The organism is Thalassolituus sp. ST750PaO-4, from assembly GCF_020320405.1.
Taxonomy (GTDB): domain Bacteria; phylum Pseudomonadota; class Gammaproteobacteria; order Pseudomonadales; family Oceanobacteraceae; genus Venatoribacter; species Venatoribacter alkanivorans.
In genome coordinates this window covers 690,968-748,638 of the sequence record NZ_JABVCB010000007.1, presented here as the reverse complement: position 1 = coordinate 748,638, position 57,671 = coordinate 690,968, and the positions used below count along the sequence as shown (strand labels likewise).

The 57,671-nt window shown below is 52.5% G+C and carries 38 protein-coding genes (2 of these 38 running past the window's edge); 17 read left to right on the top strand and 21 right to left on the bottom strand.

The window, feature by feature from the left end:
* Nucleotides 1–856: the 3' portion of a dipeptidase gene (locus HUF18_RS09105; protein WP_225691962.1), read on the top strand. 311 nt of this gene lie to the left of the window's left edge; the window shows 856 of its 1,167 coding nt (coding positions 312–1,167); its start codon lies off the left edge, out of view; it ends in the stop codon at nt 854–856.
* Nucleotides 857–919: 63 nt separating this feature from the next.
* Here the strand turns inward: HUF18_RS09105 and HUF18_RS09100 are convergent, their stop codons facing one another.
* The 9 genes from HUF18_RS09100 to ald all read right to left on the bottom strand — a co-directional run bounded on the left by HUF18_RS09100 (nt 920) and on the right by ald (nt 17,690).
* Nucleotides 920–3,229, bottom strand: a complete 2,310-nt coding sequence (locus tag HUF18_RS09100; RefSeq protein ID WP_225691961.1) for a DUF748 domain-containing protein — start codon at nt 3,227–3,229, stop codon at nt 920–922.
* Between the two features lie 100 nt (nt 3,230–3,329).
* On the bottom strand, nt 3,330–5,024 hold the full coding sequence (locus HUF18_RS09095) for a flotillin family protein (RefSeq protein ID WP_145468924.1): 1,695 nt from the start codon (nt 5,022–5,024) through the stop codon (nt 3,330–3,332).
* Between the two features lie 64 nt (nt 5,025–5,088).
* Nucleotides 5,089–5,733 carry a YqiJ family protein gene (locus tag HUF18_RS09090; RefSeq protein ID WP_225691960.1) on the bottom strand — a complete coding sequence of 215 codons (645 nt, stop codon included), beginning with the start codon at nt 5,731–5,733 and terminating at the stop codon, nt 5,089–5,091.
* On the bottom strand, nt 5,733–6,386 hold the full coding sequence (locus HUF18_RS09085) for a PspA/IM30 family protein (protein WP_145468926.1): 654 nt from the start codon (nt 6,384–6,386) through the stop codon (nt 5,733–5,735). The genes HUF18_RS09090 and HUF18_RS09085 overlap by 1 nt, the downstream gene beginning before the upstream one ends.
* A gap of 4 nt (nt 6,387–6,390) precedes the next feature.
* On the bottom strand, nt 6,391–6,873 hold the full coding sequence (locus tag HUF18_RS09080) for a hypothetical protein (RefSeq protein WP_225691959.1): 483 nt from the start codon (nt 6,871–6,873) through the stop codon (nt 6,391–6,393).
* 115 nt (nt 6,874–6,988) lie between these two features.
* Entirely contained in the window at nt 6,989–8,965 is a 1,977-nt protein-coding gene (gene recD, locus HUF18_RS09075; RefSeq protein ID WP_225691958.1) for an exodeoxyribonuclease V subunit alpha, read from the bottom strand.
* Complete coding sequence (locus HUF18_RS09070) at nt 8,962–12,882, bottom strand: UvrD-helicase domain-containing protein (RefSeq protein ID WP_225691957.1); 3,921 nt, start codon at nt 12,880–12,882, stop codon at nt 8,962–8,964. Before HUF18_RS09070 ends, recD begins: the two co-directional genes overlap by 4 nt.
* Nucleotides 12,879–16,406: an exodeoxyribonuclease V subunit gamma gene (gene recC / locus HUF18_RS09065; protein WP_225691956.1), complete on the bottom strand. Its 3,528-nt coding sequence runs from the start codon at nt 16,404–16,406 to the stop codon at nt 12,879–12,881. Before recC ends, HUF18_RS09070 begins: the two co-directional genes overlap by 4 nt.
* Nucleotides 16,407–16,571: 165 nt before the next feature.
* Entirely contained in the window at nt 16,572–17,690 is a 1,119-nt protein-coding gene (gene ald / locus HUF18_RS09060) for an alanine dehydrogenase (RefSeq protein WP_225691955.1), read from the bottom strand.
* Between the two features lie 488 nt (nt 17,691–18,178).
* On the opposite strand from ald, the gene HUF18_RS09055 reads away from it, so the two are divergent.
* Nucleotides 18,179–19,057: a hypothetical protein gene (locus HUF18_RS09055; RefSeq protein ID WP_225691954.1), complete on the top strand. Its 879-nt coding sequence runs from the start codon at nt 18,179–18,181 to the stop codon at nt 19,055–19,057.
* An 86-nt stretch (nt 19,058–19,143) separates the two neighbouring features.
* Nucleotides 19,144–19,890: a DUF2971 domain-containing protein gene (locus HUF18_RS09050; protein ID WP_225691953.1), complete on the top strand. Its 747-nt coding sequence runs from the start codon at nt 19,144–19,146 to the stop codon at nt 19,888–19,890.
* A gap of 122 nt (nt 19,891–20,012) precedes the next feature.
* On the opposite strand, the gene HUF18_RS09045 is transcribed toward HUF18_RS09050, so the two are convergent.
* Genes HUF18_RS09045 through HUF18_RS09035 form a run of 3 tightly spaced genes read right to left on the bottom strand, consistent with a single transcriptional unit; the run spans nt 20,013 to nt 24,214 of the window.
* Nucleotides 20,013–21,443 carry a PepSY-associated TM helix domain-containing protein gene (locus HUF18_RS09045; protein ID WP_225691952.1) on the bottom strand — a complete coding sequence of 477 codons (1,431 nt, stop codon included), beginning with the start codon at nt 21,441–21,443 and terminating at the stop codon, nt 20,013–20,015.
* 7 nt (nt 21,444–21,450) lie between these two features.
* Nucleotides 21,451–21,996 carry a hypothetical protein gene (locus HUF18_RS09040; RefSeq protein WP_225691951.1) on the bottom strand — a complete coding sequence of 182 codons (546 nt, stop codon included), beginning with the start codon at nt 21,994–21,996 and terminating at the stop codon, nt 21,451–21,453.
* Between the two features lie 58 nt (nt 21,997–22,054).
* On the bottom strand, nt 22,055–24,214 hold the full coding sequence (locus HUF18_RS09035) for a TonB-dependent siderophore receptor (protein ID WP_225691950.1): 2,160 nt from the start codon (nt 24,212–24,214) through the stop codon (nt 22,055–22,057).
* A 367-nt stretch (nt 24,215–24,581) separates the two neighbouring features.
* On the opposite strand from HUF18_RS09035, the gene HUF18_RS09030 reads away from it, so the two are divergent.
* A complete protein-coding gene (locus tag HUF18_RS09030) occupies nt 24,582–25,220 on the top strand; it encodes an NAD(P)H-dependent oxidoreductase (RefSeq protein WP_225691949.1) in 639 nt (212 codons plus the stop codon).
* Between the two features lie 106 nt (nt 25,221–25,326).
* Here the strand turns inward: HUF18_RS09030 and HUF18_RS09025 are convergent, their stop codons facing one another.
* Nucleotides 25,327–26,364 (bottom strand): hypothetical protein, encoded by a 1,038-nt coding sequence (locus tag HUF18_RS09025; RefSeq protein ID WP_225691948.1) that lies wholly within the window; start codon nt 26,362–26,364, stop codon nt 25,327–25,329.
* Nucleotides 26,365–26,496: 132 nt separating this feature from the next.
* A complete protein-coding gene (locus HUF18_RS09020) occupies nt 26,497–28,650 on the bottom strand; it encodes a YgiQ family radical SAM protein (RefSeq protein ID WP_225691947.1) in 2,154 nt (717 codons plus the stop codon).
* Between the two features lie 266 nt (nt 28,651–28,916).
* On the opposite strand from HUF18_RS09020, the gene HUF18_RS09015 reads away from it, so the two are divergent.
* The 10 genes from HUF18_RS09015 (at nt 28,917) to HUF18_RS08970 (ending at nt 42,476) form a co-directional block, all read left to right on the top strand.
* A complete protein-coding gene (locus HUF18_RS09015) occupies nt 28,917–29,966 on the top strand; it encodes an AraC family transcriptional regulator (RefSeq protein WP_225691946.1) in 1,050 nt (349 codons plus the stop codon).
* Nucleotides 29,967–30,427: 461 nt separating this feature from the next.
* Nucleotides 30,428–32,164, top strand: a complete 1,737-nt coding sequence (locus HUF18_RS09010; RefSeq protein ID WP_225691945.1) for a parallel beta-helix domain-containing protein — start codon at nt 30,428–30,430, stop codon at nt 32,162–32,164.
* Nucleotides 32,165–32,221: 57 nt separating this feature from the next.
* A complete protein-coding gene (locus HUF18_RS09005) occupies nt 32,222–33,430 on the top strand; it encodes an SO2930 family diheme c-type cytochrome (protein WP_225691944.1) in 1,209 nt (402 codons plus the stop codon).
* The gene (locus HUF18_RS09000) at nt 33,421–34,557 is read left to right on the top strand and encodes a hypothetical protein (protein ID WP_225691943.1); all 1,137 of its coding nucleotides are present in this window, start codon (nt 33,421–33,423) and stop codon (nt 34,555–34,557) included. Before HUF18_RS09005 ends, HUF18_RS09000 begins: the two co-directional genes overlap by 10 nt.
* A gap of 258 nt (nt 34,558–34,815) precedes the next feature.
* Nucleotides 34,816–36,102, top strand: a complete 1,287-nt coding sequence (locus HUF18_RS08995; protein WP_145468945.1) for a nitrate regulatory protein — start codon at nt 34,816–34,818, stop codon at nt 36,100–36,102.
* 363 nt (nt 36,103–36,465) lie between these two features.
* Nucleotides 36,466–37,863, top strand: a complete 1,398-nt coding sequence (locus HUF18_RS08990; protein ID WP_225691942.1) for a CmpA/NrtA family ABC transporter substrate-binding protein — start codon at nt 36,466–36,468, stop codon at nt 37,861–37,863.
* 104 nt (nt 37,864–37,967) lie between these two features.
* Nucleotides 37,968–38,984: an ABC transporter permease gene (locus HUF18_RS08985; protein WP_145468947.1), complete on the top strand. Its 1,017-nt coding sequence runs from the start codon at nt 37,968–37,970 to the stop codon at nt 38,982–38,984.
* A 15-nt stretch (nt 38,985–38,999) separates the two neighbouring features.
* Complete coding sequence (locus HUF18_RS08980; protein WP_225691941.1) at nt 39,000–39,938, top strand: ABC transporter ATP-binding protein; 939 nt, start codon at nt 39,000–39,002, stop codon at nt 39,936–39,938.
* 24 nt (nt 39,939–39,962) lie between these two features.
* Nucleotides 39,963–41,138, top strand: coding sequence for an alginate export family protein (locus HUF18_RS08975; RefSeq protein WP_225691940.1), 1,176 nt, complete (start codon nt 39,963–39,965; stop codon nt 41,136–41,138).
* Nucleotides 41,139–41,207: 69 nt separating this feature from the next.
* On the top strand, nt 41,208–42,476 hold the full coding sequence (locus tag HUF18_RS08970) for an NAD(P)/FAD-dependent oxidoreductase (RefSeq protein WP_225691939.1): 1,269 nt from the start codon (nt 41,208–41,210) through the stop codon (nt 42,474–42,476).
* Nucleotides 42,477–42,494: 18 nt separating this feature from the next.
* On the opposite strand, the gene HUF18_RS08965 is transcribed toward HUF18_RS08970, so the two are convergent.
* Nucleotides 42,495–42,827: a DMT family transporter gene (locus tag HUF18_RS08965; RefSeq protein WP_225691938.1), complete on the bottom strand. Its 333-nt coding sequence runs from the start codon at nt 42,825–42,827 to the stop codon at nt 42,495–42,497.
* A gap of 1 nt (nt 42,828) precedes the next feature.
* Nucleotides 42,829–44,307: an aminotransferase-like domain-containing protein gene (locus HUF18_RS08960; protein ID WP_225691937.1), complete on the bottom strand. Its 1,479-nt coding sequence runs from the start codon at nt 44,305–44,307 to the stop codon at nt 42,829–42,831.
* Between the two features lie 260 nt (nt 44,308–44,567).
* Between HUF18_RS08960 and HUF18_RS08955 the strand changes: the two genes are divergently transcribed.
* Complete coding sequence (locus tag HUF18_RS08955) at nt 44,568–45,536, top strand: DMT family transporter (RefSeq protein ID WP_225691936.1); 969 nt, start codon at nt 44,568–44,570, stop codon at nt 45,534–45,536.
* Between the two features lie 36 nt (nt 45,537–45,572).
* On the opposite strand, the gene HUF18_RS08950 is transcribed toward HUF18_RS08955, so the two are convergent.
* From HUF18_RS08950 to HUF18_RS08930, 5 genes are all read right to left on the bottom strand, one after another.
* Nucleotides 45,573–47,402 carry a bifunctional protein-serine/threonine kinase/phosphatase gene (locus tag HUF18_RS08950; RefSeq protein ID WP_225691935.1) on the bottom strand — a complete coding sequence of 610 codons (1,830 nt, stop codon included), beginning with the start codon at nt 47,400–47,402 and terminating at the stop codon, nt 45,573–45,575.
* Between the two features lie 242 nt (nt 47,403–47,644).
* Nucleotides 47,645–49,129 carry a NarK family nitrate/nitrite MFS transporter gene (locus HUF18_RS08945; protein ID WP_145468954.1) on the bottom strand — a complete coding sequence of 495 codons (1,485 nt, stop codon included), beginning with the start codon at nt 49,127–49,129 and terminating at the stop codon, nt 47,645–47,647.
* Between the two features lie 68 nt (nt 49,130–49,197).
* On the bottom strand, nt 49,198–49,563 hold the full coding sequence (gene nirD, locus HUF18_RS08940) for a nitrite reductase small subunit NirD (RefSeq protein WP_225691934.1): 366 nt from the start codon (nt 49,561–49,563) through the stop codon (nt 49,198–49,200).
* A 10-nt stretch (nt 49,564–49,573) separates the two neighbouring features.
* The gene (gene nirB / locus HUF18_RS08935; RefSeq protein ID WP_145468956.1) at nt 49,574–52,138 is read right to left on the bottom strand and encodes a nitrite reductase large subunit NirB; all 2,565 of its coding nucleotides are present in this window, start codon (nt 52,136–52,138) and stop codon (nt 49,574–49,576) included.
* Nucleotides 52,139–52,692: 554 nt separating this feature from the next.
* Nucleotides 52,693–54,036 carry a diguanylate cyclase gene (locus tag HUF18_RS08930; protein WP_145468957.1) on the bottom strand — a complete coding sequence of 448 codons (1,344 nt, stop codon included), beginning with the start codon at nt 54,034–54,036 and terminating at the stop codon, nt 52,693–52,695.
* A 479-nt stretch (nt 54,037–54,515) separates the two neighbouring features.
* Between HUF18_RS08930 and HUF18_RS08925 the strand changes: the two genes are divergently transcribed.
* Both HUF18_RS08925 and cobA read left to right on the top strand, forming a co-directional pair.
* Complete coding sequence (locus HUF18_RS08925) at nt 54,516–57,272, top strand: nitrate reductase (protein ID WP_225691933.1); 2,757 nt, start codon at nt 54,516–54,518, stop codon at nt 57,270–57,272.
* A protein-coding gene (gene cobA, locus HUF18_RS08920; protein ID WP_225691932.1) for a uroporphyrinogen-III C-methyltransferase crosses the window boundary here: on the top strand, nt 57,272–57,671 show its beginning. Its footprint extends 449 nt past the window's final position; the window shows 400 of its 849 coding nt (coding positions 1–400); the start codon lies at nt 57,272–57,274; its stop codon lies off the right edge, out of view. The genes HUF18_RS08925 and cobA overlap by 1 nt, the downstream gene beginning before the upstream one ends.

Genomic DNA, 57,671 nt, shown 5'->3' with positions numbered 1-57,671 from the left:
GAACTACCATGCCAACAGCAAAGATGCTGCAGACAATATCACCCCGCTCGCCATTGCCCAGACCTGGCCGGTTGCCAGCTGGAGCAGTTTATATGAGCGTGCGCGGTATCAGGTAACACGCCTGAAAAATTATGCTGACAAAGCACCGGAGCAACTGATATTAATCCGCACGGCAGCCGATATAAAAGCCGTTGTCAGCGCGCGCGAACAGGGAAAAACCCTGATCGGAGCATTAATGGGAATGGAAGGCGGACATCCACTGGAAGGTCACATCGAAAATCTGGATAAACTCTACGATGCCGGTTATCGCCTGATCGGCCTGCAGCATTTTTTTGATAATGAGCTGGGCGGTTCATTGCATGGCACATCCAATGCGGGGCTGACTCCGTTTGGTCGTGAGGTGGTACTCAGGGCGGCTGAAAAAAACATGATTATCGACCTCGCACATTCCTCCCCACAGGTTGTGAAAGACGTACTGGCCATCACAGCACAACCATTGGTTGTCAGCCACAGCGGTATCTTTTCGCACTGTCGGGTAAAACGGAATTTTCCTGACACGCTGATGAAACAGATTGCGGCCACCGGTGGCGTGATCGGTATCGGTTACTGGAAAGATGTCACCTGCGATGACACCCCGGCCGGCATTGTCAGAACCATCCGCAGCGCCATCGACTTGCTTGGTGAAGATCACGTATCACTGGGCTCAGACTTTGACGGCGCCGTTGCCACACAATTCGATACCTCTGAGCTTGCAGCATTAACCCACGAAATGCTGCGTCAGGGCTTCAGTAAGCAGGAAATACACAAAGTCATGGGCGGTAATATGCTGCGGGTTCTGCTGCAGATTCTGCCCTGACAAAACCCAAAGAAACGCTTCGCTGAATGTAATTAAACGCGCAGGCTAAACATACGACCGCGCTTAATTAAATCCGAGCACCACCTCTGCTTTCTTGCCTTTTTGCGCTTTGCAGAGTGTTACCCTCGGCGCCAGGGAATGATCATTTTCATCGGTTTTCTGCGCCAGCCAGGCCTTAACCACAGCACCGCGCTGGCGTGCCAGTTGTGGCCACTGTTCTTCCTGAGCAGAGGCTTCAGCGGCGCTGACAAAAGGACACACCTGCAATTCCAGCCCGGTTTTACCGTGCATCAGTTGTGCGACTTTTTCGAGCTGCGGAATCTGCTCATCATTCAGTTCTGTCTGCCCCTCAGCAAACGCCAGAGCATCCAGACGGATCGCCATTAATTCTGATCCGGCATAGGAGGCGATGCTCAGTAATAAACCGTAAGGCTGCAGACTTTGTTTCAGATAATGCAGAGCGGCACTCTGCAAGGCCAGCTTACTTAATTGCGCGGTAATATCACCGGAACCGAAATCCGGGCTGCTCATATCGCCAGAGACCGGTACGGTCAGACGGACATTACCATTATCGTCACGCAATAAATCCAGCGCGGTATCGACCGGCATGGAAATCTGCTTGCTGACCCGCTTAATGGTTGCTTCGTCTTCCGGCACAAAACTGGAATTACGCAATAATATCCGCGCTTCGCCACCCAGCCGGGCTTGCTGCATATCCATATCAACATCCAGATTCAGCATGCCTTTTTCCAGGTGATAGCCCATCGCCTGCGCCAGATAACCATTAAATGCCACCATATCCAGCTGACTGATACGCAACGTGATATTGCCCTGCGGATAAATCTCAGGCGCATGACTGCTATCCAGAGTCAGACTGGTGTCCAGTGCAATACGGTTATAATCGTCGAGTGATAAAACAGCGTGTACCTGTACCGGTTTCTGCAATTCCGGCCGGGCAGATGCGGCCAGTGTAGTGGATATTTCACTGATATTCAGTTCACGGATCTGCACTCTTCCCTGATAAGCAGGTTTTACCGAAGCATCGCGAATATCAGCACCACTGTTGTCACCGTTTTGCTGAATTCCGGCAATAAACAGCCGGAAACGACTACCGTCATCCGCTCGCCCCTCTTCGGCAGAGGCAGAAACAACACCGGTACTTTCTTCTGTATCCATTACATCTGCTGCATCTGCATTTTCTGCATCTGCTGTGTGCTGCGACTCCACCGGCGAGGCCACGGTGGCGCCCAGATCAATTCTGCCATCCGCCAGACGCTGCAGCGCTACCTGTAAATCCGCATATTCATGCAGCCCCGTCGCCAGCTGCGTTGCTGATGCCGAAATATCGCTGACCTGATAATGTCCCAGACTCAACAACGGCGCATCGCCGGCTCCGAGCACCAGCTGCTCAAGACTCAGCTCTGCGATACTTTGTGCATCAGCAGCAGCCTGCACACCGCTGAGCTGAAAGCGTTTAAAAGCCAGAGGTGGAGCACCGGCAGCGGTTACCTGAAGATTTTCCAGCACAATATCTCCGTCCCACTGCGGGGCGGTTAACAGCTGCTGTAATTGCCCGGCAAGGGTCAGGGTAAAGGTCTGTTGCAGACTGACCGGCTGAGCGCCGCTTAATTCAAACTGCGTCAGTTCCAGAGTCAGGTTCAGAGGCAAAGCGTCTGCGGCGGTACTGTCAAAAGGTCCAGCCTGCAGCGATGCAATCCGCAGCTGACCACGGCTCGCCGGGCCTTGTGTTGTCAGTGCATCCTGCTGCCAGTCGATGATTTCATCGTTAAGCGTTAAACGGCCAAGACGCACGCGCCAGGGTTGTTCTTTCTGAGTGCTTTCTTCTGCCTGAACAGAAGCCGTCTGACTATCCGCACTCTCAACAGCAACAGCCTCGCTTTGCTGAGCCGCAGTCTCCGTTCTGGATTCTGTCACGGGTTCTGTCACAGCGGCTGCGCTGTTATCTGCCAGCAGGGGAATCACCATGCCACTGATTAACAGGCGCAACGCTTCATCATTTCGCAGTGCAGCACTTAAACGTAATCCGTCGAGGCTGATGTCCCGGATATAAATTTCCTGATGGGCCAGTGCCCAGGGATCAAAACTCAGCTGCAGCCGTTCAACACGGGTTGTTGCTTGCGGAGCATCCGTCTGCGGGTGACGCAGTTCAACACCGGTTAATTCAAGTTCGGTGCGAAACGGCACCCAATGCCAGTCTGACACCGTTAACTGATAACCAGCGCCCTGACTTCCGTACCATTTCTGGCCAGCTTTGACAGCAAAAAAAGGCGCACTGTAAAGCAAGACCAGCACCAGCAAAATCAGCACTACAAAGAAGGAAAATAAAAAACCGGCAATGCGTTTTTTAGTCAACAAAGCCGTCTGACGCGGAGGCATACGTACACTCCCAATAAAAAAAAACAGAGCGTAGATAATACGCTCTGTTTCTTTATTTAAAAACCGGCGACAGGAATCAGCTGTTCAGATCGCGGGCAAATTCATGCACGCCGGCTTCTTTCAGCAGTGAATCAACCAGTGGCGCCATAGCACGGTGTTTTAATGCACTGTTGACCAGTGCTTCCGGCAGGCTCTGGCCATTAGCAGCACTGTCCTGATCCAGCACACCACTGCCATTGGCACTGCGTTCACCACCCATCTGGTTCAGACCATCGATCGAGATAATTTTCATACCCTCAATGTTTTCCAGTGGTTTCACGCTTTCACGTACAATGCCCGGCAGCGCTGCATGCAGGCTCAGCACACGCTTCAGGGCAATCTGCGCATCACTCAGGCTGTTCAGGGCTTCGTTCATCAGGCGCTGACCTTCGGCATCCACCGCGTACTTTTCACGGTCGGCTTCCACTTTAATACGGATAGCATCGGCTTCAGCGTTGGCCTGCAGACGCAGCGCTTCGGCTTTATCTTCGGCGGCCATTTTTTCAGCTTCGGCGGCGATTTTTACCCCGGTCGCCTGACGTTCCGCTTCTTTCTGCGCTTCAATCAGCTCGATGGCTTTATCACGTTCAGCAATTTCCACCTGTTTGGCGGTGGTTACTTTTTCTTCTGCACGCACCGCTTCCGAACGTGCCTCGTTCGCCAGTTTATCGGCCAGCGACTGCTCTTTCGATTTTTCGGCAACCGCAATGGCACGTTCCTGCTCAGCAATTTCCAGTGATTTCTGTTTCTGGATCTGACGTTCTTCCAGCTGACGCTCACGCTCAATTTCCTGCTCGCGCAGGCGGCGGTCTTTTTCAATTTCCAGCAACAGTGTTGCCTGATCGGCAGCGATACGCGACTGATCAATTTCCCGCTGCGCTTCGATTTCGGCCTGTTTGGCACTACGTTCTTTATCCGCGCGCTCTTTGGCGATTTCAGCCTGCTGATCGGCTTCGCGCGTTGCAATTTCGCGTTCCTGCTCCATTTTGGCGTAGCGGGTTTCACGCTCAATCTGCAGACGCTGACGTTCGGCTTCAAGGTTTTTCTGTTCGATCAGTACACGGGTTTCCTGCTCAATTTCGTTCACTTCCTTACGGCGTGATTCAATCGAACGGGTCATACGCGCCAGACCTTCGGCATCGAACACGTTATCGGGTGAGAAGAATTCACGTGGCGTCTGATCCAGACCGGTCAGGGAAACAGACTCCAGTTCCAGACCGTTTTTCAGCAGGTCTTCGCTCACGACCTGCTGTACTTTCTGTACAAACTGGCTGCGCTGTTCGTGCAGTTCCGCCATTTCCATTTCTGCCGCCACCGAACGCAGGGCATCAACGAATTTACCTTCGATCATTTCTTTCAGTGCATCCGGGTCCAGCGTACGTGCACCCAGAGTTTGTGCCGCGTTGGCAATGGCATCCGCATCGGGTTTAACACGCAGATAAAATTCGGCCAGTACGTCGACACGCATACGGTCTTTGGTAATCAGCGCCTGCTGTTCTTTACGCGATACCGCCAGACGCAGGGTGTTCATATTGACCGGAATAATTTCATGCAATACCGGCAGCACCATCGCCCCGCCGTTCATAATGACTTTCTGTCCGCCCATACCGGTACGGACAAAAGAGCGTTCTTTCGATGCGCGGGTATATAAACGCGCAAATATCATCCCAATGACCAGCAGGCCGACAAAAATAAATCCAGCAAAAAAGACTGCTGAGAAAAGGTTATCCATAAAAGCTCCCTGAGAGTTTTAAAAAGTAGTCCGTAATGTAATTTTTAATTGTTGCAGGTTTTGGTTATTGCAGGTGTTGGTTATCCGGGCGGATGCACTGATACACAGCACCCTTCTGTTGCACCAGCAGAACGTTATCTCCGGCGCGATAGACTTCATCGGCATCCGGTTCAACCATCAGATAATGCGTTGTTCCAAACTGATCGCGGAATCGCGCTTCCGCCGGACTGCCCTGGCGGGCTTCACCCAGCGTAATGGTCGCTACCTGGCCAATAAAAGACGCGGAAGAGACCGCTTCTGTTTCGTCTTTCAGCAGTACTTTGCCCAGCAATCCGGTCAGCAGACGCGTAAGAGGCAACGCAACCGCCAGCGCCGGTACCACCGCGACGATCGCCGGCAGCATAAAGCCAAAGGCCGACATAAACAGCGATTGCAGTACCACACCGCTGAGCCCGAAGAACATCAGCAGCATCACCAGAATAATCAGCACCGGCACCTGACCAATACGCAGCCAGGCCAGAAAACGGCTGAGCCCCATATTCGGCACCTCGCCATCAACGCTCAGGTCGACATCGGGCAACAGGCCATCAATAAATTGCGATAAACCCAGACCAATAACCACCAGCACACCTTCCAGCACGGCGATAATCAGCATTAATACCAGAGCGACGGCAAAAGGATAATTGCCATCAGAAAACAGAAATTCCATTAATCGTTCGCCTGCGATTTAACCCGCGCCAGTCGTTCCTGAATGCGGTTCTGACGGGCCAGCTGATCGAGTTCGGCCAGCTTACGCTCATCGCCACTGCTCACACCCGGCGCACCGGCTTTATTCAGAATGCGGTTAAAGGCGTCGGTCGCCTGCTCCACCTGAGTGGCGGTCGAGGCAGTGCCGGCATGTTCAGCCTGAACCGCAGCGGCATTGGCAATTTCATAATGTTTCAGGGTTTCCTGCATTTCGCGTTTTTTCGCCTGCAGTGCCTGAATATAGGAATTCAGTTCGTTAATTTCAGCGTCGCTGTCGGCGATGCTTTTCTCAACCACGGGAATCATGGCTTCGATATCCATCTGGCGCGCAATCGCCGCTTCGGCCAGATCATCGCGCCCCTGAGCAACAGCCACTTCAATCTGCGCCTGCAGTTCAGCATGACGGCTGTTATCCGCGTTTAAACTTTTGGTGCTCAGATAACGCGCCGCTTCGACTTTGCCCAGCTGGGCACGGACATCGGCAATGGCGCTGTCGATTTCGCGGATCGCTTCTTCCATCACCATGGTCGGTGCGGCATTTTCCAGACTGTCGACCAGTGAGTTGGCGGATGCCGACACCAGCCGGCCGATACGTTTTAATAATCCTTCAGACATGGTGTTACTCCTTGCGGTTGGCGCAATTCAGGTGAGAAAAATCCGTCAGCAGCTGCTGTTGCAGTTGCTCAGCCAGATCATTATTCAGCAGTGTACCGCCGCTTTGCGCCAGTAATGGCGGTAGCAGACGACGCAGCATATCGCTGACAACAGGAAATAAGTGCCGTTCGAGATCAGCAGCACAGGCTTTGCTGTCCTGCGACTGAATAATGGCAGCGCTTTCGGTAAGCAGATCAAAGACCGCTTCATTCATGATGCTGCGATCAGATTCGGGGGATTTATAACGTGCGCGATACGGCGCCATGCTGTCACTGGCGGTAATAAACGAGCGGGCAAAACTTTCGGTGCCCACCGCTTCCCGCGCCATAGCAATCAGCTCGCGAACTTTATCGCTTTGGGTCAGCGCACCGTTTTGGCGGATGGCCATCAGATAGGCGTAATCGTCTTCCGATAAACGCACACTGATTGATTGTGACTTGCTGATCATGAGCTTCCCTGTTCATCTGCATACACAGTGAATACAAATGTATACAGCCTTGTTTACGTGGTCAATAAAAAATATTGAGCACGTAAACACACCTGCAAAAACACCAAACCAGACCTCAGCGCTGAGGCCAGAGTGCTTCCCGTAAACCACTGGCGCGCTGCACCCGGGTATTCAGCCCCTGTTGCCAGCAGGCTGTGCCGCTAAACAGGCTGAAAGTCTTTTTCGCGCGGGTGATGGCGGTGTAAATCAGCTCGCGGGTAATAACGCTCTGCCACTGCTCCGGTAACAACAGACACAGATGATCAAATTCCGAGCCCTGGCTTTTATGCACGGTCATGGCAAAAGCGGTTTCATGGGCCGGCAAACGGCTGGGCAATAAATAACGCACGCCGCCGTCGGCATCCGGGAAGGCGACTTTTAATGTCTGCCTGCCCTGCTCATCCGTTAGCGGCAAAGCAATACCAATATCACCGTTATACAGACCGAGATCGTAATCGTTACGGCTGATCATTACCGGACGGCCGGCGTACCAGCCGGAAGCCGAAGCGCGGGTATCGATTAATCCCGCCGCCTGCAGTAAACGCTCGGTACGCTGATTCACCTGTTCAACCCCATAAGGGCCCTGGCGCAGCGCCACCAGAATCTGAAAACGGTTAAAGGCGCTGAAAACATCGTTCGCATCGGCTTTATCCGCAGCAAAAGCGCGCAACGCTTCGGCATAATCACGGTAGCCATCCATTAAGGTTTGCTGCCATTGCGGCTGTTGCCAGAACGGCTGCTCGGCCAGCGGATTCACTGCCACAAAGCGTACATCGGAAAACTGGCGCAGCACCTGATCGGCACGCGCAATTTCACTGTTATTGACCGCCGCTGCCAGCTGGCCAATGCCACTGTCCGCGGTAAAACGATGGGATACCCGCAGTGACGCCACCGCATTCTGCATCGGGCTTACAGCGTCTTCTGTGACAGCCGTTAAATCAAAACCGGTCAGTTGCTGCAGACGTTGGGCAAAAGCGCTGTCCGGACCGTGCTGCACGCCGGCATCGCATAAATCCGCCAGCACACTGCCCGCTTCTACCGAGGCCAGCTGATCGCGGTCACCGAGCAGAATTAAGCGGGTATCGGCGGCTAATGCCTGAAACAGGTGATACATCATCGGCAGATCGACCATCGAGGCTTCGTCCACCACCACGCAATCGAAGGGTAAATGGCGATTGGCGTTATAACGGAAGCCGCGTGGTGACCAGCCCAGCAAACGATGCAGCGTGTAACTGTCGTCCGGAATCTGTTCGGCAAAGGGCAGCGACTTTTCGCCGCTTTGCTGTGCCCGTAATTTGGCACCACGAATGGATTCCGTCATGCGCGCAGCGGCTTTACCGGTGGGCGCGGCCAGCGCAATCGACATCTGTGGGTTCTGGCTGAGCAGCGCACTGAGCAGACGCGTGACTGTGGTGGTTTTACCCGTACCCGGGCCACCGGTAATCACCGCAAAATTACGGATACAGGCACTGGCCGCAGCCACTTTCTGCCAATCAACCACGGCCTCTGAGCCAGCAGCCCCCGAGCCAGCAGCACCCGGATTAACAGCACCCGGCTCGCCGAATAATTGCATCAGCGTGCTGATCAGTTCCGTATCGTTTAACGCCGGTTCCTGCGCCAGGCGCTGGTGAATCTGGGTTAATACACCGCGCTCGTAGAAAAAGTAGCGCGCCAGATAGAGATTATTGCCATGCAGCACCAGCGGCTGCTGGGCGTAATCACGAAATTCGCCAACGGCTGTTTTCGGGTCAGCCTCTGCCACATACACCGTACGGCAAGAAGCCAGCTGCGAACTGGCCAGTAACGAGTGTTCATGCCAGAACTCGCGCCATTCAGGCAAGGCACAGGATGTCAGCGGCAGACACACCTGCCCTTTGCCCAGGGCAACGCTGACCATCACCGACGCCACCGCCAAACACTGCAGTGTTTGCGGCTCAGTATCGGCCGCGGCCTGCAATTCCCACTGCAGCATCTGCATAGCCACCTGACGGTCAATATCACGCAGGTTTTTCACTTCAATTTCGGGCAAATATTGCAACAGCAGCGGATTCATACACCGGCCTCCGCTTTGTTATCAGTTCTGTTTCGCGCGCAGACAGCATCCGGCAACAGCGCCTGCCGCCAGCGTTGCAATGCTTCAGGGTCAACGGCGTGGTAATACACGCCCGGCACCTGAGTCAGTGCGGGTGCGGCAAATAAATCCTGCTGTGAGGCAGCCGCATCATCGACAACTAAACGCGGAGCGCTGTTGCCCAGATGCATCCCCCGCAGCCAGAAATAATACACGCCACCCAGATGCTGAGTCGGGTCATAACCGGGCAAGCGCTGACGCAGAAGCTGGTCGAGTGCGACGGTGTAGAGCCAGGCCTGTAAATCATACTGATGATCGGCCATTGCCACCTTTAATGCCGCCGGGGTGTAATCGTTAATGCTGAAACCCAGATGATTGGATTTATAGTCCGCCACGTAATAGCGGCCGTTATGGCAGAAAATAAGGTCAATAAAACCTTTTAAATAGCCGCTTAAGGTATCGAAATGAAAGCGTCCGCTTTTCGCCGGGTCGGCTAACAGACGATTAATATCCGCCGCCTTAAGCTGCTGCACCGGCAGATAAAATTCCATTTCATCGAGGCGATTGGCCGCAGAAATATCCGCTAAGGCGAATTGCTCGCCCTGATCATTCATCAGAGGACTGTTCACCACCGCCTGCATCCAGCCGGCAAGGTTATGGATCTGCTTTTGTTTTTCCCCGGCGCCGACTTCATCCTCACTGAGTGCTAAACCATAATGGCTCAATTCACGTTCGGTAATGCTGAGCAGCGCATCGGCATCCACAAAATCCCAGTGTTCAAAAATTGCGTGCAGACAGGTACCGGCGTTAGCACCTTTGGCAAAGGTCAGTGCCGGTGCTGTGGCATCAAATTCACGCTTGCTGATTTCGTGCAGCAGCACTGCGTCAATAAATTCGGAACCCGATTCATCGCTATTTGTTTGCTCACTGCTTTCATCCATCACCAGCACATCGTCGTGAGCAGAGTGCCCGCTATGATCATCGGCGGTTAACTGGCTGTAACTGCTCACGCGCCAGCTGTCCCAGCTGTGCGGCCGGCACACAGCCGCCTGCGGTTGTTCCTGTGAAGCTATCTGACGACGAACTTCATCCACCGGCCACTGCGGTAAATCGGTAATTAAACATTCCGCCGAGGCCGATTGCTTCAGGCCGGCCCAGTCAGGGTCATTGTCTACGGCCAGCAGATAACCCAGCGCGGTTTGCGCAATACGGGATTTTTTCTCTTTTTTGCTTTTACCATCCACAGCATCGGCCAGCCAGATAAAACAGCCCTGCACGGCACGGGTTAAGGCCACGTACAGCAGACGCAAAGACTCCGCCAGAGAATCGCGTACAGCCAGCGCTTTGGCTTCATCATCCGGCTCCAGATTCAGCACCATGCCGTCTGTTTCACTGAAATACTGAGTATCGCTGCGCGGATTCGGTAAATAACTGTCGTCCCACAGGAAGGGTAAAAACACCAGCGGATATTCCAGGCCCTTGGATTTATGGATGGTCACAATGGTGACCAGATTGGCATCGCTCTCTAAACGCAGTTGTGCTTCGTCGCCACTGCGGTTATCGGAAAAAATATGCTCACCAAACCAGCGCAATAATGCCTCGTGGCCACGTAAACGGCGGGCAGCACTCTGCAGTAATTCCCCCAGATGGATCAGGTTGGTGATACGGCGTTCGCCATCCTGATGGCGGCGCAAGCGCTGTGCGCGACCGTCTTCTTCCAGCCATTGCATAATGGCGGCCATCACCCCGCGGCGTTGCCACAACTGATGATAATTGTGGTTTTGCTCCAGTGTGCGCTCCCACGCCAGCTCGTCATTTAACAGGGAATCCAGTTGCGCGGCAGTTAAGCCCTGGGTTTCCGTCGCCATCGCAGTACGCAGTGCACGCTCATCACTGGGGTGCGCCACCGCCTGCAACCAGGCGAATAAATCCCGCGCTTCCAGACTGTCGTACACGCTGTCGCGGGTTAAAAACACACTGCCGATCTGGCGCGCAGATAACGCCTCACGGATTAATCCGGCCTGCTTGCGGCTGCGCACCAGCACGGCAATATCGCGCGCCTGCACCGGAGTATCACCCAGCGTCGCATCACCGTGCATTAAGGCATCAATTTTCTCAGCACACTGCTCTGCAGCGGTAAATTGCGCCCGGCTGCGGGAATATTCACCACCGTCATGCCACAGCTGCAGCGGCGTTTGTTCTTCACCGGCAATTTTTAATGACTGGCCGTCGGGTTTACCTGCCGCCGATACATTAACGAACTGAATATCCCGATCGAACACAAAGGGACTGTCGTGGCCGGCAAATAACTGATTGACCCCGGCGACCAGCTGAGTATGACTGCGCCAGTTTTTTTCCAGGGTAAAACGGCGCTCTTCGGCCAGCTGCCGGCGGGCTTTGATGTAGGTAAAAATATCGGCGCCGCGGAAGCCGTAGATGGCCTGTTTAGGGTCGCCGATCATAATTAACCCATGCTGACCTGGCTGCGTCGCCAGCGCGTTGTCAGAAACATCCTCAGACTGCTCATTTATGTCATATAAACTCCGCGTCTTCGTCTGTTCCTTCCTAGCGCTGCCATCCTCGCCAACGGTCAGTTCCTCCATAGTCTGCGTCACCAGCGCGTTATCAGTCTCACTTAACGGTGGATAAATGCGGTTAAAAATTTCGTACTGCTGCGGGTCGGTATCCTGAAACTCATCTATCATCGCCAGCGGATATAAACGGCGGATATGACTGGCCAGCAGTTCGCCCTGTTCGGCACGCAGAGCATTGACCAATAAACGCAATAAATCATCCGGGGTTAAGGCGCCGGCTTTTTCCAGCAGCTCGAAATAACGCTCTTTAATGGCGTCCATCCACGCGGCTTCCAGCAGCAGTGCTAACTGGTTGGCCGCCTGCAGAAAATCTTCAGTGGAGTCAAAGGCTGCATGCTGCGGTAATTCGCCACCGTCTTTCAGCTTTTCTGCCATCGCGGCTGGCGTCATACGGTAGAGGTTTTTCGGCGCTGGCATATAAAAACGCCCGGCAAAATAGCCGGCCGCTTCTTCTACCCAGTTCGGGGCAAAACGTTTGCTGTAGGATTTTTTATCCAGCCCGGAATCCGCAATTAACTGCACCACATCAGCCGCACTGATTTGCGACCAGGCGGCTTTGGCGGTCGTAAATGCGGCTTCGGCGCTTTGCCACGCCCTGCTCAGGCTATCAGCTGAAAGCGACGGAATTACCGTCATATCCGGGCGGTTAATCCGCGCTTTCACTTTCGCCAGTACATCATCCGGGCCGGCATAACGGCTGATTAAATAGCGGCTCTGTTGTTCATTCAGCGCATAAGCCTGCTGGCGCCAGATATCCTCACAGGCCTGTTGCAGATAGCTGTCACTGTCGAGCACCAGCTCGGCACTGAATACCACACCACTGTCGAAAGCGAACTGCTTGAGCATGCGCTGACAAAAACCGTGAATGGTATAAATCGCCGCTTCATCCATTAACGCCAGATTGCTTTGCAGCCAGGGTTTCAGTTGCTTACACAGGCTGTCGATATCGCTGTGCTGGCCATCGTTATTCTGGCCATCGCTGTTTTGGCCATCGTTGTTTTGGACAGCCGCTAACTGCTGTAAATATTGCAGCTGCTGATCGTCAATTGACTGGCCATTTTCCAGCGACAATAAATCCTCCAGCGTATCACGCAGACGCTGGCGGATACGGCCACGCAATTCTTCGGTAGCGGCACGGGTAAAGGTCACCACCAGAATCTGATCGCAGCCCAAACGCGGACGGCCGTGACCAAGAATCAAACGGTTATAAAGTCCGGTAATGGTAAAGGTTTTACCGGTACCGGCACTGGCTTCAATCAGCGACTGACCGTACAGCGGAAAATCAGGAATGGATAAGGTTTTCATACGCCTTCTCCTCCACTGTAGCTGGCAGCGGAATCTTTATGCAGCTCATCGGTTTTTATGTGTTTTTTCAGACTGGTCAGCAAGATGCCCTGCTCAGCAAGCCACTGATCGGGCGACTGGCTTTGCAACTGCGCGACAAAGTCCGGCAGGCAGCGCTGTAAATAAGGTGATGCCAGTTCGCCAAACTCGCGCTGCACCAGATTAGTGATTTCTTTTTGCATGGCATCGGCTTGCGCATCGGCATCGTCGGCGTGTTTCTCGCCAATAAATTCCTGCGCCTGTATCAGGCTCCACAGGGTATCGGGCAAATGGGCGATGGGTTTACACCAACACTGCCAGTACCAGTCGACCGCCTGTTTAATTAAAGCCAGCGCAGTGTCCGGTGCAGGCAAGCCCAGCTGTATTTGCCGCAGCCAAGTATTACCCTTGTCTTTACTTAAACCGAGCAGGCAGACATGACTGATGCTGCCAGGGCTCGCGGCGGCTACCAATAAGGCATCCAGCCAGGCCTGTAATAAATGTTTGCCATAAATATCACCGACGCGGTGATACAGCAGATAACCGCACTCATCACCTTCATGGCGCACAAAGGCCTGCTGCAGTTCGCCCTGTACGGTGCAGTTTTCCAGCGCCACCGACAGTGCTTTTACTTCCATGCGGAATTCGGATAATTCGACGATTTTCTGCGCCAGCGGGCGCGAATAATCAATCAGATCATCGCTCCAGACTTTACCCAGAGCATTCACCGGTAATTGCCCCAGCGCCTGTTGGCGGCGGGTGAAGGCCAGTTCATCGCTTAATTCTTCGCTATGGCCCTGCTGAATATCGGCCATGGCCAATTGCAGCCAGTCGTCTTTCAGCTGATATAAATCCAGACCATTTAAGGCAAAGGGTTCTTCGGTTTCGTGCTGTTGCCAGTACACATCGAACGAGGCTTTTAAGCGGCGGGTCACAAAATATTTAAGCGGGTCTGCCAGGGCCTGCTTTACGTCTTCCCAGGCAACTGCGCTGGTATCGATATCGGCCGGAATAGCCAGCGGCTCACTGAAGAAATGATCATTGTCCGATTCATGGCCAGCACCCTGCTCTGCGGCGACATCGGCCCACACCTGCTGATAACTGCGTACATGGCGCTTTAATAAATCATCAGCAGCAAATGCCTGACGGTTATAGGGCTGCAATGGCAGCTCTTCCAGCAGCCAGTTCAGCATCTGTTGACGGCTTTGCTGGTGCGGTAAATCCAGATCCTGCTCAAGGGCAAAACCATCGCATAAATAATCGCGTAATTCCGCCACCAGCACCGATGGCTGCAGTTCGGCATTTTCGCGTACATCGTGGCCACGGTAGCTGATATAGAGATAATCCTGTGCTGAACACACCGCCTCCAGAAACAGATAACGGTCATCTTCGCGGCGCGAACGGTCACCGCGACGGCTGCGCCCGGCAACCATTAAATCGAAGCCCACCGGCGTTACCCGGCGCGGGTAATCCTCGTCGTTCATCCCCAGCAGACACACCGCTTTAAACGGGATGGAACGCATCGGCATCAGGGTACAGAAGTTCACCGGCCCGGCGAGAAAACGCTGCCAGCCGCCCTGCTGCCCTAATTGTTCGTTAAACCAGCTGCGCACCACCGGCGCGGATAATTCACCGTTAAAGCCGGCCAGGGTTAATTCTTCCTGCCAGCGCTGCACCGCATCGCGGATACGCTGCAGCGAGTTCTGCTCGATACTGTCGGCCAGATACAGATCATCCAGCAGCCGCAGCAGCGACGCCGACCAGTCAGCAACATGACGCGGCCCGGCCGCAAACAGACGCTGCCAGTGTTCCAGCACGTCGATAAAGGCCATTAAATGACCAAGCAATTCGCCTTCGTTGCCTTCGGTGGCCGCCACCGGAAAATCGCCCATAAAATCCTGACGGCTGTCCGGGGTCAGATACCCCAGTAACAACTGGCGCAAGCCTTTACGCCAGCTGTTTTGTTCAAACGCCGGCAAGCCCAGCTGCTGACGCTGTTCGCTGTTTAAGCCCCAGCGAATCTGCGCCTGCGCCAGCCAGTCGCGCAATGCCGGCAGATCGTCTTCGCGGATATTAAAACGGCTGCGGATCGCGGCGACATCCAGCCAGTCCTGAACCTCGGTTATCAGCAAACGCGAGTCGCCCAGCCCCAGCAAACTAAGGAAGCTGTCGATGAGCGGATCTTCCTGTGCCATCGACTGGTCGGCAATGGCCCAGGGAATACGGTACTCATCGCCCTGCTCCGTGCGCGCGCGGCTGCTGGCAAATACGGCGTCGATATAGGGCGCGTACTGGTCGATATCCGGCACCATCACCACAATATCGCGCGGTTTAAGGTCGGGGTCGTTATCCAGCCAGTGCAGAATCTGATCGTACAGGCGCTGTACTTCACGCAGCGGACTGTGGGCGCTGATTAAGCGCACGCTGCCATCGTCGGCGGCAATGCCCTGCTTAAAGCGGCTGTGTAATTGCGCGTCTTTACTGAACGCCCCCTGTTGACGGTCGGTTAAAGTCAGAATGTCCTGCTGCAGGTGTGCCAGTAGCGTTTGTGATTCAGGTTCAACCTCCCGTTCTAAATAGGCATCCACATCCTGAATGCGGCCTTCATACTGCTCGGCGGTTTCGTGTACCAGTGTGAGAAAATCACGCCCCAGCCGGCCCCAGGAGGCGAGCAAGGGGTTGCCGCTGTCGAGCAGGGTTTCGACGTTGGGGTTATCACGCAGAATGCGCATCTTCTGCCGTTCACTGACGATATCGCCCCAGAAGTTTTTGCACGGATTGAGCAAAAAGAAATGCACTTCAATCACCGGCGAAATCGCCTGCAACACCTGCCAGTAGCTGCCCGGCAACGCCGCAATACCAAACACAAACAACCGTTTGGGCAGATCAGCCAGGCGCTCAGGATGGGCCTGCACCAGCTGTTCCAGCTCCTGCAGCAGGCGCGCACGGTGATCCAGCGAATGACCAAGTCTGGCGCTGTCGGCTACCAACGCCCGCCACACCAGCGGCTGCCACGGATGGGCCGATACCTGTGTATCGGCGACTTCATCCTCGCCCAGTTCCCAGCTCAGCAGCCAGTCCGGGCGATACACCAGATACTGGTCAAACACGTCGGCAATGGTCTGCGCCAGCTGATAGCACTTAACGCCATCGGCATCATTCTGCAGGTAATGGGCAATGGCCTCACAACCCTCTTTCAGCGCCAGCTGTGGTAACAGACGTACCAGCTTCCAGGCCATGATCTGCTTATCAAAATGCGAGCGTTCCGGCAGCTCCGGTTTCAGACGGTTAAACACCTGCCAGACAAAGCTTGAGGGCAGCGGAAAATCCACCTGCGCGGCAATCCCCAGCGAATCCGCCAGCTGCAGTTTGAGCCAGTGCGACATGCCCTGACTCTGTACCAGAATGGCTTCCTGACCAAAGGGGCCGACGGGCGATTCCTGCATCTGATGGACAAGAATGCCCTTAAGAATTTCAAGATCGTTGGAATGATAGAGGCGGAACATGCTTTCCCTGCGGGCAAGTGGTTGGCAGGCCATAGAGTACCAGAGAAGACGGTCTTTGAGAGCGGATCACTTGCTGGCGATAAGCGGAATCTGGACAAGCCATAAAAAACGGAGCCTGACGCTCCGTTTTTTATGTTTGCTGGTATTTTTTATCTGCGGATACGCTCAGAGCCCGAGCAGCGTCTCGCGCTCAACATAATCCACGCCCTGACTGGCCGCCACTTCGGCACTGGTCAGCGCACCCTGACACAGGTTCAGGCCCATACGCAGATAAGGGTCATCACGCAGCGCCTGCTCAACCCCTTTACCTGCCAGCGCCAGCACAAAGGGCAAGGTGGCGTTGTTCAGCGCCTGCGTGGCAGTGCGGGCCACGGCACCCGGCATATTGGCAACGCAGTAGTGCACCACGCCGCTGTCGACATAGGTTGGATTGCTGTGGGTGGTTGGCCGTGCGCTTTCCACACAACCGCCCTGATCGATGGCGACATCGACGATCACCGCGCCGCGTTTCATGCTTTCCAGATGGGTACGCAGCACCAGTTTAGGCGCTGCAGCACCGGGAATTAATACCGCACCAATCACCAGATCGGCCTTGGGCAGACACTCATCCAATACGGTGCGGGTAGAAAAACGGGTATGGATGCGGTTGCCGTACTGCTGATCCAGCTCGCGCAGCGCCTGCATCGAGGTATCCAGTACCGTGACCTGCGCGCCCATGCCCACAGCGATGGCCAGAGCATTTCGCCCCACTACCCCGGCGCCGATAATCACCACCTCGCCAGCCGGTACGCCCGGCGCGCCGGCCAGCAACACCCCGCGTCCGCCGGCTTCCATCTCCAGACTGCGGGCACCGGCCTGAACGGCTATGCGCCCGGCGATTTCTGACATAGGGGCCAATAATGGCAGCCGCCCGGCTTTATCGGTCACGGTTTCATAGGCGATGCCTGTGGCACCGGTTGCCATCAGCGCCTGGGTCAGTGCCGGGTCCGGCGCCAGATGCAGATAGGTAAACAGCGTATGTTCAGCGCTGATCAGGCTGATTTCTTCCGGCTGCGGCTCTTTGACCTTAACGATCAGTTCGGCGTTATCAAACACCTCAGCCGCAGTATCAACGACCATTGCCCCACAGCTCAGATAATCGTCATCACTGAAGCCAATGGCCGCCCCTGCGTTCTGTTGCACCCAGACTTCATGACCGCGATGCACCAGCTCGCGCACGCTGTCCGGGGTCAGACCAACCCGGTATTCATGGTTTTTAATCTCTTTCGGGACACCAATACGCATAAGCACCTCCGTAATATATAAAAATAGTGTAGCTGACCGGAAGGTATTGAGCCGCAGAAGGCCCGCAAACGATGATCTGAAGAGACAGCGAATGAATAATCGGCACAGACTGAAGCAGTAATAAAAACAACACCAGTCCACTACGTTCGGTGAAAAGCCATATACAACCAGATTATTAAGATAAGCGACTGGAATCGTGCGCGTTTACGCTCCGGTGTCAAAATGGCGATGTGCAGATTGTCTGCCAACAGAGAAGAATCTGCCCTGCAAAATCAATGGGTTAACGGATTGCTCAACGAGATAGTGCGCAACGTGTAAAGATGACAGCGGATTGATAGTGTGCGCGCGTGTTTATAGCCTGATAGCGATATCATTATCAGCACTTTTCGCAGCGATGACAGTGGGTTAGACTCCGGGCATAAACAAGGACAGGGGTGTGTAAATGTGCATGCCTGCTAACAAACTGTTATCTGAACTAGGAGGCTGTTGTGCAAGGATTTTGTCGGCTTTGCCATTCTGAGTCGGTTTTAAAAGAAAGCCACTTCATTCCGAAGTTCATTGGTAAGTGGGTAAAACGAACTGGTATTACAGGCTACATTCGGAAAAGTAACGAAGTTCATAAGCGTGCTCAGGATATCGCAAAAGAGTACTGGCTATGTGGGGATTGTGAAGCGCTGTTTTCTGAGTGGGAGCGAGAGTTTGCAAATAAGATTTTTTACCCATTTGCTGATAAAGGTGAATCAGTAGCAAACTACGGTGAATGGATGTCAAGGCTATGTGCCTCGTTGTCTTGGCGGACACTTACATATATTCGTAGTAAAAATAAAGCCGAACAAAAATCTGATGATTACAACAAAGCTCTAGATGATGCTGAGCGACATCTGGAAAAATTTCTTCTGGGTGAAGAATCAAATCTTAATCAATACGAACAGCATGTATTTCCTCTAGAGCGAATTGAATCAACAACCGAGTCGGGGTTGCCACCAAATATCAATAGATACTTTTTGCGTACAATGGCTATGGATATTGTTGGTAACTCGACAGATTTATACGTATATACAAAACTTCCCTGTTTCATTGTATTGGGTGTGATTAAAGCAAAAGATCTGAGGAAGATGAGATCTAGCAGAATAGCCATTAAGCACGGAAAAATTAGCCCCAGAGAATATTGGTGGCCTGATGGTTTCATCAATTACATTGTTGAGAAGGCCCAAGCAGTTTCAGATGCATACGACAAAATACCGGAAAAACATAAAGCTAGCTTTGACGAGTACATAAGGAAAAACCCGGATAAAGCGGCAAGCTCAAAGCTATTTGAGGCATTCACACATGATCACGACCAATTTGGCCAAAAAGTATTCAGATAACAATTGGCGGCAGTCGGACCCAGTTTCGGCTCGTGCCTCGCTACAACTGGCCCGCTGCGCCCAGCGTTAGCCATACGGGAGTTAGAGTGTCAGCCATAACTGATCATCCATGCTTTAATCAGCCTAAAAATCAAGAAGCGAGATTATGGCGGTATATGGACTTTACTAAGTTCGTTTCATTGCTGGAGTCAGAAAGCTTGTTCTTTTGTAGGGCAGATCTGTTCAAGGATCCATTCGAGGGCTCCTACTCTAAGGCAAACGTGGCTTTGAGACCACATGTATACAAGGATATGCCAGCTGAGCAACTTGAAAAAATGACGACTCAGATGGCTGATTTCTCGAAATGGATTCGGGGTTGGACCTATATCAATTGTTGGCACGCTAATAAGCATGAGTCGGCAGCCATGTGGGATTTATACGCGAAAACCAATGAAGCTGTCGCTATTGAGACAAATTATTCAAAACTAAAAGACGCGTTACCCGAGAATGTTTATATTGGACTAGTTAACTACATAGATTATGACAGTGAATGGTTGCCAGAAGGCAACTCGTTTTACCCTTTCATGCACAAGAGAAAATCGTTCGAGCATGAAAAAGAAGTTAGAGCCGTTATTCAAGAGCTGCCTAATACTGAAAATGGAATCGCTGTAGGAAAAGAAAATCAGCTGTTTGGTTTGGATGTTAAGGTGAATCTAAACACTCTGATTAAGACTGTCCATATTTCACCTACCGCGCCTAAGTGGTTCGCTGATTTAGTTTCAAACGTAGCGTCGAGATATGGCCTTTCTGCACCGGTAAATCAGTCTTTGCTGTACTCAGAGCCGGTGTACTAATGGCTAACAAACGCATACTGTCGGACTGGTGATCTTGCCTCGTTTTAACGGACACCAAAGTCAAACTGACCAGGTGTCCGATATCAATTTTCTCTCCTCCCTCTCCGCCCCCTACCCTGCGCTTACCCGGTTTTTCCAACCCCAGCCCCTGAGCTTCGGATCACAAAAATACCGAGCACCAGCGTCCATACCAACAGGCCGCAGGTGAGCAGTAATCCGGCGCCAAAGGCGGCGGCCAGCCCGAATTGAATGGCGTAGCCTGCCAACAGCACGAATACGGCCAGTATTCCGGCAATCTGAATCTGGCGCCGGAACCGGGCCGCTGGCTGAGCAATTACCGCAAATACCAGCACTGTCAGTATCACGCCCCAGAAGGGTATTACCGATGGCCAGCGCGCTAACACGCCGCTGATAGCGGATACGGTAATGGCCAGCGGCGCGCCCCAAACCACCGCCACCCATAAGCGGTTGAGCAGGTCTTCGTGTTTGCGCCGGTTCAGCCAGATATTAATGCCGCTGACGCAGACAACCGTGAGGGCCAGCCCCATTACAAAATAAAGCAGCTTGCTGCCCATACCGGCAAAATTGCCGAAATGCAGGCGATAAATGGAGTACACAATCTGTTTGGCCAGATCACCGTCGGAATAGCCTGCACGGTTGAGGAAATTGCCCTGCATATCGAAGCGGTAATTTTCGGAATAAATCAGCCGCCCCGGTTGTTGCACATAATATTCCTGAAAACGTTGTTCGCTGTCGGCTTCGTGAATGGTCATAAACAATAACTGGCCTTCAGGCACGTTGGCATTCAGATACTGCAGCGGTTGCTGAATATTCACCTGTAATGGCTGTGCTTCTACCACCGGGTCGCCACTGAAAAACTGCCGCGTTACCGCTTCCCGGTCGCCATCATGAAAGGCTTCAGCAGCAATCAGAATAATCAGCCCTGCCAGGCCAAAATACGCACCGGTAAAGGCCATCATCAGATGAAATGGTAAACCCCACACACTCAGACGGTTATGCAGATCGGTAAAATGAATGCGTTCAGAACCGGAGCGCCAGGCAAAGGCATCTTTGATAATGGAAGGATGCGCCAGCAAACCGCTGATGATCAGCGCCAGCAGAATAACCCCCATCGCACTCACCAGAATTATGCCGATATTTGTCGGCAGGTGCAGGTAATAATGCAGGTCGCTGAGTAGGTGTGCCCAATCGTCATAGGCCGGCACTCCGGCACTGCCATCGGCATTACGGTATTCACCCTGCTGTTCGTTGGCGAATTTAATCCGTGGCATCGCGTCTGACGGAAAGACCAGATACATGTGCGGCGTCAGATTATCGGGCGCGGTCAGATATTTATTAAATGCGCTTTCAACCGCGGCCGCATCAAACTCATGGAATTCTGCTGACAGCGGTTGTTCCCAGCGTTCGATATGCGTATGAAACACCACCAGCGTACCGCTCAGAATAATAAGATACAGCACCGCTGCCATGCCAATGCCCAGCCAGCTGTGTGCGCTGAGGCTGGATTTCACTAATTGTCTGGAATATTTCATAACACCATCAAACCAATAACCATAAGGATGACACCAGTGCCGCTACGGTGCTCAGTAACGAGACTTTCCAGGGTTTGCGACTGCTCAGAAACCAGCACACCGAGGCTGCCCACAGCAAAGGAAATAACAACAATGCTGATGCCAGATTCAGATTGGCGGCAAAGGGAAATTGCATCACCAGTGCCACACTCACCAGCAGCATGGCCACACCCAGGCCGGCAAATAACCAGAGAAAGCGCGCAATATTCCGCCCAATTCCCTGCCAGGATGGCGCAGGCATGGGCTGAACAGTCTGTGGCGCTGACGTTTTACGACGGCCTTTGCGGCGCTGAAAAACAATCATCAGCCAGGCAAAAAAAGCGGGAAATAACAACGCGAAAACAACACCGTATTCGGCCCCGGCCAGCTGTATCCAGCTCAGCAAAGACAACAACAGTAACAGCCAGCCATAAATGACCAGACTGCGTCCCTGCCCCCGTGCTGATTTCCACGAATAAAAAAGACAACCAACCCCGCATAACGCGGGGACAGCTGCCATCAGAAATAACATCATGATAAATATCCGTCCGGGCCCGCTGCCTGCTTAATTTGCAGGCAGCAGGCCGCGATAATCAGAAATTGTAAGTAACACGGGCATTAACCGTACGGCGCACACCCGGGAAACAATCGCCACGGGCCAGACAGGAGGTGAGGTATTCCTCATCGCCCAGGTTGCGTACGTTCAGCGCCAGATCCAGCTGCTCGGTTGCTTCGTAGCCCAGCATCATGTCGACCAGGGTGTAATCCGGCGTAACGTATTTAACCGTTGCCGTTTCAGACACACTTTCACCGACATAACGCACACCGCTACCCATGCGGAATTTTCCGGCCGGTTTCCAGGTTACCCAGAGCGATGCATTGCTATCCGGCTCAGCCGCATACTGGTAGCCGTTCTGATCTTCTGTATTCAGTGTGCTCAGCGCACCCTGAATATAAAAATCACCGACGTTGGCCTTACCTTCCAGTTCAACACCGTCAATTTTTGCTACGCCCTGCTGCTGCGAGCTGGTGCCCGGTACGCCATTGGGGTTAGGCAGATTGGTAATTTCGATATCGAAATACGACAACGTAAATAATCCGGGAAAACCGTTAGGCTCAAACTTCAGACCGGCTTCATATTGTGTTGCTTCGCGTGGTTCCAGCTGTTTACCGTTGGCATCAATACCGACCACGGTTTCGAAGGATTCGGAATAACTGATGTAAGGTGCCAGACCATTATCAAAGGCATACAACACACCGGCACTGGCTGAAAGCGCATCGTCTGATTGTTTGGCGCTGCCGGTGTCATTATCGACTTCGTCATAGCGCAGGCCGGCGGTAAAACGCCAGTTGTCATAACTGATCTGATCGGACACATACAAACCGATGCTGTCGATTTTCTGCTCCGGATTATCGGTGTAGGTAAACATCGAATCATCCGGCGCACCGGTATATTTCGGGTTTTTCAGATCCAGTACATAATCAAAATTACCGGATGACGCACCACCATCGGCGGAGCGTGCAGTGTCATTATCCGTGGTTACGCTTTGCTTTTGTGCACCAACCAGAACCTGATGACGCAGCGCTCCGGTATCAAAATCGGCTAACAGACGAACATCCAGCGCATAAAGCTGAAATTCGTTATCGGCTTTATAAAAAGTCCGCGCCACGGTGGTGTCGGTAAAGGCATTGGTGCCAAGAACATCATTCAGATAACGGCTGTTGCCGGCACCGGTAAAGACCGGCCAGGCCTGATTATAATCGGCACTGCCTTCACGCCATAACGCAGTGGCTTCCAGCGCTAAATTGGTTGTCAGCTGCTGTTCAACCAGAGCGGTTAACTGATTGGAACGGGTATCGTATTTATTCCAGCCCGGCTCACCGGTATACACATCCTGATCGAGGTAGGTGCCGTCTTTTAGTGGTTTTAAGGTTCCTTCCACCGGTACAAACTGCGCACCGGTGTCGCTGTCGGTGTTCTGATGCATAGCGATTAACGTGTAGCGACTGGTCGCTGACGGCACATAGCTGACCGATGGCATCAGCACCAGCGTATTATCTTCGACATAATCCACCTGAGTATCGCTGTCGCGCTTCAGCGCCACCATGCGGTACAGCCACTGTTCGCTGCCGAGTTTACCGGTCGAGTCGACGGCTAATTGCTTACGGTTGTTATTACCCAGTTCAGCAACAATTTCGGTTGCGGCGTCCGCCTTCGGGGTTTTCGACACATAGTTAACAATGCCGCCGGGCGTGCCCTGCCCATACAGTACCGACACCGGACCTTTCAGCACTTCGACCTGCTCCAACGTATACACTTCGGCACGGGTGGTGTTGTAGCTGCCGAATAATTCCTGAATAGAATCGCGGTAACGTGGCAGGCTCAGACCACGGGCGTGAATAGCATCCCCACGGGTGGCAAAACCATAGGTTTCGGCGGTCACACCAGCCATATAGGAGGTAGCCTGAGAAAGATTCAGCGCGCCTTTTTCTTCAAACTGTTCGCTGGTTTCTACCGAGACAGAACGTGCGGTTTCAACAATAGGCACACTGGATTTGGTCGCGCCAAAGTTGGTCAGCTCCGCACGAACGACGGTTTTATCGAGGCGTACCTCACTCTGTTCCGGCGCATTGTCCGCATCGGCGATCTGCGCTCCCGTCTCTTGGCCCGCTGTGGTTTCTGCCAATGCCACAGAGGCCACATTCAATAGCGCAATACTCAACGCCAGACGGTTTAATCGTTGCGTTTTCATCAGTCCTCCCCAGAACCTGCAGACTTTGACTCAAATAGTTATTGCGACGCATTATCATTACGACTTACAACTGAGTCAACTCAAAATACGGCCAGAAATGTCCATATCACCACCCTGAGCCGGATACCGGGGAGGAAAAGTCCGGTAACAGGGTTAGGTTTGAAGTGGTCGTATTGACCGGGCCTGCAGCGCAGAATCAGTAGCCCTGCAGGCACCGGGGATTAACCGGATCAGCGCAATAGTGTTACCCGCCACCACGGCTCAAAGCCCCTCGCTGACAAGCGTATACTTGCGCCAACAGCCTGATGCTGTACCTACCCAAAACAGCCACTCCGGCTTCGTATCACTGTTTCTGTGGAAGTTTTTTATGTCTGATGTAATCAGTAATCTGCAATGGCGTTATGCCACCAAAAAATTCGATCCAAGCCGTACTGTTGAACAGGAAAAGCTCGATACCATTCTCGAAGCGATCCGCCTGACGGCAACTTCCAGCGGCCTGCAACCCTATGAAGTGCTGGTTATTACCAACAAAGAAATACGTGAACAAATCAAACCTCATGCCTGGAATCAGGATCAGATTACCGATTGCTCTCACCTACTGGTGTTTGCCGCCTGGGATAATTACACCGCAGATCGCATTAACCATATGTTCGATCTGACCAACGAAATCCGTGGTTTTAAAAACGAAGGCTGGGAAAACTACCGCGCAATGCTGCTGGGCATCTACCCTCAGCGCGATGCTGAAACCAACTACCAGCATGCTGCCCGTCAGGCCTATATCGGCCTGGGATCGGCATTAATTGCCGCCGCCGAAGCACGGGTAGACAGCACACCAATGGAAGGCTTCACCCCGGAGAAAGTGGATGAGATTCTGGGCCTGAAAGAAAAAGGCTTACGCTCGGTTATTCTGCTGCCATTAGGCTATCGCGCTGAAGAAGGCGACTGGCTGGTGAATCTGCAGAAGGTGCGCCGCAGTCACGATGGTTTTATTACTGAAGTAAAATAATCTTCGCAATATTCAGATAAACAATAAAAAAAGAAGGCCGCTGGCCTTCTTTTTTTTATTGTGACGATGAGAGAAACGGAAAAACGGTATCTGATAATGCATTCGGCTACCGGACCGCCGCAATAAAAACGCCCGGATTATCTCCCAGCCGGTATTGAAAATGAAGCCGCGCTCCGGAGGATATTTTCTCAGCTGATTCCAGCATTCGCGGAAAGGTCAACCCAGATTCATAAGCACCAATCCGGTATTGTTGATACACACAAATATCGGTAAACAACATTGGCTGATAACGGTCATCAGGAAGATGATTAACCTCTACCGATAAACCAGGCAAATAACTGCCACTGACATTCTTCCATGAGAAAACAGCCTCATTATTCAGAATAAACACAGAACCGGCATAAACACGCCCGTCCTGCGCACTCTGGCCTGCAACCGCCCTTCGCGTTGCAGAAAACTCAACCTCCGGATCAGCAAACACAAGATCGACACGGATTTCCTGCGGAATAACAAGTGCCGACGGTGACTGCGATAACAGGTGGCGGACAACCGCAACCTGAGGCTCGGTCTGCAGACACGCCTGCATCACCTCCGTCAGAATAATATCCGCAGAAAAATCCGGGTCTGCCAGATACCCGGTAGCGTCCACAACCTTCATATCGAAAACCGCATCCGCAAGATTCAGGGCAGTAATGATACGTTCTGCAGAAGCGACCGATTCCGGATGAATATCGATAAGTGTAAAAGATGCTTCTTCAGCGCTAAGAACCAGCATCAGAGGCACAGCCAGAATGGCATATGGCCCACAGCCCGCATATAAAATCCGTACCGGACCACCTGAACCCTGCGCATATTGATCAGCAATAGCCGCCCGCGTGCCACGCAGGAACATAATTGTCCGGAAAGCATCATCAGCGCAGGTTGCCGCCATATCCGGTGCCAGTGCCAGGCCGTTTGCGGTTAACGTTCCTTTAGCAGCAGCGCCTGACAGGCCCTCAGGATGTTCGTGTCCCAACGATTTGAGAGCAACAGCTAACTCACTGACTTCTGCACGCAATAAATACGGCGAAATGGCGTTATCGAGTATTTTTTCAACCAGCGATATAAGCCATGCGGTATCCGGAACCGGGGGGGGCTCAGCCATAGGGTCATCCCGACAGAGTTTCAGGTCACCGTACCGCCTTTTGCCATTCAGCTCAAACCGATACGTGCAAGCTCCAGCCGCTCAAACCACGCCAGCGCAATCTGCCCCCGCAGCAGCAGGGGCAAACCAGTATTAACGTGGTTTACGCACAGGCCGTTTATTACGCACACCGGCTTTACTGTTTTTAGCAAAACCCGGACGCGGAGTATTACGCAATACCGCCTCCTCTTCTGCCGGAATCAGTGCTTTAGGACCACTGCCGATCAGATCAGTGCGTCCCATATCCTTCAGAGCCTGGCGCAGTAATGGCCAGTTTTTCGGATCGTGATAGCGCAGGAAGGCTTTCTGCAGGCGACGCTGATTCAGATCGCGCGGGATATAAATCTTGTCCGATTTATAACTCATACGGTGCAGCGGATCGCGCTCAGAGTGGTACATAGCGGTAGCCAGCGACATCGGCGACGGATAGAAGGTCTGCACCTGATCCACGCGCATTTTCTGGCGCTTCAGCCACAGCGCCAGATTCATCATGTCTTTATTTTCTGAACCCGGGTGGGCGGCAATAAAATACGGTACCAGATATTGTTCTTTACCCGCTTCTTTGGAGAAACGGTCGAACATTTTCTTAAAGGCGTCGTAGGTGCCCATGCCCGGCTTCATCATTTTATTCAGCACGTTTTCTTCGGTGTGCTCCGGCGCAATTTTCAGCAAGCCGCCCACATGGTGAGTAACCAGTTCACGTACGTATTCCGGATCACGCACAGCAAGGTCGTAACGCAGACCGGAAGCAATGGCGATGCGTTTAATGCCGGGGATTTTACGCGCCGCACGGTACAGCGCTGTTGTGTGTTCGTGGCTGGTTTCCAGATTTTTACAGATGCCCGGAAACACGCAGGACAAACGCCGGCAGCTTTTCAGAATGGTTTCACTCTTACAGTGCAGGCGATACATATTGGCGGTCGGGCCACCCAGATCGGAAATTGTGCCGGTAAAGCCCGGTACTTTATCGCGGATTTCTTCCAGCTCGTGCAGGATAGATTCCTGCGAGCGGTTCTGAATAATCCGTCCTTCGTGTTCGGTAATCGAACAGAAGGTACAGCCGCCAAAACAACCGCGCATAATGTTGACCGAAAAACGGATCATTTCGTAGGCCGGAATTTTCGCATCGCCGTAACTCGGGTGTGGCACACGCTGATAGGCAAAGCCGAATACCGAGTCCATTTCATCGGTTTCCAGCGGAATCGGCGGTGGGTTAATCCACACTTCCTGATGACCGTGTTTCTGAATTAATGGCCGCGCGTTATAGGGGTTGGCTTCCTGATGCAGAACCCGTGAAGCATGGGCATAAAGTGCACTGTCGTTGCGGACTTTTTCAAAGGATGGCAAACGGATACAGGTTTTATCCGGATCAAGACCGGCTTTACGCTGCAGTGGCATCGGCACGATTTTTACCGGCATCACATCATCAGCGCTATCGGCCGCATCACCGCTGCTGCCGTTCGTGCTGCAGCTCATTGTTTCCGTATCTTTCATTTCATACGGATTAGGAATCTGGTCAATATGACCCGGCCAGTCAATGCGGGTGGAATCGACTTCGCTCCAGCCTGCCGGTGTGGCATCACGCACCACCGCTGTGCCGCGCAGATCCTGCAGATCGTCCAGGGTTTTGCCTTCCGCCAAGGCATGAGTCAGCTCCACCAGCGCGCGCTCAGCGTTACCGTACAGCAGAATATCGGCACCGGAATCGATTAATACCGAGCGGCGGATCTGGTTGCTCCAGTAATCGTACTGGGCGATACGGCGCAGGCTGGCCTCAATACCGCCAATCACGATAGGTACGTCTTTGTACACCTGACGGCATTTCTGCGAATACACAATCACCGCGCGGTCCGGACGCTTACCCGGCTCGCCATGCGGTGTGTAGGCATCGTCGCTGCGGACTTTCAGGTCGGCGGTGTATTTATTAATCAGCGAATCCATATTGCCGGCGGTGACGCCAAAATACAGATTAGGCTTACCCAGCTTTTTAAACTCTTCCGGGTTGTTCCAGTCAGGCTGGGCAATGATGCCGACACGGAAGCCCTGCGCCTCCAGCAGACGCCCCAATACCGCCATGCCGAAGCTCGGATGATCAACGTAAGCATCACCGGTTACCAGGATCACATCACAGCTGTCCCAGCCCAGCACGTCCATCTCTTCACGGGACATCGGCAGGAAAGGAGCCGTGCCGAAACATTCGGCCCAGTAGGGGTAGTAAGAAAACAGGTGTTGCGCTGGCTGAGTCATAAGTCCGGACCGGGAAAAAACGGCCGCTATTGTCCCAAATTACGCGGGCCGACAAAAGGTGAAAGGCAAAATATTCCCTGCCTTTCGCGATCATTTTACGCTTTTATTCCCCTTGCATTTATGAGGATTAATCTGTGATTTACAGGCCATTTTTTACCTTCCCGGCATTTTATCCGCACCATCACCTTGTCTTTTCGCGCGCACTGGCCGAGTATCGGGAGCTGCGCAAATAGCGCTCAAAATAAGAAGAACGTACGAGCCAGCCTATGCCACCCTTTGATCCTCTGTTGTTTTTTGCGGCTTTCGGAGCCGGATTGAGTCTGATACTGGCGGCGATTATTGCCCGGGATTTTTTTCACACCCTGACCGCCCGGCTGTTTATCCTGCTGCTGGTTGCCGCCAATGTGCATCTGTTTCACCCCTGGTTGCCTCAGGCCTGGCACGGCTACTCCTTTGTTGTACAGAGTGCCTCACCTGCCCTGTTCTGGATGTGCTGCCGCCTGACCTTTGTCGCCCCCGATGAACCGCGCCGTCTTCTCTGGGGTCTGGCCTTTTACAGTTTCTTAGGTCCGTTGCTGTATTTGCTGACCGGAACCCCGGATGGCCTGCACCTGCTGCTGAAAGGCATTCCGCAGTGGCTGGAGTATCTGCTGATTCTGGCCGGACTGTGGGAAGTGATCAGTAACTGGAATAACGACCTGGTGGAAGCCCGCCGGCGCCTGCGTGGCGGTGTGATGCTGGCCATGGGGCTGGCTGTTGGCTGGGGTATTTTTTCGTTCAATATGCGCATCGGCGACAGCACCTCACGCTATCTGGCCCTGGATGTTTCCATGCTGATTCTGGCCTGGCTGCTGATGCAGGGGCGTTCTGAGTTGTGGCGTTTGCTGCCACAGCCTGCGCCGGCGGCGGCAGATAACAATATGGATCATGAACCGGCGTTCACCACGCTGGCCCTCAGCCAGCAAAGTTGCGAAGAACTGCAGATGCTGCAGGAACTGATGAATCAGGGTTTTTACCGGCGCGAGAATCTGACCCTGGCGATTCTTGCTCAGGAACTTGGCATTCCGGAATACCGTTTGCGGGCCACCATCAACAAGGCGCTGAATTACAACAACTTTAACGAGTACATTAACGAGCTGCGTATTGGCGAAGCCGCCGACCGCTTACTGAACGAAGCCGAAACTCCGATTACCAATATTGCGCTCGACGTTGGCTACCGTACGATGAGTTCGTTTAACCGTGCCTTCCGTAAAATTCATCACAGCACACCGTCTGATTACCGTGAGCATCGCGGCCAGCCACCGCACAACGGATGACACCGCGGCGGCTATTCAGTCAGCGTTCTTCGTTGCCCTCCTCGCTCTGCCGCTCTCTTTACCACCATTCAGAACAGTCTCATCGACCCATCAAGGGGCGTAACAGCCCCTTTCTGCACGCTTTCTGTGCAGCCATATTGAGGGCATAAAAGGAGGCTCAGCCTAACCCAAAAAAACGCCCGCAAGACGCCCTGAACATGCACTCAAACATCCCATAAATAACTGTGCACATCCTGCGTTTTAACTTTTGCACAGTCAGTTTTCAGCTGTCTGTTACATCCCTGCAGCCAGCATAAACACTGGCTTTTCACAAAATGCACAGCCACTTCCAGAGTTTGCAGCACGATTTGCTTTTACCCTTTCGCCGCCTTTCGTTTTGATGAGCCACGGCTGGGAAGCTACCGACATAACGCTCAGGGATGGAATCCGGGCGCATAAAAACAATGAGAAAGGTATTCATCATGCAGAAAGCACACACCTCCCGCGGTCATAAGCCGCTGGTTCTGGCGATGGCCATTGCCGCCATCGGCCTGACAGCCTGCGGCGGCAGCGATAACAAAAGCAGCAGCGGCCTGAAGAAAGTATTTAACTGTACCGACAGCAGCACCTCCGGGGCACGGGTTATCTGTATCGGTTCGGCCAGCGACCTGAGCGACAAAGCCGTTCAGGATGAGCTGATTGAAGCACTGGCCGGGGCAGAAACCGGCGACACCTTTGTATTACCTCAGGGGCGTTATGCCTTCACCAACACCATCGATTTTAACGGTCTGGTCGATAACATTCCGGTATCCAACCTCACCTTCCGTGGCGCTGGCATGGAGAAAACCATTATCGACGCCAGCGGCGCCGCTTCCGATGGTTTCCTGATCAACAATACCAACAATCTTATTTTTGAAGATTTCGCCATCTACGAGTCGAATAACAACGCTCTTAAAGTGACCAAATCCGATGGCGTGATCATGCGTCGCATGGCGACTGTGTGGGAGACCGATTACCAGTCAACCAACGGTGCCTATGGTCTGTATCCGGTACAGACCAGCAACGTACTGATTGAAGACTGTTACGTAAAAGGCTCTGCCGATGCCGGTATTTATGTGGGTCAGTCTGACAAGATCGTTGTGCGTAACAACATTGCCGAGAAAAACGTCGCTGGTATCGAAATCGAAAACAGCACCGAGGCGGACGTATATGGCAACACCGCTACCGGCAACACCGGCGGTATCCTGATTTTTGATCTGCCAATCGGCAACGGTAAATACGGTTCCGGCGTGCGCGTATTCGACAACAATGTTGAAGCCAACAACGCACCTAACTTCGCCAAAGTCGGCACCTTTGCCGGTGGTGTTCATATCGTGCCACCAGGTACCGGTGTGATCGTACTCTCAACATCCGACGTTGAGATTTACAACAACACCATCAAAGACCACCAGACAACCTCTATCGCTATTACTTCCTACATGCTGCCAGATGACAAAGTCGCTGCCGTTCCGGATCAGGACGTTGGCGGTGAAGTCATGAGCTACGGTGATATTCACCCATATGCCGAAGTCTTTATGGATGGCTGGTCACCGTTTGTACGCAACATCAATATTCACAACAACACCATCAGCCTCGCTGCCGCGCTGAATAACCCACAAGGCGCGCTGATTCAGGATCTGATCGACGGCTATACGGACTTCCACAGCCAGTTACCGGATGTCGCAGGCGGTAAAACCACTGTGCCTCATATTCTTTATGATGGTGTTGGTGAGCTGCTGGCCAATACACCAAATCCGGGCGGTGAAGGTGAAAGCATTATGCAGGCCATTGCCGGCGGCATTAATCAGGTAGCGGCTGCAGTAAAAGCCAATATTCCTGGTGCTCCTGATTACACGGCAATCGACCTGAGCAAATTTGCCCCTTACGCGACCGATGGTGGCCTGTGTCAGTCTGACAATGGTATTGATGGTGTGGATCTGTTTGCGGCTTCTGTCTATGAGACCAGCGCAACCGCCGGCACCTTTGTCGACGGCTCACCGCTTACCAAACTGGAACAGCTCAGCGGTAATCTCAGCCTTGCGGGAGCCATTATGGCAGACCCGAGTGGCACCATGAGCTGTGCTTCAGGCTTCGAAGGAACGGCCGCTACCGTTACTTTTAATGCTCAAACCTTTGGTTGCACCGCTGACGATTCCACCAACCCGTCCTGCGCTCTGTAATCTCCACGGGGGCCATAGGCCCCCGGCTTATCCAAGTCTGTATTGCGGATTAAATTTATGAAATATATCAATTCTCTGGCAGTAATTTCAGCCGCTGTATTACTGACTGCCTGTGGCGGCGAAAGCAGCAGCAATAGCGACAATACCGGTTCATCGTCTGCGTGTATCTCATCGGAAAAAAACGTTAACTGGGAAAAAGTACTGCAGGCCGATGCTGCAACACTGGCTGAATATCAGTTATTTGATAACCCTTGCGACCCGACACAGAATGCCAGTACGCGCGGACTGCCCTACAGCCTCTCTGCACCACTGTTTACCGACTACGCATCCAAGTATCGTTTTGTATTTATCCCCGAAGGACAAACAGCCACCTATTCAGAAAAAGAAGTTTTTGAATTTCCCGTCGGCACCGTCATTACCAAAACCTTTACCATGCCCGCCGACACCTCTGATCGTGGTGTAGAAAAGGAAAGAATTATTGAAACCCGCTTGCTGATCAAAAAAGCAGGTGGCTGGGTAGCCCGCCCATATGTATGGAACGCAGCAGAAACCGAAGCCGTCTGGGATAAGACCGGTGAGGTGGTAGCCATTAATAATCTGAAACACGGTGAAGATACCCTGTCGTTTAATTATGGTGTGCCAAATCAGAATTCCTGTACCAACTGCCATCAGTTTAATCCCAACGGCATTCTTGATGCTGTCAATGGTGTCGATCCGACGCCGGCTTATTTCGCCCCGATCGGCCCCAAAGCCCGCTATCTGAATTCCGATTATGATTTTGGTCAGGGCCCGAAAAATCAGCTCAACAAATGGGTAGAGGAGAATATGCTGTCCGGACTGCCGGCCGAAAACAGCAGCATTCAGAAAGCGGCGGACTTCAGTGACTATAAATCTCTCGGTGAATACAGTGGTACACAAGAACTGCTGACCGCAACGGCTAAATCCTGGATCGATATTAACTGTGCTCATTGCCACCGTACCGAAGGTCAGGCCAGCAATACGGCTTTCCGTGCTGGCTACAATGTCCCATGGCAGGGTAACGAACAGTATCATGGTGTCTGCGCAGGACCGGTTTCCGGCTCACAACCCGGTTCAACCTGGATTATTGTACCCGGCGATTCTTCCCAGTCGCTGCTGTATAACCGTATGAATACCACCAAGGCCGGCCTGATCATGCCACCACTGGGCCGCGCGGTTATTCATACCGAAGGTACTGCACTGATCAAAGCCTGGATTGACAGTCTGGACCCGGCATTGTGCAATTAATTAATGTCACCGGGCGCTTCTGCGCCCTTTTTTTAATGCTATTGCTGATCGGCTGCGGAGCCGGCAGCGCGGACGAAAACCATACCCCAGCCCTTTCCGCGGACCCACTCTGCGACCAATCCGGCAGCGAAATTAACTGGCAGGCCCTGCAGCAAACGCGCTGTCCGTTATTATCGCAATATGGTCTGTTTAAAGGATTACCCTCCGATATTAAAAACAGCAATGGCGGTATTTATTATAAATTGGGCAGTGAATTATTTACCGATCATGCACGCAAATACCGCTATATCTTTCTGCCGGAAGGTACTCAGCTCGGTTACCAGCAACAGGATGTGCTCGATTTTCCAACCGGCAGTGTCATCGTTAAAGTCTTTGCTATGCCCACACAAAGCACCACAGACAGTGCAGAAGATATTATGGAAGTCCGCCTGCTGGTCAAACGCAGCAGTGGCTGGATATTTATTCCTTATGTCTGGGATAACAGCATTAATGATGCCCGCCTGGCGATAGCTGGCAGCCAGACACCTGTCAGTTTCAGCCATAAAGGCGAAATGCTGAATCTGACCTATGAATCGCCCTCTCTGTTGCGCTGCCAGAACTGCCATCAGGTTAAAATCAATGACCAGCTCAGTTTTGTGCCCATTGGTCCGAAGATCCGCCATCTGAATCAGACTATTGAAGTGAATGGCCAGCCGGTAAACCAGCTTGAGCACTGGCAGTCTCTGGGGCTTATTACCTTGCCGGCCGGTGAGCATCCTTATGCACCTGACTGGCGCGATACATCAGCACCGCTGCAACAACGTGCCAAAGCCTATCTGGATATTAACTGCGCTCACTGCCACAACGACAACGGCGCCGCCGCCCTTTCCGGCCTGCGGCTGGAATACTGGCGCACCGCCATTGACTATACCCATGGTGTCTGCAACTCGGCCCATGGCTGGCGTGGCGGAGGCTTTGATATCTGGCCCGGGCGCGGTAATGACTCCAGCCTGCCGTTACGCATGGAATTAAACGGTGCAGCCGACCGGATGCCGCCGATAGGACGCAGCGTGCCCGACAAAGACGCCGTCGCCTTAATACGGGCCTGGATCGATACCCTGCCCGCTCAGGACTGTGCCAGCGGCTGAAACGGCCACCAGCAGCTTTGCACCAGAACAGAGCGATCTCATATCGCTCTGCCGCTTTACAGCGCAGGCAGTCTGCCTCAACCCTGCTCCCTGACCGGCTCAGAGGCTTTTCCCTGTCCCCAGGCCCGTTAATCTGATCAGCGGCTGCACAACCGTCAGCTGCACTTCCGTTTATTAACCGATATTTCACATCTGGTATTCATCTTGCACCAGCACTGAGCAAAGCCTTTATTTATTTGCAAAGAAGGATTCATTTCCGTGCAGGATCTTCACAGCGTTGCCTATTTTCTGAACCTCGGTCAGCAACAGGAAATACAGGAACTTGAACAGTTTGCCCGTACCGGCCAACTGGTGATTGCCATCAGCAATCTGTTGCATCAGCTGCAGTACGAACGCGGATTATCCAACCGCTTTCTTGGCAGTGCTGGCCTGCGCTGCCAGCAAGAACTGCAACAACAGTGGCACAGCAGCAATGAGCAACTGGCGCTGTTTCATAAAGCTCTGGCCAACTTACTGCCAGAGCACGGGCAGCATGCCTTTCCCGCACGCTGGTTCCGCCGTCTGGGTTATGCCCTGCACAGTCTCGAACGACTGCCACAACTGCGGCAGGATGTAGAACAGCTGAAATTCAATACCACCGTTGCCATCAAAGCCTATTCCGAAATGATTCAGAGCTTACTGGCCGTGGTGTTCGAGGCCGCAGGCAACGCGGCCGATGAAATAACCGCACGTATTCTCGTCGCCATGTTTAATTTAATGCAGGGCAAAGAGCTGGCCGGACAGGAACGCGCCTGTGGGGCTGCCGGATTTTCCGCTCACGAATTTGACCCCGGCCTGCGTCAGCGCCTGACACAATTAATCGACCGCCAGGATCGCTGTTTCCATATTTTCAGCGATTATGCCAGTGACGAAGCTCTGAGCGCCTGGGAACAGGTTCAGCGCGGTGAATTCCAGCTCGAATTTGAACGCCTGCGGCGTCTGGCCCTGACCGCCGGCCCCCAGTCACTGGCGGCAGCGGATTATGATGTGCGCTGGTTTATCTGCTGTTCTGAACGGCTGGATGCCATCAAATATGTCGAAGAAGTGTTGGAAACCCAACTCCTCTCCCACAGCCAGCAACGCATTCTTGCGGTACGCGAAGCAGCATTGAGTCCCGACCAACAAGGCAACGACCTGCAACGCGGAGCGTTCGACGATGTTCCTTCGTTTGCTCTGTACGTCAGCCATTCACAGTCCGCCGGGCATGAGTCAGACCATGCTCTCAGCGGTCCCGATGACGATATGGTACATAACGTCAGTAAGCCGGTGGTCGAATTAATCGAAGCTCAGGGCCAACGCTTAAAAAGCCTGAATGATGAACTGGATGCCGCCCGTACAGAACTGCATGAGCGCAAACTGATTGACCGCGCCAAACGTGAACTGATTCAGCGCCGCCAGATGAGCGAACAGGAAGCCTATGCGTTATTACGCAGTATGGCGATGAATCAGAACCGCCGTCTGGTGGATGTTGCCGCCGGTTTATTAAGCATGACCGAGCTTCTTTAAATCAGGTTGTGTACTGCACCAAGTCGCAGCACCAGCGCATAACCTGCTCTTCAGCAGAGCAAAAAAAATCCTTGCCGTAAAAACGCAGGGATTTTTTTATTCCCGACAACCGCTTTTAAAAGCCTTACGGTTGATTGCAATCCAAATAAAAACAGGAAGTTAGCGGATTAAAATGCGTTAAAAACGCCATAGACGGACATTGTCCGAAAACTCTGGCACGCTTCTGGCAATACTTATTCTGAATTTCTTATTCAGTGCATACCCAATGGCGGGTAACCGTACTGACACATTTTAACAGCAAAGGCGCTTACAACGGGCAACCGTTGTGGCGCCTTTTTTTTGTTGCCAAGAAAGGGGAAGACCATGCAAGGACTGAACACTCTGCGCCGCACACTGATAAAAAGTGCATTGATTCTGACCACAGGTCTGGCCAGTGGTTTATCGGCATTATCGATACCACTCAGTCATGCTGATGATTATCCGGAAAAAGAAGAGCTTAAATTCGGTTTTATTAAATTAACCGATATGGCACCGCTGGCTATTGCCTATGAAAAGGGTTTCTTTGAGGACGAAGGCTTGTATGTCACCCTCGAAGCACAGGCAAACTGGAAAGTACTACTCGACCGCGTGATTGATGGCCAGCTGGATGGCGCCCATATGCTGGCGGGCCAGCCATTGGGCGCAACCATTGGGTTTGGTACCAAAGCCGATATCATTACCGCCTTCAGTATGGATTTAAACGGCAATGCCATTACCGTTTCCAATGATGTCTGGCAGCAAATGAAACCCTTTATCCCCAAAGATGCTGAAGGAAAACCCGTACACCCGATTAAAGCCGATTACCTGAAACCAGTCATAGAAAAATACAAAGCCCAGGGTAAGCCATTTAATATGGGCATGGTTTTTCCGGTATCCACCCACAACTACGAATTACGCTACTGGCTGGCGGCTGGCGGTATTAACCCGGGTTATTACGCACCGTCGAAAGGCGACACCTCCGGTCAGCTGAATGCTGATGCCCTGCTTTCGGTTACACCGCCACCACAAATGCCGGCAACGATGGAAGCCGGTACGATTTATGGTTATTGCGTAGGCGAACCCTGGAACCAGCAGGCCGTCTTTAAAGGCATCGGTGTTCCGGTGATTACCGACTACGAAATCTGGAAAAACAATCCGGAAAAAGTATTTGGCGTCAACAAAACCTGGGCAGAAAAATATCCGAACACTCACAAGCGTGTGGTCAAAGCACTGATCCGTGCTGCCGCCTGGCTTGATGAAAACAATAATGCCAACCGCGAGGAGGCAGTAAAAATTCTGGCCAAGCCACAGTATGTAGGCGCCGATTACAAAGTGATTGCTAACTCCATGACCGGTACTTTCGAATATGAAAAAGGCGATAAGCGCTCTGTACCGGATTTCAATGTCTTTTTCCGCTACAACGCCACCTACCCTTATTACTCCGATGCCATCTGGTATCTGACACAGATGCGCCGCTGGGGCCAGATTGCCGAAGCTAAATCGGATGACTGGTACAAAGACATCGCGAAAAAAGTGTATCGCCCTGACATTTACGCAGAAGCAGCCAAAGCACTTATTGCTGAAGGTAAAGCCGATGCCAAAGACTTCCCTGACTTCAGCAATGAAAGCGGCTTCCGTGCCCCACAAACGGAATTTATCGACAACATCACCTATGACGGTCAGCAACCGAATGCTTACCTGCAGAAGTTTGCTATCGGCCTGAAAGGCGAGCAAAAGCTGTAACACAGGGAATAAGCCGGCTGTTTTAACAGCCGGACTAAAACAGCCGGAAACCATCACACATTCATCGAAATTGTGCAGTCAACTGAATCCGTCAAGGAGATCCTATGAGCATTGCCCTGACCCAAACATTAAGCAAAATAAGCTGGCTGGAACCGATGATTAAAGCCGCTCAGGGAGAAAACCGCAGCCAGAACCTGAGCATTATTGCCAAAGCCATCGGCATTCCTCTGGCAGGGATTCTGGTGTTTTTAATGATCTGGCATGCGGCCGCATCAAGCATTAACACTTCTCTGGGAAAATTCCCCGGACCTGCCGATGTCCTGATCCAGAGTAAAACCCTGATCAGCGAACATATTACAGAGCGTGAAAAAGCAGCCGCTTTTTACCAGCGCCAGGATGAACGTAATGCCCGGCGTCTGGCACAGGACCCGGACTATATCGTCAAAATCCGCGACTACACCGGTAAGCCAACCTACGTCGATCAGATTGGTACCAGCCTGATTACAGTTCTGAGCGGTTTTCTGATTGCCTCACTGATCGCCATTCCGCTGGGTATTGTTATTGGTTTAAGTGCCAACCTGTACTCGGCATTTAACCCGGTGATTCAGATTTTCAAACCGGTATCACCTCTGGCCTGGCTGCCACTGGTCACTATGGTGGTCAGTGCTGTCTATGTCAGCGATGACCCGGTTGTAGCAAAGTCTTTTGTCACTTCCATGATTACCGTCATGCTCTGCTGCCTGTGGCCAACCGTTATTAATACCGCCGTGGGCGTCGCCTCTATTTCTCAGGATTTAAAAAATGTCAGTCAGGTGCTGCGTTTAAGCTGGCTGACTCATGTACGGAAAATTGTTTTACCTGCCGCTATTCCGATGATGTTTACCGGCCTTCGTCTGTCGTTGAGTATCGCCTGGATGGTGCTGATTGCTGCGGAAATGCTGGCACAAAACCCCGGACTCGGAAAATTCGTCTGGGACGAATTCCAGAACGGCAGCTCAAATTCCCTCGGCCGTATTATGGTCGCGGTTATTACCATCGGCTTAATTGGTTTTGCCCTTGACCGCATTATGTTGCTGCTGCAACGGAGCGTTTCCTGGGATAAGTCCGCCACCTTACGCTGAGAACCGGAGAAAATTATGAACCCACTACTCGAACTGACTCAGGTAGGCATTGAATTCAGCACCGCAAAAGGCAGTTTCCGCGCGTTGCAGAGTGTCGATCTGAAGATTAATAAAGGTGAGTATATTTCACTGATCGGCCACTCCGGCTGCGGCAAATCCACCGTGCTGAATATTGTTGCCGGTCTGCTGCAGGCAACCGAAGGCGGCGTAGTTCTGAATGGTAAAGAAGTGAACGAGCCAGGCCCTGAACGTGCGGTGGTATTTCAGAACCACTCCCTGCTGCCCTGGCTCAGTGCTTATGAAAATGTCGAGCTGGCAGTAAAACAGGTATTCCGTGGCAAAAAATCCAAAGCCGAAATGAAAGCCTGGATTGAGCACAACCTGGAGCTGGTGCATATGACCCATGCCATGCATAAACGCCCGGATGAAATTTCCGGTGGCATGAAGCAACGCGTGGGCATCGCCCGGGCACTGGCGATGGAGCCTAAGGTGTTACTAATGGATGAGCCTTTTGGTGCGCTCGACGCCCTGACGCGTGCGCACCTTCAGGATTCATTAATGGACATTCAGAAGGAGCTGAATAACACCGTCATTATGATTACCCATGATGTCGATGAAGCGGTTTTATTGTCTGACCGGATTGTAATGATGACCAATGGTCCCGCTGCCACCATCGGTGAAATTCTGGACATCGATCTGGAACGGCCACGTAACCGCCTGCAGTTAGCCGATGACCCACGCTACAACCATTACCGTCATCAGGTGCTGAGTTTCCTTTATGAAAAACAGCGTAAAACTGATGACAGCCTGCCTGCCACGCAACCCCATGGTCAGGTCTCAGGTTCCCAAATAATAAAAGAAAATCATGAAACCCGCGCGATAAACACCCCGGCCGGGCATTCCCATGCTCATACACCGGATCAGGATAAAGCCAACCAGTTAAAAACTGCCTGATTTTAATCAAATACCGGAGAAAGAATGATGCAAACAAAAAAAACATTGTCAGCTACTGCCCTGAGTTTAGCCATCAGCCAGGTTGTCTTCAGTCAGAGTGTGCTGGCAGAAGATACGGCTGTTGATATGCTGAAAAAAGGTGACGCCATTATTGATCTTCGCCTGCGCTATGAAAGCGTTGATGATGACGATGCTGCCGCTAAAGACTCTGCCACGGCACTCACTCTGCGCTCTCGCCTGGGTTATGAAACAGCCGATTTTAACGGCTTTAAAGTGCTGTACGAAATTGAAGATGTACGCGCCGCTATCGACGACTATGCTCCGGAAAATACCGATTATGATACCGTTGCCGATCCGGAGAACACCGAGATCAACCGTGCTCAGATCAGCTACAGCAAAGATGGCTTCAGCCTTGTAGCCGGTCGTCAGCGTATTATTCTGGATAATGCCCGCTTCGTCGGTAATGTCGGCTGGCGTCAGAATGAACAAACTTTTGATGCGGTAAAAGCGGCTTATAAAACCGGCGATCTTAACCTTCAATACGCTTACATCGATCAGGTTAACGGTATTCTGCGTAAATTTGATGCCGACGTTACCAGCCATTTACTTAATGCCACCTACTCCGGACTCAAAGCCGGAAACCTGACCGGTTACGCCTATTTATTAAAGGATGACGACAGTGATGCCAAGCTGGATACCTATGGTGCGCGCTTTGCCGGAAAAACGGCCGTCAATGATCTGAGCCTGATCTACAGCGCAGAATTTGCTACCCAGTCCAGCGATGATTTTGATGCCAGTTATTATGCCCTGGAAGGCGGCGTGGTGTTGTCCGGCATTACTCTCGCACTGGGCAATGAAACCCTCGGCAGTGATGACGGCGCCTATGGATTCCAGACCCCGTTAGCCACCAAACATGCGTTTAATGGCTGGGCAGACAAATTCCTGGTAACTCCGGCCGATGGCCTGAGTGATACCTATATTAAAGCCACGGGTGCCGTCGCCGGTGTCAAATTGCTGGCCATGTACCATGAGTACAGTGCCGATGAAGGCAATGACGATAAAGGCAGCGAAGTCAATTTCCTCGCCGCCAGAAGCTTTGCTGAGCATTACAGTGCCGGTCTGAAATACGCCGCCTACAGCGCCGGAGATAATGGTAGCGACAGCGACAAAGCCTGGCTGTGGCTGGAAGCAAAATTCTGATTAAGCCTTAAAAAAGCGATACGGCGGTGCCCTGCGGGTACCGCCATCTGTCAGCGAAGGAGATAGAACATGGCGACAAACATTCTGGTGATTATTGGCAATGGTCTGGCAGCCAACCGGGTACTGGAGCAACTGGGCGAGATCCATCCGTTCAGCGCTATTCACGTACTGAGCGACGAGCCTGTTGCTCATTACAATCGCATTATGCTCTCACCACTGCTGGCCGGCGAAACAACGCTGAATGCCATTACGCCACATGATCAAGAGTGGTATCAGAGCCGGCGTATTTCTGTTTATCTAAAGCAGAATGTTGAACGCATTGATACGCTAACCCAGCAGGTTATCTGTTCCGGTGGCGACCATTTTGCTTATGACGCGCTGATACTAGCCACCGGGTCCCGTTCTTTTGTGCCTGATATTCCCGGTGCAGATGCAACCAATGTTGTTGGTTTCCGCAGTCTGCGCGACGTTGACACTATGTTTGAACGCTTGCCGGATATACAGCACGCTACCGTGATTGGTGCCGGATTGTTGGGTGTAGAAGCCGCCACGGGACTTCGCAGCCACGGCATCCAGGTAACCCTGCTGCACCGTAACCCTGTTTTGATGAACCGCCAGATGGATGCCACAGCGTCGGCATTGCTGGAAAAAGAACTGCTTAACCGTGGTATTGATGTACGCACCGGCTGCACCCCGCTTAAATTGTGCAGCAGCAATGCGCCAAAACTGCACATCAATACTATTCAGTTTGAACAGGCCGAGCGCCATATTCAGCAACAGCTGGATACCGATCTGGTGGTATTTGCTACCGGTATTATTGCCAATAAAGAACTGGCAGAAAGTGCGGGTATCCACTGTGCTCAGGGGATTCAGGTAGATGCATTGATGCGTACCAGTCATCCGCATATTTATGCATTAGGCGAATGCTGCGAATTTAACGGCAACACCTATGGCCTGGTCGCTCCCATCTGGGAACAGGCCAGCATCCTTGCACGCCAGCTGCACCAGCAATATCAAACCGATCAGCAGCAGAGATTAAGCACTGCCGATCCTCTGTTGTCGTATCAGGAGCGCGAGCATTTAACCAAATTAAAAGTATCCGGTGTCGATATTCACAGCATCGGTCAGTTTGAAGCAGACAGCAGTACAGAAGTTCTGCAACTACTGGATGAGCACGCGGGTATTTATAAGAAAATACTGTTGCGCGATGAGCGTATCGTCGGGGCCCTGTGTGTCGGCGATGTCGCCGACAGCCACTGGTATTATGAATTAATGCAACAGGGTGACAGCGTTACCGCTCTGCGGCCAACATTATTGTTTGGCCAGGCGTATTGCTGATACTGTGCTGAAAGATTATCAGTGACCGCTACTGGCAGAAAAAACATTCATCACCACGACACCGGTAATAATCAGCACCATACCGATAATAGCCGCCGGATCGAGTTTCTGATCGAATAAAAACCAGCCAATCAGGGTAACCAGAACAATGCCCATGCCCGACCAGATGGCATAGGCAACGCCGACCGGAATGGTTTTTAATGTCAGGGCCAAACCATAAAACGCTATAGAATAGCCAACCACCACCACCAGCGAGGGTATTAAACGGGTAAAACCTTCGCTGACTTTTAACGCTGAGGTTGCGATCACTTCGGCAATAATCGCAATCGCCAGAATCCACCAGGTATTCATACTAGGCTCCCACACTGCCACTGTATTTTTGCTGCTGTCTTTTCACCAGCTGCGCCAGTATTTTAATCGCATCTTCCACATCCTCACTCCAGGTAATAGCCGTATTAATGCGGATATAATTGGAAAAATGCTCAGTATTGGAAAACACATCACCGGGAATAATAATTACCGAACGCTGCGCAGCCTCATAATGCAGATCCATCGCACTGACGCCCTCGGGCAAACAGACCCAGAGAATAAATCCTCCGGCAGGCTCACTAACCCGGGTTCCCGGTGGAAAATACTGGCGGATGGCATGAATAAAACGCTGCATGCTGTTGGCGGCACGCACCCGGAACTGACGCAGATGCCGGTCGTAGTGGCCGTTCTGCAGATACGACAGCATCGCGTATTGTGACAGGCTCGCTGCCGAAAAAGTGGTAAATGTCTGCCGTTCTGTTACCTGCCGGTACCAGCGACCGGGAATGCACCAGCCCACACGCAAGCCTGCCGAGACCGTTTTGGAAAACGACGAGCAGTACAGCACCAGACCATCCTGATCATAGGTTTTCAGCACCGAAGCCGGTGGCTGAGCCTGTCCACGCGCGACCGGATACCCTGTTTCGCCATAAACATCATCCTCAATCACCGGCACCTGATACTGACTGGCCAGCGCCATCAGTTTTTTCTGTTGCTCTACCGGCATACTGCAACCGGTCGGATTGGAATAACGGCTGCTGACCTGAATGACTTTTACCGGCCACTGCTGTAATGCCAGCTGCAGTGCATCGACACTCATGCCCTGCTGCGGATCAGTGGGTATTTCAATAATCTTCAGCCCCAGCATATCGGCGGTCTGTAAAAAACCGTAATAACAGGGCGATTCAACTGCGATCAGATCACCGGGATTCGTAACTGCCCGTAAACACAGGGCCAGCGCTTCGGCACAGCCATGGGTAATAACGATATCATCCGCCTGACAACGCACATTCACATCGCGCATTCGTACCGCAACCTGATTACGCAGCTCTTCCAGACCGGGTGAAAATAAATAATCGAATACTTCGGCAGAATGAAAACGACTGACTTTCTGAATATGGGTCTGCAGCACCCGCTGCGGTAACCAGTCCGGACGCGGAATCGCAGCACCAAGATTGATCATGGCCGGACGATTGATTTTCGCCAGCATGCCATTAATAAATTCTGCCTTGGTAACGGCACAGGGTTTATCACCGGCCGATAACGGCGGTATCTGCTGCTCAGCAGACGACACATGGCTGCGGACAAAGTAACCCGACTGTGGCCGGGCCGAAATCCAGCCCTGATCCTCAAGCCAGGCATAAGCCTGGGTTACGGTTGAAATACTCACGCCATATTGCACTGCCAGTTTACGCACACTGGGTACTTTGCTGCCGGCGGCAAACACTCCGGCACGGATATCATCCGCCACCCGGCCAGCCAGTTGCTGATAAAGAGGTTGTTCTGTCTGGCGTTGTAACACGATGAACTCCTGAGCACTGACGGCTGCATAGAATCGGCGGCGTGGAATAGGCTCCATGGCCAATTACTCACTGACAAAGCGCATTCTAAAGAAACAACTGTACCGCCAACCGATACAGTTTGGCCAATTCATTCCAGTACAGTTGCCAATAGCAGCGCTACTGTACCGCTGCTTCTCTCCCACCCTGCGCCTGCTGCCTTAACCCACATCACGGCATGATGATTCATCAGTTATCCATCGATTCAGCACAAAGGCCATGTATGCAAAATCCATCTCTGACCATTCCTTCTCCTCCTGACAGCAGGACAAACTTACCCGCTAACAGCAAACCCGGAAAATTCGCGGTCCCCGTATTCAGTGCCGTTCATCAGGCCTTGTTTGCGGTGATGCTGTTTGCCCTCACCATTCCGATGACACAGATCGCACTGGGCAGTTTTTCAGCCGAGTTTATTGCCGCCAGCCGCGCCGTCATCGCGGGCCTGACAGCCTGGGTGGTAATCGTTATTAATGGCTGGAAACGTCCGCCGCTGCAGGCGTTGCCCTGGTTGCTGCTGGCCGGTGTTGGCGTGGTACTGGGTTTCCCTTATTTGCTGAGTCTCAGCCTTACCCGTATACCCGCCGCTGATATGGGCGTGGTTCTGGCCGGCCTGCCGCTGGTAACGTCATTACTGGCCACCCTGCTGCAGGGCGAACGTCATCCGCCACGTTTCTGGTTTTTTTCCATTGTCGGCTGCAGCCTGCTCGCCGGTTATGTCATTACCACCATCGGTGCATTGCCGGCGTTCGCCCCTCAGCATCTGCTGACCCTGATCGCCACCCTGCTGTTTGGCGGTCTGGGTTACAGCGCCGGAGCCAAAGCCGCCGCAATGATCGGTGGCTGGCAGACCATCTGCTGGATGGTGGTTTTATATTTGCCATTGTCTGCGCTGGTATGGGGAAGTTTGTGGGCCACGGAAGCTGCGCACAGCAACCAGCAGGATATTGTGGAAAGCATGCTCGCCCTGCTCTATCTGGGTCTCATCAGCCAACTATGGGGCTTCCGTTTCTGGTATCGCAGCCTGGCGACGGCGGGTGTCGCCAAAATCAGTCAGCTGCAATTGCTGCAGCCGTTTTTTACTCTGGCATTTATCAGCCTGATGCTGCGTGACAGCATTACTGTCGCTCAACTGTTTTTTTGCGCGCTGATAGTGTTGATGGTGATGTGTGCGATGAAAAGTGCAAAGCGCTGATTTGCGATCAGGGAGGGCCTATTGACAGGCCCTGAATCAGCCGGAAAAAATCAGCGCCTGTACAATAATCACAAGCAGTAAAAGCCCACTGAGTATTTGCCAGAAACGCAACGGGTTACGCTCCAGCAATGGCTTTTGCCGGTATTGCCGCTGCAGCGAAGCATTCGGCTGATGCAGGTCGGTCCAGAATTCAGAATAAGCCTGATAACGCTCCGCCGGATTGGGTTCACAGGCTTTCTGAATACAGAGATCCAGCCACAGCGGCAAGTCCGGACGATGCTGCAACAGCGACGTGTAACGCCATTGCGAAAATGATTTCGCTCCGCGCCGGTGTACCTGATCCATAGTAAAAGGCTGCGCACCGCTGAACAGCTCATAAACCATAACGCCCAGCGAAAATAAGTCACTCTGATAGCTGGCATTGTGCAGGCCTGTAGTGCCAAGAACGGTTTCAGGTGCAATATAATTAACCGATCCCTGCGGGCATTCTTCTTTAACAGCGCTGTTAATTTCTGCCAGACCGCGTACCTGAACGGTGCCAAAATCAATTAATTTAATACCGCCATTGCGGTCAACCAGCACATTTTCAGGCTTTAAATCACGGTGTACCATGCCCAATCGCTGAAATGCCCGCAGAGCATGAATTAATTGCCCGACCAGCTTACGGACATCGGCAGCAGACGGAGCCGGATGGTCATGCAACCACTGGCGCAGGCTGTCGCCATCCAGTTTTTCACAAATATGATAAAGAAAGCGACTGCTATCCAGTGGCGGGTAAATCTTCATAATGTTCGGATGATCGACCCGGCTGCCAACCCATTGCTCGCGCACGAAGCCCTCAAGGTAAACCAGATCATCCTGAAAATTCAGCGACGGTGCTTTTAATACATAGTCTTTTTGGTCGCGCAGATTACGCACTCTGTAGACATGGCTGCGCGTACCGGCATACAGAATTTCCTGTATCTGAAAGTGGTCGATTTTATCGCCCGTTTTCATTACCGGCGGAATAGCCCGCTCACACAAAGTACGGTGTGCTTCCTCCAGGTTAGTCTGCGGTAATTGTTCAACCACCAGCAGACAGCAGGTTGCATTGTCATCACCGCCCTGAGCCAAAGCCTGTTGCACCAGCTGTTTGCTGCATTGTTCCAGCTGATGCTGATTGATTCCGTGACTAGCAGTCGCGGCCTGCAATGCACCGTTCAGTGTCTGCTGTAATTGCTGGGCGGTTAAAAAACCATGCACACCATCGCTGGTGAGTACAAAAACATCGCCCTGCCGTAATGATTGAGTCTGATAATCAACTTCCAGGTGGGTATCCATTCCCAGCGCCCGGCTAAGGTACTGACGCCCACCCTGCTGATGATTATGATCGCGGGTCAGCAACTCAAGAATACCGGCCCGCAGACGATAAATCCGGCTGTCGCCGACATGCAGTAAATGCGCAGTATTGGATTTTAAAATCAGCCCACTGAAGGTCGTCACCAGACTGTTATGGCGGGCACTGGCCTGCTGACCGTGATGATACAGCCAGGCATTAAGTGAGGATAAAACTCTTCCTGCTGCAGTTTTTACATCCCAGCTGTCGGGCGTGCTGTAATAATCCTGCAGAAAATGCGTCACACTGGTGGTGCTTGCCTGCTGCGCATGCTCGCTGCAGCTGACACCGTCGGCGACACACAGGGCCACCCCTTTATAATGCTCCTGGGTGGTAAGACAAGCGGCAAAAGCATCCTGATTTTCGTCTTTCGGACCTGCAGAAGAGTAGCCGCCCAGCGTGACAATCAGGCGTTTGGCAGAAGGCCGACGGATAATGTCACCTTCAGTGGCAAGACCATATTCCTTATGTAATGCTCTGTCAGTCTGCATAGATGTCTCTGAGTCAGGCACCAGGACCCAACGGTCTGCAATAAAAAACCTGTGTAAAACGATGCACAGATAATGAATACCAGACGTGAGAGAGTAGCCCGGTATTCATTGATATCCGTCCCGTTTTACACAGTGCGCAACAGCGCAATAGGCGAAATATCCAAACACGGCACAACTGATGAAGGAAGGTAAGCACCTGCTGTCACCGTATGTCTGGTTCGCCCGATCGTTATACTTATAACTCAGCGCGCCGTTGCAGCAGAGTTCACATCAATCATTTCAACCGTACCATCATCACGCACCTCAGCAATATGGCCTGCTGGTTCTTCCATGGCCAACAGAGCAATAAAGCCCACGACAGCCGTCGCCGCGATCACCATAAAGAAAGTTGAATAATCCACGAATGACAACACCGTTAAATAGGTCACGGCACCGACATTGCCGTAGGCTCCGGTCATACCGGCAATCTGCCCGGTCAGACGGCGTTTGATTAATGGCACGACAGCAAATACAGCACCTTCTCCGGACTGAACAAAGAACGAACAGGCCATTGCCGCAACAACGGCAAGCCACAAAGGCCAGCTGCTGTCGACCATTGCCATCGCACAGTAACCAATAGCCAGACCCAAGGTCAGAATCAGCAGGGTTGGCTTACGGCCGAATTTATCCGACAACCAACCGCCCCCCGGACGTGACATCAGGTTCATAAAAGCATAAGCCGAAGCCACCATGCCGGCCATAACCGGTGTCAGTTCAAAGGTTTCGGCAAAAAACAGCGGTAGCATGGAAATAACCGCCAGTTCAGAACCGAAGGTGGCAAAATACAGAATATTCAGCACCGCCACCTGACGGAATTTATAACGATGAATTTCAGCAACCGGTTCTTTGAAAACCGTTTTATTAACATTCCAGACATGGCTGACATCGTACAGATACAACAGCACCAAGCCGATATAAATCCCCACAGCCATGGTATCGGTCAGCATGCTGACACCAGCCGGAGACAGCTTCCATGCCAATAATGCCAGCGCCGCATACATAGGCACCTTCATCACCAGCAGAAAGAAAAAATCACCTTTACTGGTGACTTCCAGCGCACCAACATGCTTTGGCTTAAAGTAGGTAGAGCCTTTCGGTGTATCCGAAACATTACGATAATAAATAACGCTGAACAGCAGGCTAAGAACCCCGGTCAGAGCAATGGCATAACGCCAGCCATCGTCCCCGCCAAATAACAGCGCAATAACCGGCAAGGTGAATGCCGCCGCCGCAGAGCCGAAGTTACCCCAACCACCGTAAATCCCTTCGGCCGTTCCCAGCTCGTTAGCCGGAAACCATTCACTGACCATACGGATACCAATCACAAAACCCGCACCGATAAAGCCCAGCAGAAAGCGGGCAATCGCGGCCTGAGTAAAATCATCGGCCAGGGCAAACATAAAACAGGGAACAGAGCACAGCGCCAGCAGCAGAGAATACACAATACGCGGACCAAAACGATCCGTCAGCATGCCAATAATAACCCGTGCAGGAATGGTCAGCGCGACGTTAAGAATCAGCAGTGTTTTAACTTCCGCAGCGCTCAGCCCCAGACTGGCGGCAATCGCCTGCAGCATGGGTGCATGGTTAAACCACACAACAAAGGTAATAAAAAATGCGATCCAGCTAAGATGAAGTACTTTCATCTTACCGCTGAAATTAAACAGATTAAATTTTTCGACCGTCATCAGATAATTCATCCGGTAATTAATATCACTGCCCGCGTTACGGGCAGCGTTGCAGTAAGGCCCTGGGTTCAGCTCAGCTGAACCTGCCGTTCCTCCACTCTTACCCGGTAGGTTTTCAGCAACAGATCACTGTCTTCCAGACACTCGCCGGTCGCCAGATCGTAATGCTGTTTATATAAAGGTGATGCCACCACCAGCCGCTCACCAACAGAACCGACAATACCGCGTGATAACACATTGGCCTCACCCAGCGGATCGTAATTACTGATGGCAAACACCTGATCACTGTCACCGATCCGGAACAGTGCCACCTGCTCGCCCTGATACAGCGCGCACACACCGGTATCCGGAGCGATATCCTCTAACAGACAAATGCTGCTCCATTGATCAACGGCCTGTTCTTGGCCGGTTTTTACTGAATTTAATAATGTCATAATCTGCTCCTTAGCCCTGTACTGTACTGAGATTAACCAGTTCAATCCGCTCGGTTGCGGTTGCCGGACGGCGCTGACCGCGTTCACGCACATACAGCAGGTTACTGTCATCTTCATCGGCATTAATAAAATGCTGGAAGCGTTTGAGTTTTTCCGGATTTTCCAGCGTTGTTTTCCATTCACACTGGTAAGTACTTACGACGCGGGTCATGGCATCTTCCAGTTCGCTGCAGATACCCAGTTTGTCGTCGACCACGACCTCACGCAGGTAATCCAGTCCGCCCTCAAGGTTTTCCATCCATACCGACGTGCGCTGCAAACGGTCGGCGGTACGTACATAAAACATCAGTACGCGGTCGATGGTTTTAATCAGGGTTTCATCGTCCAGTTCGGTGGCAAATAAATCAGCATGACGCGGACGCATACCGCCATTACCACAGACATATAAGTTCCAGCCTTTTTCGGTGGCAATAACACCGATATCTTTGCTCTGTGCCTCCGCACATTCGCGGGTACAGCCGGATACGGCAAACTTAATTTTGTGTGGTGCACGCAGGCCTTTGTAGCGGTTCTCCAGTGCAATCGCCATCGATACACTGTCGAGCACACCGTAGCGACACCAGGTACTGCCAACACAGGATTTCACCGTACGCAGCGATTTACCGTAGGCATGGCCGGTTTCAAATCCGGCAGCAACCAGACGCTCCCAGATCTGCGGCAGTTCATGTAATTGTGCGCCGAATAAATCGATACGCTGACCACCGGTAATTTTGGTATACAGGTCGTATTCTTTGGCAATTTCACCCAGCACGATCAGTTTATCCGGGGTAATTTCACCACCGGCAATACGTGGCACAATGGAGTAAGTACCGTCTTTCTGCATATTACCGAGGAAAATATCGTTGGTATCCTGCAGACCGATATGCTCGTCTTTCAGAATGTATTCGTTATGGAAGGAGGCCAGTACAGAACCGACCGTTGGTTTACAGATTTCACAGCCATGGCCTTTACCATGCCCCTGCAATACCTGAGCAAAGGTGGTGTAGCCTTTAACACGGATAATATCCGCCAGCTCAGCACGGGTATAAGCAAAGTGTTCGCACAGATTGTTATTAACCTCAACACCAAGGGCCACCAGCTCAGCATCCATCACCTGCTTCACCAGTGCAGAACAACCACCACAGCCGGTCGAGGCTTTGGTCGCGTCTTTAATATCCCCCATGGTGCAACAACCGCCCTGCACCGCTGCCGCCAGATCACCTTTGGTAACATCAAAACAGGAACAGATCTGAGCCGTTTCCGGTAAGGCAGCAACGCCCAGTCCGACGGAAGCTTCACCATCCACCGCAGGCAGAATCAGTGCCGCCGGGTTACCGGGAATATCCATATCGTTCAGCATTAACTGCAACAGCGTACCGTAAGCCTCAGCCTCACCCACCAGCACCGCACCCAGCAATTTTTTACCGTCGGCAGAAACAATCAGGCGTTTATAGACTTCGGCAATATCGTCATTAAATACATAACTCTGACTGCCGGCAGTATGTCCGTGTGCATCACCAATGGAGGCAACATCAACGCCCAGCAATTTAAGTTTGGTGCTCATATCGGCACCTTTAAAGGCCAGTGCCGGTTCTTCGTGGGTAATTAACGAACTGACAATATGTGCGGCACTAACTTTGGCCATCTGATAGCCGGGAGCAACCAGCCCGAAAATTTTGTTATCCCACAGTGCGCATTCACCAATGGCATAAATATCGTCATCGGATGTCTGACAGTAATCGTTAATAACAATACCGCCACGTTCACCCAGATCCAGTCCGAACTGACGCGCCAGTTCATCCTGCGGACGGATACCGGCAGAGAACAGAATCATATCGGTTTCCAGAAAGCTGCCATCGGCAAAATTCATGCGATAGCGGCATTCCTGCCCGGCAACAATTTCTTTGGTATTTTTTTCGGTATGAACAGTAACGCCCAGATCTTCGATTTTACGGCGCAGTAATTTACCGCCGCCTTCATCCAGCTGTACGGCCATTAAACGCGGCGCAAATTCCACAACATGGGTTTCCAGACCGGCCTGTTTTAACGCGTTTGCGGCTTCCAGACCCAACAGTCCGCCTCCCACAACAACACCGGTTTTACTCACGGCGGCCGAGGCAGAAATCGCTTCAAGATCTTCAATAGTACGGTAAACCAGACAGTGATCCTGGTCTTTCCCCGGAATCGGCGGAACAAAGGGGTAAGAACCGGTTGCCAGTACCAGCTTGTCGTAACCTTCTTTACGGCCACTGGCGGTGGTGATGGTTTTTTCATGGCTGTTAATGGCCACGACTTTATCGTTCAGGGTAAATACCACGCCCTGACGTTCATAATCATCTGCTGTGGTCAGTGCCAGATCAGCGGCGGTATAGCCGGAAAAGTATTTGCTCAGCTGTACCCGGTCATAAGCCAGACGCGGTTCTTCTGAGAAGGTAACGAGTTCAAATTCGGAGGAATGTTCGGAGGTGGCAAGAGTGTTGATAAAGTTGTGTCCAACCATGCCGTTGCCAACGACGATAATACGCTTTTTGCTCATGGGATGGCCTCGCTATCGGGTCATAATCTGATTTCTCCTGTATTTGCATCGTTGCTCTATTTTCACACCACGCCGTTGCAGTGCGAAAACATCACAAGGGGTTTAGCAACATGAATGCCAAAGAATAAATTTGCCCTGTTTTCAGCAATCAACAGCCTGTTTATGGCGCCAGGCTGATTTTTAAATCCGGGAAATGCACCAGAAAACACCAGACAAACAGCCGGTCGCCCTGATTAAGGGCAATAAAAAAACGTATCCGGGATCACCTGAAGCCTGACGACAACACGAATCGCAGCAAGCCATTCGAAGCAGAGGCAATGGCACCTATGAAGGGCTATCGGTAATAAATGAGTGCACACGGCAGAATAAGGAAAGCACAATGTTTTGATTGGCAGACAGACGCAATGAAAGGGGCTGCGCTGAGATTGAATTCCTGCGATGCTCAGGCCGTTAAACGCTCACTCTGTGAAGCGGATTCGCGCACTCGCCACACCGGGTGCCAGGGCCTGTTAATACTAATTAAACAGACCCTGGACATTCCGCGTGTGGCTTTTTTATCCGTGTCCGGATGCCGCCGGCTGCTCAACACACACAACCTGATCACGACCAGCGGCTTTGGCTTCATATAATGCCACGTCTGCCTGCTCCAGCAGGGCATCTTCCATAACGCCGGGTAAGCAACGTACCAGCCCGCCAGAAAATGTATAGGAAAAATCACTGAACGGGTTCTCGCGCAGTTCTTCAGCCAGCCGTTCAAAAGTCCGCCGGGCAACCGCCAGCGTCGTTTCCGGCAACACCACCATAAATTCTTCCCCACCAATACGGCCAATAATATCGCCGTCACGCAGGCTGTTTTTTAACTGCAAAGAAAAATGTTTGATGACACGGTCACCGACGGCATGGCCATAGGTATCGTTAATACGCTTAAAACGGTCCAGATCAAGCAGCGCAACGCACAGTTTATTGCCATAACGCTGACAGCGAAGCACCTCTTCCTGCAGGCGGCGCATGGATTCACGCCGGTTCAACAGCGCGGTCAGTGAATCACGGGTCACCAGATTACGTACCATACGGCCGCGGCGGATTCGCGACTCTACCGCAAACAACAGGTCAACCGGCTGCACCGGTTTGCTTAAAAAGACATCGGCGCCGGTACACATGGCCTGCACCTGAACTTTGGGGCTGATTTCGTTGGACAGGAAAACAATAGGCACGCTGATCAGATTATCCTGCTGGCGGATTACCCCCGCCAGCTCCTGACCACTGATACCGGGCATATACAAATCGAGCAGAATCAGATCAGGAATATGATTCTGCAGATACGGCATCAGCTCACTCATTGGCTGGGTAATCACATAGGTATGAAAGCCCGCATCCTGCAGAGTGGAGGAAAGAAACTCGGCGACAGAAGGCTGATCATCAACAATCAGAACCTGATAAGGGTCGCGTTCATAGCGTTCGGTCAGGGCATTAATCTCCGCCAGAACCTGATCATCGTTAACCGGCGTGGTAATAAAAGCCTGAGCCCCCATGCGGATAGCAATAATGCGTTCTTCCAGTCCGCTGGCGGTGCTGATGGCCAGCACCGGCAGATGCAGATTCTTCTGCGCCAGCTGCAGTACACGCTGCTGCTGCTTATCGTTAAGAGAATCAAGATTAACAATCAGGGCGCAGGTGTTATTACCTTCGTGATGCAGCAGGTGCGATATGGATTCCACTTCTTTCAGCCGGTAACCCGCCGCACGGATTTTTTCTGCCAGAGATGGCGGTACAGTACCAGTACCGAACGCCAGAATGGTGATCGGCATACCCGGCTGATAGTGCTGAATACGGCGATTCAGCAAAGGGATTTCGGCGAGCAGTCGCTTTATTCCGGGGTTATTTATTTCGTCAGTCATCGCATACCGGGCCTTTCTGTACAAATTGATCCGGCACACCTGGAGCCGATATTCAGAGTGTAGCAACGATTCTGCCTGCTTATAGCGCAAACTCAGGCAGTGCCTGCTAAATCACAGGCACCTTCGCACCAATTTGAGTCATAAAGACCAATCCGCGCTCCGCTAAAACGCATTTTTATTCTTTGCCGAATCAATACCGGCCGACGGAATACTGTGCCGCCCCGCACAGATGATCCATTCTGCGCCTTTGCTGTTATTTTTCAGGTTTGCCCGCAGGGTTGGCACTTATCTTGAATTGTCTTGAATAACGAAGCTGCCACTATCAGGCCGTTTCCGGCATCAACGCAGATGCCAACCGTCATACACAGCGCTTACAAGGCCTGTCGCGACGAAACGTATGTTGTGCAGAATGAGCATTGGCGCTCACAGGTAAAAACCTGTGGGCGCTTTTTTTTGGGATTTTTCAGAGTGGATTGCCAATGAGCGCCATTGAGCAGACAGCAACGCCGTTAACCGCCACACAGCAAACGCAGACCACCTGCCCTTACTGCGGTGTTGGCTGTGGCGTTGATATCAGCCAGCAGAATGGACAGCTGTTACCGGTCGCCGGAGACAGCCGTCATCCGTCTAACTTTGGCCGCTTGTGCGTAAAAGGTTCAGCGCTGCATGAAACCATCAGCCATAACGGTCGCCTGATGTATCCGCTCATGAACGGCCAGCGCAGCAGCTGGACTCAGGCCATCAACCTTATTGCCGATAAAATTCAGCAAGTGATTCATACCCATGGGCCAGATGCCGTTGCTTTTTATGGCTCAGGCCAGCTGCTGACCGAAGATTATTACGTTGCCAATAAGCTGATGAAGGGCTTTATCGGCAGCGCCAATATGGATACCAACTCCCGTCTGTGCATGGCCTCGGCCGTTGCGTCCTATAAGCGCGCGTTTGGCTCCGACACCGTACCCGGCTGCTACGAAGATTTAGAGCAGGCCGACCTGCTGGTGCTTACCGGCTCCAATGCGGCATGGGCCCACCCCGTTTTATATCAACGCATGGTGGCCGCGAAAAAAGCCAACCCGGATATGAAAGTGGTGGTGATTGATCCGCGCCGCACCGCCACCTGTGATCTCGCCGATCTGCATCTGGCTACCCGTCCCGGCAGCGATGCTTTTCTGTTTACCGCCCTGCTGGCGTATCTCGGTGAAACCAATAACCTCGACCACCATTTTATCGCCCTGCATACCGAAGGCTTTGGCAGCGCGCTGGAAACCGCACGGCAACAATGCCGCAGCCTGAAAGACGTTGCCGGCCAGCTGGATATCGAAGCCTCAGATCTGGCGCAGTTCTTTCACTGGTTTGCCGATACCCCACGCACGGTTACTTTTTATTCTCAGGGTATTAACCAGAGCGCGACCGGCACCGATAAAGGCAATGCCATCATCAATGTGCATTTAGCCACCGGCCGTATTGGTAAACCCGGCGCCACGCCCTTTTCCATTACCGGTCAGCCCAATGCTATGGGCGGCCGTGAAGTGGGCGGACTGGCGAACCAGCTTGCTGCGCATATGGATTTTTCCGCTGCCGAGCGCGACCGGGTACGGCGCTTCTGGCAGGCACCCAATCTGGCCGAACGTCCGGGCCTGAAAGCCGTTGACCTGTTTCAGGCAGTTAAACGCGGCGAGATCAAATTTCTGTGGATTATGTCCACCAACCCGCTGGTCAGCATGCCCGATGCCGACGATGTAAAAGAAGCACTCAAACACTGCGAACTGGTGGTGGTTTCCGATTGCATGGCCGATACCGATACTGCTGCCGCTGCCCATGTATTGCTGCCAGCAGCTAGCTGGGGCGAAAAAAACGGCACCGTCACCAACTCCGAACGCCGGATTTCACGTCAGCGCGGTTTTCTGCCGCCACCGGGTGAAGCCATGCCCGACTGGTGGATTGTCACCCAGGTGGCCCATGCCCTGGGTCATGCAGATGCATTTAACTACAGCCATCCGGCCGATATTTTTGACGAACATGCGAGACTCTCGGCATTTGAAAATAACGGCAGCCGTGATTTTGATTTAAGCGGATTAAGCGGTATGAGCCGCGCGCAGTACGACGCCATGGCACCGGTACAGTGGCCGGTGAATGCGCAATATCCGCAGGGGCGTCAGCGCTTTTTTGATGACCGTCGCTTCTATACCGATAACGGTAAAGCACGCTTTATTGCCGTTGCCCCCGAACTGCCAGTCCCCCGTACTGGCGGCGATCTGATTATGAACACCGGCCGTGTACGCGATCACTGGCACACCATGACCCGCACCGGTAAAGCACCGAGGCTGGCACAGCATATCAGCGAACCTTATGCCGATATTCACCCGCAGGATGCCGCCCTGCGCGGGATTGAAGAGGGCTCACTGGTACGGATATTCAACCCCCGTGGCAGCCTGCTGCTGCGTGCCCATATCAGTGATAACCAGCGCACCGGCGAAATATTTGTACCCATGCACTGGACCAGCCGTTACGCCAGTGCCGCACGCATGGGTACCCTGACCGACAGCAGCGTGGACGCCATCTCCGGTCAGCCGGAACTGAAATACAGTGCGGTTAATGCCGAGCCTTTCCGCCCCGGCTGGCAGGGCTTTGTGTTAAGCCGCCGTGATATCGGCACGCCGGATTGCGCTTACTGGGCCTGCGGTGTGTTTGGCGATGACATCCATAATCCTGGCATGTACTACGAAGTGGCCGGTCAGGGCGATGCCGGCCAGTTTGTCGATGCTTTGCGTCAGCGGCTGCCGGACCAACCGTTAAAAGGCCAGTGGTTAACGCTGAGTGACCCCGCTCAGCAACATTACCGCCATGTTCTGATTGTTAATAACCAGCTTGAAGCCGTCATTTTTGTTCATAAAGATCTGCAGTTCAGTAACCGTCAGTGGCTGACCGAATGCTTTGCCCAGAGCGAACTGAGCAGCCAGCAGCGCCGTGCTCTGCTTGCCGGCCAACCGGCTGATGCCCCGGATCATGGCGCTATTGTGTGCTCCTGCTTCCAGATCGGTGAAAAACAGGTTATTCAGGCCATTAATAACGGTTGCGATAGTAGCGACGCACTGGGCAAGGCTCTGCGTTGCGGCACCAATTGCGGCTCCTGCATTCCCGAGTTAAAAACCCTGCTGGCCAGCCACAGCGCCGGTAGCGATACACAACCTGCAGCCCTGTTCAGCGACGCGGCCTGCACTGCAGTGGAATTATAATGATGACAATACAGGCAAAAAATCCGGTAAAACGTGCGTCCTCTTTGCATGCATCCAAACTGACCAATCCACCAGGCAGCAAAGAGCAGAAAGGTTCAGGAAAAGTCTGGCTGGTCGGCGCCGGTCCGGGCGATCCGGAATTGCTGACCTTAAAAGCCATGCGGGTCATCGCCGAGGCCGACGTGGTGCTGTACGACAGCCTGATTTCTGACGATATTCTCGCCCTGCTGCCCCGCCAGTGTGCGCGTATTCATACCGGCAAACGTTGCGGCGCGCATAAAATGACGCAGCAGGATATTAATAAAGCTTTACTATCGGCTGCCGGAAAATACCAGCGCGTGGTGCGTTTAAAAGGCGGCGATCCTTTTATTTTTGGTCGCGGCGGCGAAGAAATGGAAT

Excerpts from the sequence above, each read along its gene's own strand:
- HUF18_RS09095 (WP_145468924.1), bottom strand. The coding sequence starts at position 5,024 with ATGGATAACCTTTTCTCAGCAGTCTTTTTTGCTGGATTTATTTTTGTC.
- HUF18_RS09090 (WP_225691960.1), bottom strand. The coding sequence starts at position 5,733 with ATGGAATTTCTGTTTTCTGATGGCAATTATCCTTTTGCCGTCGCTCTG.
- HUF18_RS09085 (WP_145468926.1), bottom strand. The coding sequence starts at position 6,386 with ATGTCTGAAGGATTATTAAAACGTATCGGCCGGCTGGTGTCGGCATCC.
- HUF18_RS09080 (WP_225691959.1), bottom strand. The coding sequence starts at position 6,873 with ATGATCAGCAAGTCACAATCAATCAGTGTGCGTTTATCGGAAGACGAT.
- recD (WP_225691958.1), bottom strand. The coding sequence starts at position 8,965 with ATGAATCCGCTGCTGTTGCAATATTTGCCCGAAATTGAAGTGAAAAAC.
- HUF18_RS09070 (WP_225691957.1), bottom strand. The coding sequence starts at position 12,882 with ATGAAAACCTTATCCATTCCTGATTTTCCGCTGTACGGTCAGTCGCTG.
- recC (WP_225691956.1), bottom strand. The coding sequence starts at position 16,406 with ATGTTCCGCCTCTATCATTCCAACGATCTTGAAATTCTTAAGGGCATT.
- ald (WP_225691955.1), bottom strand. The coding sequence starts at position 17,690 with ATGCGTATTGGTGTCCCGAAAGAGATTAAAAACCATGAATACCGGGTT.
- HUF18_RS09045 (WP_225691952.1), bottom strand. The coding sequence starts at position 21,443 with ATGAAATATTCCAGACAATTAGTGAAATCCAGCCTCAGCGCACACAGC.
- HUF18_RS09040 (WP_225691951.1), bottom strand. The coding sequence starts at position 21,996 with ATGATGTTATTTCTGATGGCAGCTGTCCCCGCGTTATGCGGGGTTGGT.
- HUF18_RS09035 (WP_225691950.1), bottom strand. The coding sequence starts at position 24,214 with ATGAAAACGCAACGATTAAACCGTCTGGCGTTGAGTATTGCGCTATTG.
- HUF18_RS09030 (WP_225691949.1), top strand. The coding sequence starts at position 24,582 with ATGTCTGATGTAATCAGTAATCTGCAATGGCGTTATGCCACCAAAAAA.
- HUF18_RS09025 (WP_225691948.1), bottom strand. The coding sequence starts at position 26,364 with ATGGCTGAGCCCCCCCCGGTTCCGGATACCGCATGGCTTATATCGCTG.
- HUF18_RS09020 (WP_225691947.1), bottom strand. The coding sequence starts at position 28,650 with ATGACTCAGCCAGCGCAACACCTGTTTTCTTACTACCCCTACTGGGCC.
- HUF18_RS09015 (WP_225691946.1), top strand. The coding sequence starts at position 28,917 with ATGCCACCCTTTGATCCTCTGTTGTTTTTTGCGGCTTTCGGAGCCGGA.
- HUF18_RS09010 (WP_225691945.1), top strand. The coding sequence starts at position 30,428 with ATGCAGAAAGCACACACCTCCCGCGGTCATAAGCCGCTGGTTCTGGCG.
- HUF18_RS09005 (WP_225691944.1), top strand. The coding sequence starts at position 32,222 with ATGAAATATATCAATTCTCTGGCAGTAATTTCAGCCGCTGTATTACTG.
- HUF18_RS08990 (WP_225691942.1), top strand. The coding sequence starts at position 36,466 with ATGCAAGGACTGAACACTCTGCGCCGCACACTGATAAAAAGTGCATTG.
- HUF18_RS08985 (WP_145468947.1), top strand. The coding sequence starts at position 37,968 with ATGAGCATTGCCCTGACCCAAACATTAAGCAAAATAAGCTGGCTGGAA.
- HUF18_RS08980 (WP_225691941.1), top strand. The coding sequence starts at position 39,000 with ATGAACCCACTACTCGAACTGACTCAGGTAGGCATTGAATTCAGCACC.
- HUF18_RS08975 (WP_225691940.1), top strand. The coding sequence starts at position 39,963 with ATGATGCAAACAAAAAAAACATTGTCAGCTACTGCCCTGAGTTTAGCC.
- HUF18_RS08970 (WP_225691939.1), top strand. The coding sequence starts at position 41,208 with ATGGCGACAAACATTCTGGTGATTATTGGCAATGGTCTGGCAGCCAAC.
- HUF18_RS08965 (WP_225691938.1), bottom strand. The coding sequence starts at position 42,827 with ATGAATACCTGGTGGATTCTGGCGATTGCGATTATTGCCGAAGTGATC.
- HUF18_RS08955 (WP_225691936.1), top strand. The coding sequence starts at position 44,568 with ATGCAAAATCCATCTCTGACCATTCCTTCTCCTCCTGACAGCAGGACA.
- HUF18_RS08950 (WP_225691935.1), bottom strand. The coding sequence starts at position 47,402 with ATGCAGACTGACAGAGCATTACATAAGGAATATGGTCTTGCCACTGAA.
- HUF18_RS08945 (WP_145468954.1), bottom strand. The coding sequence starts at position 49,129 with ATGACGGTCGAAAAATTTAATCTGTTTAATTTCAGCGGTAAGATGAAA.
- nirD (WP_225691934.1), bottom strand. The coding sequence starts at position 49,563 with ATGACATTATTAAATTCAGTAAAAACCGGCCAAGAACAGGCCGTTGAT.
- nirB (WP_145468956.1), bottom strand. The coding sequence starts at position 52,138 with ATGAGCAAAAAGCGTATTATCGTCGTTGGCAACGGCATGGTTGGACAC.
- HUF18_RS08930 (WP_145468957.1), bottom strand. The coding sequence starts at position 54,036 with ATGACTGACGAAATAAATAACCCCGGAATAAAGCGACTGCTCGCCGAA.
- HUF18_RS08925 (WP_225691933.1), top strand. The coding sequence starts at position 54,516 with ATGAGCGCCATTGAGCAGACAGCAACGCCGTTAACCGCCACACAGCAA.